The sequence below is a fragment of the Saccharothrix sp. AJ9571 genome (genome assembly GCF_021725495.1).
Lineage (GTDB): Bacteria > Actinomycetota > Actinomycetes > Mycobacteriales > Pseudonocardiaceae > Amycolatopsis > Amycolatopsis magusensis.
Window position 1 is genome coordinate 1,664,353 of the sequence record NZ_CP091382.1, and the last position, 56,863, is coordinate 1,721,215.

Genomic DNA, 56,863 nt, shown 5'->3' on the forward strand with positions numbered 1-56,863 from the left:
CGCGGAAGATCAACAGGTGCCCGTCGTCGGCGAGCACCATGGTCGGGTAGTTGTGCGGATCGGCCTCGCCACCGGCGACCAGCTTCGGCGGGGTCCAGTCGCCGCTCGCGTGGTCATAGGCCTGGACGTAGGTGTCCGCGTTCACCCCGGACCACGAGATGAAGGTCACACCGGCAGCTGGGTCGTGGACGCCACCGGCCAGCGGCCGCCGGTCGGTCCGCGACGCGACGGTGTCCGCCGGGGTCATCACCGAGAACGCCGGATCCGCCTGCGCGGGCGGCGCGAGGGCCAGCAGCGCGGGGATCAGCAGGATGGGGAGCAGTCGCCGCATGAACATGCCTCCTGGAACGTCCCAGGCGGCGGGCACCCCATCCTGGCACCGAATCCGGTACCGGCGCTAGCGGGTGGTGTAGTTCGGCGCCTCGACGGTCATCGTGACGTCGTGCGGGTGGCTCTCCTTCAGCCCGGCCGCGGTGATCCGCACCAGCTGCGCCTCCTGCAGCTCGGCGATGGTCCGGGCACCCGCGTACCCCATGCCGGAGCGCAGGCCGCCGACCAGCTGGTGCACCACAGTGGACAGCGGGCCGCGGAACGGGATGCGCCCCTCGATGCCCTCGGGCACCAGCTTGTCCTCGGAGAGCACGTCGTCCTGGGCGTAGCGGTCCTTGGAGTACGACTTCGCCGCGCCACGCGACTGCATCGCGCCCAGCGAGCCCATGCCGCGGTAGGTCTTGAACTGCTTGCCGTTGACCAGGATCAGGTCACCGGGGGCCTCGGCGGTGCCGGCCAGCAGGCTGCCCAGCATGACCGTGGAGGCCCCGGTGGCCAGCGCCTTGACGATGTCACCGGAGTACTGGATGCCGCCGTCGCCGATCACCGGCACACCCGCCGGGCGGCAGGCCTGGTCGGCTTCGTAGATCGCCGAGATCTGCGGCACACCGACGCCCGCGACCACGCGCGTGGTGCAGATCGAGCCGGGGCCGACGCCCACCTTCACGCCGTCCGCACCCGCTTCGACCAGCGCCTGCGCCCCAGCCCGGGTGGCCACGTTGCCGCCGACCACGTCGACGGTGTCGCCGAGTTCCTTCTTCAGCAGCGCCACCGTGTCGACCACGGCCCGCGAGTGCCCGTGCGCGGTGTCCACCATCAGCACGTCCACGCCCGCGTCGGCCAGCGCCATCGCGCGCTGGTGCCCGTCGGCGCCGACGCCGACCGCCGCGCCGACGATCAGCCTGCCGTCGGTGTCCTTGGTGGCGTTCGGGAACTGCTCGGTCTTGACGAAGTCCTTCACCGTGATCAACCCGCGCAGCTTGCCCGCGCCGTCCACGATGGGCAGCTTTTCGATCTTGTGGCGGCGCAGCAGGCCCAGCGCGGCGTCGGCGGTCACGCCGACCTGCGCGGTGACCAGCGGCGTGCGGGTCATCACCTCGCTGACCGGGCGCGTGTGGTCCACCTCGAACCGCATGTCGCGGTTGGTGATGATGCCCACCAGCGTGCCCGCGGCGTCGGTCACCGGCACACCGGAGATGCGGTAGCGGGCGCACAGGGCGTCCACCTCGGCCAGGGTGTCTTCCGGGGAACAGGTCACCGGATCGGTCACCATGCCCGCTTCGGACCGCTTGACCACCTCCACCGCGGTGGCCTGCTCGTCGATCGGCAGGTTGCGCTGCAGGACGCCCATGCCGCCCTGGCGCGCCATCGCGATGGCCATCCTGGCCTCGGTGACGGTGTCCATCGCGGCGGAGACCAGCGGGACGCGCAGGTTGACGTTGCGGGAGAGCCGGGTGGTGGTGTCGACCGAACTGGGCACCACGTCGGACTCGGCAGGCAGCAGCAACACGTCGTCGAAGGTCAGCCCGAGCATGGCGAACTTGGTCGGGAAGGTGGCGGAGTGCTCGGTCATGGCTGGCTGTTGGCCTTCCTGGCGCGGGTGAGGGGTGGGCAGAAGCGACTCGGCGCGCTGGAAACGATGGTATCTGGACGCGACCCGGGGCCCGCCCGGTACCGTGCAGCGCGTGCCGCACGACGTGTTGCCCCCAGACCCGTTCGCCGACGACCCGGACGATCCCGCCAGGGAGGTCGCCGGGCTCGATGACGACGTGACCGAGCCGATCACCGCCGACGAGCGCACCGAACTGCTCGCCGACCTGTCCGATCTGGCCGTGTACCAAGCCCTGCTCGCCCCCCGGGGCGTGCGGGGCATCGTCGTGGACTGCGGCGAATGCGACCAGCCCCACTACCACGACTGGCAGTTGCTCCGGGCCAGCCTCGAACAGCTGCTCAACGACGGGCGCATGCGCCCGCACGAGCCCGCGTTCGACCCGAACCCGGCCGACTACGTCAGCTGGGACTACTGCCGCGGGTTCGCCGACGGGGTCACGACCACCGAAAGCGCCTACTGATCCAGCCTTGCGAAAGAGGCCCCCGGCTCGTGCCGGGGGCCTCTTTCGTGTTTCGGGGTCTTGCGGGTGTTCGGGTCAGGGCGTGCCCGCGGGGGCCTCGCCCTCGACGGAGTTGCCCTGCTTGCCACCGGTGCCGGTGTTCGGTTCCGAACCGCCGCCCGAGCTGATCTCCGTCGTGGAGGTCGGCGGGGTGGACGGCTCGGGCGGGTTGCTGGTCGGCGCGGTGTTGTCCGGCGGCAGCACCGTGGTCGGGATGTCCGTCGGCGGGAGCGGCTGGTTCTCCGGCGGCGGGGCCCCGGTCGGCGAAGTGCCCGTCTGCGACGTGCCCGGCGCGGTGGTGCCCGGGTTGTTCGGCGCGTCGGTCACCGGGTTGTCCAGGCGGGCGCTGAGCTGGCGGTGCTGGGCCATCAGCTGGTCGAGGTTGTCCTCGACGGACACCTGCCGCAGTGCGGCCTGCGCGTCGTCGAGTGCCTTGCGGGCGTCGTCCAGCCTGCCCTCGCTGATCGCGATGTCCGCCGCGTTCAGCTCGCTGCGCACCTCGGCGGCGGCCTCGATCGAGCGGGCGTGATCGGCGTAGAGCACCTTGGTCAGGCCCCACAGCGTGTCGCCGGGCTGGGCGTCGCGCGCGGCGAGCCCGGTGCCGGTGAAGGCGATGGTGAGCACGGCGGCGGCCGCGGCCACCGGGACCAGCAGGCGCCGCTTGCGCCCGCGGTTGCCGTGTTTGTGCGCCAGCGCGGCCGTCTTGACGGTGACCACCGCGGCGTCGGTGTCGATCAGCTCGGGAATGGGCTGGCTGTCGATGTCACGCCGCCAGGCGAGCAGCAGCGCGTTCAGTTCCTGGTCTCCGAGTGCGTCGGCGACCTGGGGATCGGATCCGCCCAGTGCGTCGAGCAACGCGTCGTCCGCCTGCACGGCGGACAGGTCGGGCAGGTCGGGCAGGGTTCCGGGCTCTTCGCCCATCGTGCCGTCGAGCTCGCGCCTACCTTCGCGTTCGGTCACTCAGACCACCTCCTCAGCGGCCAGTACCTTGCGGAGCCGCGCGAGCGCGCGGTGCTGGGCCACGCGGACCGCACCCGGCGTGGAGCCCACCGCGTCGGCGGTCTCCTCGGCCGAGAGCCCCACGACCACGCGCAGGACGACGATCTCACGTTGTTTGTCGGGCAGGACCTGCAGCAGCTGCGCCATGCGCTGGTTCAGCTCGCCCTGGAGGGCGCGCTGCTCGGGGCCGACGCCGACTTCGACCTCGTCGGGGACCTCGGCCACCGGCTCGGCGCGGTTGCGAGCCGCCGCGCGATGCGCGTCGGCCACCTTGTGCTGGGCGATCCCGTACACGAACGCCAGGAAGGGGCGCCCCTGATCACGGTACGAGGGCAATGCCGTGAGCACCGCGAGACACACCTCCTGCGCAACATCGTCCGCCGAAGCGAACGAACGTTCCTGTCTACCGACTCTGGCGCGGCAATACCGCACCACAAGGGGACGGATAGCGGCCAGCAGCCGCCCTACTGCCTGGGGGTCTCCCTCGACAGCGGCGGCGACTGGCTCGTCCAGTCCATCCCCCACATTGGCCATCGCAGACAACAGTCCCGGTGTTACGTCATAGGCGTGCAAAGAGCCCGGCGTGCGGCATTTCGACATCCCTCACGCCGGTGACACCCACCGTACCGTCCGGCATCGCTGGCGCTTGCTCACGGTCTTCTTCGGCGCGCCTCGCGGACGAGCCGGACCGCACCGCCGCCGGTCCTTCAATTTTCAACAACATAGACGAAGGAGGGGGCGGTGGTGTTACACGTGAGCACAAAATGTCCGGCGTCCTCCGCCGACGAGAAGGAGGAAGCCGGACAGCTGGCGACCGGTGGGGTGGGGAGAGCGGCGATCTGTGCGGGTCAGGACACCAGGCCGCGGCGGAAGCCGTGGGCGACGGCCTGCGCGCGGTCGCGCACGCCGAGCTTGCGGAACAGCCGGCGGGCGTGGGTTTTCACGGTGTCCTCGGACAGATAGAGCTCACGGCCGATCTGGCCGTTGCTCTTGCCCTGGCTCATCCCGCGCAGCACCTGCAACTCGCGCTCGGTCAGCTGGACACCGGGGTCCGATGGCTGCCGTGGCGCGGGCACCGAGGTGCTGGCGAGGGTGTGGGCCAGTGCGGCGACGAGTTCCGGCCGGGACGCGTCCCAGCGGAGGTAGCCGCGGGCACCACCGGCGATGGCGGCGGCGATGCTGCCGGCGTCGTCGGGGGCGCCGAACACGATGACGTTCGCCTGGGGGTTCGCGGAGACGAGCCGTCGGGTGGCCTCCACCCCGGTCGGCACCGCGCGCTGGGTACCGACGAGCACGACGTCCACCGGCTGCCGGGAGTACCTGGCCAGCAACTCGTCACCGTGCGCTACGCAGTCGATGCGACTGACCCCTGGAACAGCAGACATCACGCGAGTTAGCCCTTCGCGGACACTGCGTCGGTCGTCGCAGATCAAGACCGTCGTCACGGGGTTTCCTTCCTGCAGCCGGGTGACATTCCATATCCCCTATCGGACGCTTTAGGCCCCACCTTGACACGATCCGGTGGCTTTTTTTGAAAGTCGCTAGCCCGGATGTCGGTATGCCTGTGCGCCGTCGAGCCAGCGGAGCCGTTTCCGCCTACTCCGGGGCTACACCGGCACCCAGGGTGATTCCCGTGCAAGCCGTCTCCCCCCAGGGTCTGCGCGTAGTAACACTGCGTGCAACACTGTATCCGCTCTGGATCGATACAGCGCGCCATTCGCGGGAAGCAAATCCGCGGAAATGAGGGCGGCAGGCCAGATAAGTGAGCGAAGTTCGTATTTTTCTGCCCCCAACCGGGCGTTTCGGACCAGATCGAGTGCTTTCTCCCGGTCAGCGGAAGCCCCGGCGGCCGCGAGGGCCGCTCCGAGCACCAGATCCGACTTGATCCCGTGCCGGACCGCCCCGCGCTCCTTGGCCAGCGCGGCCGCCTCCCGAGCCGGCGCGACCGCCGCGGCGGCGCTCCCGGCGGCCAACTCGATCTCCGCGCCCACCCAGCCCGCACGAACCCGAGCACGCCACGCCCCCTCCCCCATGCCCGAAATGCCCGTTAATGCTTTAGCCCGCAGAAGCTTGGCGGCCCCGAGTCTGCCCAGGCCCAGGTTGTCGGCGGCCAGTCCGAGGAGGCCATCGGCCAGTGCGCCGGCGGCGTCCAGCCCGTCCGGATCACCGGCGGCGGACTTTCCGAGTTCGATAGTGGCATAGGCCACTGCCATACCGTCGAAGGCCAGCGCGGCCGCGTGCCCGCCCAGTTGCCGCCGGTGCGCGGCGAACGCCGCCGCCGCGTGCGCCGCGACAACCCGGTCGGCACCGCCCCTGAGCTGCTCGAACAACGTCGCGGCGGCGGCATACCGCCCCTCGGCCCCGGCCACGATCCCGGCCAGCAACCGCACCCGTCCGGACCCCCCGGCTGCTTTTGCCCGCAAAAGCCTGCCGGCCGCGGGGTCGTCGCCGAAAGCGGCCTGTCTCAGGAGTTCTTCCACCCGGTCAGTCTCGCGAACCGAGCAGGACGTACTCGACGCGGTCGACGGCGGTGGTCAGGTCGCCGAGCAGTTCGACCTTCGGCGGCAGGCCCGCCGCGTCCCACCCGGGCCCGCAGGCGAACAGGCGGCTCCGCTGGCGCCCGCGCGTGACCCGCGAGAACAGCCGGGGGTCGGCTGCCCCCGATCGCCGCGACCACAGCACCACGGCCGCGGGCGCCCCACGCCGGACGGCGACCGCGAGCACTTCCGCGGGCAAAGGCGTCGCGAACAGCTGGGTGCCGACGCCCCGGCAGGCCAGTTCGGCCGCGAGGGCGTAGAGCGCCAGCCCGTCCCGCTCCTCCGGCACGCACGAGAGCAGCACGGGCCGGTGGTTGCGCGGCTCGGCGAGCACCGGGGTGGCGCGGATCAGGGCGGCGAGCACGGCGTCGGCGAGCAGGTACTCGACCTCCGCGCCGGCCGAGGTGCCACTGCCCCGCCACCGCTCGCCGAGCGCGGCGAGCACCGGCTGGATGACGCCCGACCACGCCGAAAGCACGCCCGACTGGCCGATCACCTCGGCGAGCGTCCGCTGCACCGCGCGGGAGTCGAGCGCGAGCGCCGCCGTGCTCAGCCGCCTCGCCAGCCGCGACAGCCCCGGGTCGGGTTCCTCGGCTTCCGCGGACAGGATCGGCGCGTAGTGGTCCCGTGACGGCGGGGTCGGAGCTTGTGGCGGCGGTTCGGGCGACTTCGGCATGCGCTCGAGCGCATAACGCGCCGCCTCGGCGGTGGACGTGCCGCGCAGCAGCGCCTGCTGCATCAGTTCGAGGCGGCCGATGTCCGACGGCCCGTAGCGGCGGTGCCGCCCGCCGACGTGGTGGCTGGGGCCGAGGCCGTAGCGCCGGTCCCAGGTCCGGAGCGTGGCGGGGGCGACGCCGAGCCGCCGCGCGACCGACGCCACGGGCAAGCTGGGTTCTCCGGGATCGGGCTCACCCGCGGCGGGCTCTCCCGGTTGGCCCGCCGCGTGACCTGAGTCTCCCGCTGATCCCACTCCGCCCAATATCCCGGCCGGTCAGAGGGGTGGCAAGCCGGGACTTCGGGCCCGCTCACACCTCCGGGGGATGCCTAAAGGCTGAATCAGGCCGGATCTCTTGAACAAGTATTGGCGCGCTTCTAACGTTACGCCCGTTGCACCGAATGGAGTAGCGAGCGTTGTAGGAACTGCGGATTCCGGCGGCGAAAACCCGGACAGCGGAGGCGGTCACGATGGCAGACACGCGCAGGCTCCCCGGCCCCAACGCCGATGTGTGGGACTGGCAACTCGAGGGGTCGTGCCGGGGGATGGACAGCGGTTCCTTCTTCCACCCCGACGGGGAACGAGGCCCGGCCAGGGCGAGACGAGAAGCCAGGGCGAAAGCCATCTGCCAGGCCTGCCCGGTGCTGGAGATGTGCCGCAGGCACGCGCTGGCGGTGCACGAGCCCTACGGCATCTGGGGCGGGCTCTCGGAGTCCGAACGCGAGAACATCCTCAAGGCGGGCAAGCGTTCGCTGAGCTTGTCCGGGTCCTGAAGAGACGGTCCGACGAAGGCGCCTCCCCCCGCCAGGGGAGGCGCCTTCGTCATTCCCGGCCGCGCGCGAAGGTGTCCCAGGCGAGCATCGCCGAGTCCACCACGGATTTGAGGCTCTCCGCGGTCACCCCGTCGCGCGCCTGCACGGATAGTCCATAGAGGATCGTCTCGTAGAACAGCGCCATCGCGTCGGCGTCCGCTTCGACCGGAAGGTCGCCTTCGGACTGTCCACGGCGGATCCGGTCCAGGATGGACCCGTGGTTGCCGCGGCGCTGCTCGACCAGGAAGTCGTGCACGCCCTGGTTGGCCGCGGCGAAGTTGGTCCCCGCGTGCACCACCATGCAGCCGGACGGCAGATCGGGTGAGGTGAAGCCGCGCGCGTTGTCCCGCAGCATGCGCTCGATCGACGCGCGTGCCGTCGGCTCCTCGGCCAGCGCCTTGCCGGTCAGCCCGCCGTGGGTGCGGCCGTACAGCTCGACGGCCTCCCGGAACAGCGCCTCCTTGCAGCCGAAGGCCGCGTACAGGCTGGGCGGGTTGATGCCCATCGCGCCGGTCAGGTCGCCGATCGAGGCGCCCTCGTAGCCACGCCGCCAGAAGACGTACATGGCTTCGCGCAACGCGGTCTCCCGGTCGAACGCGCGCGGACGGCCCCGAGGTGACATGGCCCACCTTCTGTAACGACCAATACAAAATCCCTTGACGCCCCATCGTACGCACCGCTTTTATGTATCGACCGATACAGATTAGGAGTGGGCATGAGCACACTGGACGGCAAGTCGGCACTGGTCACCGGGGGCAGCCGGGGAATCGGGGCGGCGATCGCGACCCGGCTGGCCGCCGAGGGCGCGAACGTGGCGCTGACCTACACGAGCGCGCCGGACAAGGCCGCGGCGGTGGCCACGGCGATCGAGGGCCTGGGGCGCAAGAGCCTGGCCATCCAGGCCGACAGCGCCGACCCGGCCGCTGTCGGCACCGCGGTCGACCAGGCCGCCGAGGCGCTGGGCGGGCTGGACATCCTGGTGAACAACGCGGGCATCTTCCCCACCGGGACGATCGAGGAGATCACCGTGGAGGACATCGACCGCACCTTCGCCATCCACGTGCGGGCGGTGTTCGTCGCGGCACAGGCGGCCGTGCGGCACATGGGCGAGGGCGGGCGGATCCTGACCATCGGCAGCAACCTGGCGGAACGGGTGCCGTGGCCGGGGCTGAGCCTGTACTCGGCGAGCAAGTCCGCGCTGCTGGGGTTGAACCGGGGGCTCGCGCGGGACCTGGGGCCGCGGGGCATCGCCGCGGTGCTGGTGCAGCCGGGCTCGACGGACACCGACATGAACCCGGTGGACGGCGACCACTCCGACGCGCAGCGGGCGCTGTCGGCCTACGGCGAGTACATGAAGGCCGGGGACATCGCCGCCACCGTGGCCCACCTGGCCGGGGACGCGGGCCGCTTCCTCACCGGCTCCGCCGTCACCGTCGACTCCGGAACCAACGCCTGACCAGGGCGTCCATCTTTAGCCCGCTAAAGCATGACCGGGCAAAGCGGACAAAAAGAAGGGGCGGCATCCGCGTGGGATGCCGCCCCTTCCGGGTCGTGCGGGTGTGACTAGTGCGAGTGGCCGTGACCGTGGCCGCCGTCGCCCTCGTCGTTGGCGGGCTTCTCGACCACGGCGCTTTCCGTGGTGAGGACCAGCCGGGCGATGGAGGCGGCGTTGGCCACCGCGGACCGGGTGACCTTGACCGGGTCGACGATGCCGGCCGCGAGCAGGTCGGTCAGCTCACCGGTGGCCGCGTTGAAGCCCTGGCCCCAGCTCTGCTCCTTGACCTTGGACACGATGACCGCGCCCTCGTAGCCGGCGTTCGTGGCGATCCAGTGCAGCGGCGCCGTGAGCGCGTCGCGCACGATGCGGACGCCGGTCGCCTCGTCACCGGTCAGGCCGAGGTCGCCTTCCAGCTCCTTGACCGCGTGCACCAGCGCCGAGCCACCGCCGGGCAGGATGCCCTCCTCGACGGCCGCCTTCGTGGACGCGACCGCGTCCTCGATGCGGTGCTTGCGCTCGTTCAGCTCGGTCTCGGTGGCCGCGCCGACCTTGATCACCGCGACACCGCCGCCGAGCTTCGCGAGCCGCTCCTGCAGCTTCTCGCGGTCCCAGTCGGAGTCGGTGGTCTCGATCTCCTTGCGGATCTGCGCGGTCCGCGCCTCGAGGTCGGCCTTGGTGCCCGCGCCGTCGACGATGGTGGTGTAGTCCTTGGTGACCTCGACGCGGCGGGCCTTGCCCAGCGAGCTCAGGTCGGCCTCGGACAGCTTCAGGCCCACCTCGGCGGAGATGACCTCCGCACCGGTGACGGTGGCGAGGTCGTCCAGGAAGGCCTTGCGGCGGTCACCGAAGAACGGCGCCTTCACCGCGACCGCGGTGATGGTCTTGCGCAGCGAGTTGACCACCAGGGTGGACAGCGCCTCGCCGTCGACGTCCTCGGCGATGATCAGCAGCGGCTTCTTGGCCTCGACGACCTTCTCCAGCACCGGGAGCAGCTCCGCCAGCGCGGAGATCTTCTCGCGGTGGATGAGGATGTAGGCGTCCTCGAGGATCGCGCGCTGCTCCTCGGGGTTGGTGGCGAAGTGCGCCGACAGGAAACCCTTGTCGAACTGCACGCCTTCGGTGATCACCAGCTCGGTGGCCAGCGTCGAGGACTCCTCGATGGTGATCACGCCGTCCTCGCCGACCCGCTCCACGGCCTCGCCGAGCAGGGCGCCGATGTTGGCGTCGCGCGAGGTCACGGTGCCGACCTGGGCGATGTTGTCACGGCCCTTGACCGGGGTGGCCTTGGCCTTGAGGACCTCGACGACCTTGTCCGCGGCGGCCTCGATGCCGCGGCCGAGCGCGGTCGGGTTGGCGCCGGCGGCCACGTTGCGGAGGCCGACCTTCACCAGGGACTGCGCCAGCACGGTGGCCGTGGTGGTGCCGTCGCCTGCGACGTCGTTGGTCTTGGTGGCCACGTTCTTGGCCAGCTGGGCACCCAGGTTCTCGAACGGGTCGTCCAGCTCGATCTCGCGAGCGACGGTGACCCCGTCGAGGGTGATGGTGGGGCCGCCGAACTTCTTGTCCAGCACGACGTGCCGGCCGCGCGGGCCGAGGGTGACCTTGACCGCGTCGGCGAGCTTGTTCACTCCGCGCTCCAGCGCGCGACGAGCGTCCTCGTCGAAAGAGATCTGCTTGGGCATAGCGTTTTCCGCTTACCTTTCGAGTGGTTAGAACACAAAGACGCCCCGGCTCCCCGGTCTAACGGGGCCCCGGGGCGTCATGCGCTGCGCAGCGGTCGTCAGTTGATGACGGCCAGCACGTCGCGAGCGGAAAGGATCAGGTAGTCCTCACCGTTGTACTTGACCTCGGTGCCGCCGTACTTGGAGTAGATGACGACGTCGCCTTCCTTGACGTCCACCGGGACGCGGTTGCCCTTGTCGTCGATCCGGCCCGGGCCCACGGCCAGAACCTTGCCCTCCTGGGGCTTTTCCTTAGCGGTGTCGGGGATGACCAGACCGGAGGCCGTCGTCTCCTCGGCCTCGCTCGTCTGGACAACGATCTTGTCCTCGAGCGGTTTGATGTTCACGCTCACCGGGTTGACCTCCACGGGTCGAAAGAAAGCGTTGGCAGGTTTCAGGTTTACGACTCCTACCACCCCCGCCGTCGCGGGTGCCGGGGCGTGTGCGGTGCCGTGCAATTAGCACTCTAGCCACGTGAGTGCTAGTCGCGCAAGGAGGGTCCCCTTGACCGCACCCACCTCCCCGTGCAACGGCACCCACCGGCGGCTTTGTTCCGCGCGTCCTCGGCGGTGAGCGCGTGGTCCCGCCCTACCCTTGGCCAGTGCTCGAGTGCCAGGCCTTCGCCGACGAATCGTTCCGCGAAGTGGACGGCGCGGGCTTCTACGTGATCGCCGCCGCGATGATGCCCGCCGCCCGGCATGCCGAGATCCGCACCCTGCTGCTCGGCCTACGCGGCAACCGGCGGACAGGCAAACTGCACTGGAACGAGATGGACTCCGCCCAACGCCTCGATGCGGCCAAGCGCGTCGCCGACATCGACGAACTCCACGTGGTCACCGTGGGCACCCCGGTGCCACCTCGACGCCAGGAACGCGCCAGGGCGCGGTGCCTGCACCGGTTGGTGATGGAACTGCACAGCGCAGGCGTCACCCGACTCATCGCCGAGGCTCGCACCCGGGAACTGGATCTCCGCGACATCCGCACCGTGCAGGGCGCGCGATGGGACCTGCCCGCGGAAGCCGCCTTCCGGATCGAACACCGGCGCGGTGGTGATGAGCCGCTGCTTTGGTCTGCCGACATAGTCGCGGGCGCGGTGCGTTCCCGGCTCGACGGCAACCACGCCCAGTGGGCGCCGCTGGAATCGTGCGTCTACGAGATCGACGTGCCGACCGGCTGCTGACATGCGCGAAGCCAGGGTCCTGGTCTGCCCCAGGTGCACCTGGCTTCACGACTCGCGTGCCGCCCACGGCGTCACGCTCCTGACCACAGCCTAGGTCGTGTCACGGGCTGTCGCAATCCGTCCAGAGCTGTCGAAGTCTCCGCTCAACGGACGCGAAAGGAATTCACCGGGTGGTCACTCCGGATGGTTGTCCCGTTCCGCACCGGCGAAGTGCGATCGAGGGCGACAGCCGGTCCCCACCACCTTGTTGAGGAGTCATCGTGTCGATGAGCACCCCCTCCCGGCGTTCCGTCCTGCTCGGCGGCGCCGGCGCGCTCGGCCTGGCCGCGCTCGGCGCCTCCGGGCTCGCCCGCGCCGTCGCCTCCCCCGGCGCGGGCCTCGCCGCCGCGCCCGGCGCGGTGTACAACCTCGGCGTCGCGTCCGGCGACCCCTACGCGGACAGTGTCGTGCTCTGGACCCGCCTCGCCCGCAACCCCGTCGCCGAGGACGGTCTCGGCGGCATGCCCGCGCGCGGCCAGGTCGTCGAGTGGCAGATCGCCAAGGACGAGAAGTTCACCGACCTAGTCCGCCACGGCCGCACCTGGGCCAGCCCGGAATCCGCGCACAGCGTGCACGTCGAGGCCGACGGCCTGGCCCCCGGCACCGAGTACTTCTACCGCTTCCGCACCGGCTCCGAAATCTCCCCGGTCGGCCGCACCCGCACCGCACCCGCACCGGGCCAGATGAGCGATCTGACCATGTGCTTCGCCTCCTGCTCGCACTACGGCCAGGGCTACTTCACCGCGTACCGCCACCTCGCCCAGGACGAGCCCGGCCTCATCCTGCACCTCGGCGACTACCAGTACGAGTACGCCGCGGGCGCCAACGAGGTCCGCAAGGTGCTCGGCCCGGAGACGATCCAGCTGGCCGACTACCGCCTGCGCCACGCCCAGTACAAAACCGACCCCGACCTGCAGCTCGCCCACGCGACCGCGCCCTGGCTGGTGGTCTGGGACGACCACGAGACCGAGAACAACTGGGCCGACGAGGTCCCCGAGGACTCCTCCCAGACCCCCGGCGCCGCGTTCCTGGCCCGCCGCAAGGCCGCCTTCCAGGCCTACTACGAGAACATGCCGCTGCGCCGCACCGCCCGCCCCCACGGCATCGACATGCGCCTCTACCGCCGTCTGGCCTGGGGCGACCTGGCCACCTTCCACATGCTCGACACCCGCCAGTACCGCGACAACCAGGCCTGCGGCGACGGGGTGAAGGCCAACTGCGCCGAGCGCCTGACCCCGACCCGGTCGATCACCGGCGACGAGCAGGAGAAGTGGATCGTCGACGGGTTCAACGCCTCCCGCGCCCGCTGGGACGTGCTCGGCCAGCAGGTGTTCTTCGCCCAGATCGACCTCACCCCCGGCGCGGCCGAGGGCTACAACATGGACGCCTGGGACGGCTACAAGGTCAACCGCGACCGCATCGCCACCGCGATGGGGCACTCGGCCGTGCGCAACGGCGTCGTGCTCACCGGGGACGTGCACCGCCACTGGGCCGCGGAGATCAAACAGACCTACGGGCAGCCGGACTCGAAGGGCGTGGGTGTCGAACTGGTCACCACCTCGGTCACCAGCGGCCGCGACGGCGACGACAACCCGAACCAGGCCGTGCTCGACGAGAACCCGCACGTGAAGTTCCACCGCAACCGCCGCGGCTACATCCGCACCAGGTTCACCGCGGACGAACTGCGCGCCGACTACCGCGTGCTGCCGTACGTGACCAAGCCGGACGCGCCGGTCAGCACCGCGGCCTCCTTCGTGGTCGAGGACCGCGTTCCGGCGCTCAATCCGGCCTGAGCCCGAACAGCCCCTTCCTGGCGAGGTCCGGGCGGTGTTAGGTAGGTGCTCACAACGACCAACCGAGCACTGGGGGCGGTACATGCGGCGCACACCAGCACGACTGGCGGTGTTGCTACTGGCGGCGGGCGCGATCTCCGTGCCCGCCGCCGAGGCGGCACCGGCCGATCAGCAACGACAGCGGGACTTCGCCGCGGCGGCGGCCGAATTCGGGGTACCGCAGGACGTGCTGCTCGGCGTCTCGTACCTCGAATCCCGCTGGGACACCAACGCGGGCACGCCGAGCACCTCGGCGGGTTACGGCCCGATGCACCTCACCGACCTGCGGACCGCGGGCGTCGGCACCCACCACGACGAGGGCGGCGAGGACCCGCGCGGCGACGATTCGCGGCCGCCGCTGCACCCGGAGGCCGGACCGCCCGTCCCACCGCCGGACTCCCTGCAGTCGCTGGACACCGCGGCCGAGCTGACCGGCGTGGACACAGCGACGCTGCGCACCGATCCGGCGCAGAACATCCGCGGTGGCGCCGCGTTGCTGGCGTCCTACCACCGTGAGACCGGCGACTGGTACCAGGCGGTCGCCGAGTACAGCGGCAGCGAGGAGCAGTCGGCGGCCACCGCGTTCGCCGACGAGGTGTTCAGCACCATCGCCACCGGCGTCGAGCGGGTCACCGACGACGGCCAGCGCGTCAGCCTCGCACCGACGCCGACGGCCGCACCGAAGGGCCTGCCCGCCGCGGCCGGGCCGATCGAATGTCCACAAGGGATCTCCTGCGAGTGGATCCCGGCGCCGTACCAAGAGATCCCCGACGGCTACGGCAACCACGACAAGGCCGACCGGCCGAACAGCCAGAAGATCGACTACATCGTCATCCACGACACCGAGGGCTACTGGAACAACGTCCTGGACATGGTGCAGGATCCGACGTACGTGAGCTGGCACTACTCGCTGCGCTCCGCCGACGGCCACATCGCCCAGCACGTGCCGACCAAGGACGTCGCCTGGCACGCCGGGAACTGGTACGTCAACGCGAAGTCGATCGGCCTGGAGCACGAGGGCTTCGCGGCGAAGGGCACCTGGTACACCGAGGCGATGTACCGCACCTCGGCGAAGCTGGTGCGCTACCTCTCGGACAAGTACGACATCCCGCTGGACCGCGACCACATCATCGGCCACGACAACGTGCCGGGTCTGTCGCCGATCCGGATCCCCGACATGCATTGGGATCCGGGCCCCTACTGGGACTGGACGCACTACTTCGACCTGCTCGGCGCACCGCTCGGCCGTGACGACACGGGTTCGGGCGACTGGCGGCCGAACACCGGCATGGTCACCATCGCGCCGGACTTCGCCACGAACAAGCCCGCCTTCGAGTTCTGCGAGAAGAACGTGCCGCTGTGCCCGGCACGCGGGTCCACTTCGGTCATCCTGCGCACGGAACCACGGGCGGACGCCCCGCTGCTCAAGGACATCGGGCTGCACCCGCAAACCGGACAGTCCACAATGCACGTGTCCGATGTGGGCAGCCGGGTGGACAGCGGGCAGCAGTACGCGGTCGCCGAGGTCCGGGGCGACTGGACCGCCGTGTGGTACCTCGGGCAGAAGGGCTGGTTCCACAACCCGGCCGGGGCGAAGACCGCGAAACCGGCGCAGGGCAAGGTGGTCACGCCGAAGCCGGGCGTGCAGTCGGTGCAGATATGGGGCGGTGCCTACCCGGAGGCGGCGGCGTACCCCGAGCACATCACGCCGCGCGACTTCATCCCGCTGCCGTACACGATGCCCGCCGGGCAGCGGTACACGCTGGGGCTGATCACGGATTCCGAGTACTACTACGCCGTCGACTTCGACAGCTCGGACCACCAGGTGGTGCGCGGCGAAACGAAGTTCGTCCAGGTCCAGTTCGGACACCGGATCGCCTACGTGAAGGCGGACGACGTCCGGATCCTGCCCTCCTGGGCACCCAACTAGCGGCTGCCGGTGGGGACCGTCTCAGACCGAGACGGTCCCCACCGGCAGCGCCGGATTGGCCGCGAAGTCCAAAGAGGATGGCTTGGCGCCGGCTGCCACCACGTGCGCACCGAGCGCGGCGATCATCGCGCCGTTGTCCGTGCACAGCCGGGGCCGCGGCACCCTGAGTTCGATGCCCGCCTTGTCGCACCGCTCCTGAGCCAGCGAGGACAGGCGTGAATTCGCCGCCACCCCACCGGAAATGACGATCGTGCCGATACCGGCGTCCTTCGCCGCCCGGATCGCCTTCGCGGTGAGCACGTCCGCCACCGCCTCCTGGAACGAAGCCGCCACGTCGTCGACCGGGATCTCCTCACCCCGCCGCTCGGCGCCTTCCACCCAGCGCGCGACCGCGGTCTTCAAACCGGAGAAGGAAAAGTCGAACTTCGCGTCACGAGGACCGGTCATGCCACGGGGAAAGGCGATCGCCGCGGGGTTACCGGCCTTGGCGGCCTTGTCGATCGGCGGCCCACCCGGGTACGGCAGGCCGAGCACCCTGGCCACCTTGTCGTAGGCCTCACCGGCCGCGTCGTCCACAGTGGACCCGAGCTCGACGATGGTGCTCGCCACGTCGTCCACCCGCAGCAACTGCGTGTGCCCACCGGAAACCAGCAGCGCCAGGCACGGCTTGGGCAACGGTCCGTGCTGCAGGGTGTCCACCGCGATGTGCCCGGCGAGGTGGTTGACGCCGTAGAGCGGCACGTCCAGCGCGGCCGAATAGGCCTTCGCCGCGGCCACGCCGACCAGCAGCGCACCGGCCAGCCCCGGCCCGGCGGTCACCGCGATGGCGTCCACATCGGACATCCGCAGCCCGGCGTCGGCGAACGCGCGCTCGGTGGTCGGCACCATCGCCTCCAGGTGCGCGCGACTGGCCACCTCCGGCACCACCCCGCCGAAGCGGGCGTGCTGGTCCACACTGGACGCGACGGCGTCGGCGAGCAGCTCCACGGTGCCGTCGTCGTGCAGCCGGACCAGCCCGACGCCGGTCTCGTCGCACGAACTCTCGATGCCCATGATGATCCGGGCGCCCATCAGCCGGCCTCCTCCGCGACCGCGCCGAGCGGCGGCCGCACCATCGTGTAAGCGTCCGCACCGGACGGCTGGTAGTACCGCTTGCGGAGACCCAGCTTGGTGAACCCGCGTTTCTCATACATCGCGAGCGCCACCTCGTTGTCCGTGCGCACTTCGAGCAGGACCGGCGCGCGCAGCTCGTCGGCCTTGTCCAGCACGGCTTCCAGCAACGCCCTGCCGATGCCCTTGCCCTGGTGTTCCGGTGCGACGCCGATGGTGTGCAGGCTCGCCTCGTGGTCACCACGGGGGCCGACGACGGCCAGCCCCGCATACCCGAGCAGCTCCTGCTCCTCGTAGGCACCGAGGTAGTACGCGCCGGAGTCCAGTTCGGACCGGAAGGCCTGCGCGCTCCACGGGCTGTCGCCGGGGAAGAGCACCTTCTCGATCTCCACGCAGCGCCGGATGTCACCGCGGCGCAACGGCCTCAGTTCGACGGTCACGGCGTGCTCACCCGCTTGCGCGCGCCGGGCTCGACGGCGTCGGGCCGCCGCAGGTACAGCGGGGTCATCGGCGCGGGCTCGGCGCCGGACCGCAGCGCTTCCCGCGCGGCCTTGACCAGGCCGAGCGGCGACGGGTACTCCGGCTGCAAGATGCGCAGGCCGGTCTTCTCGGCGAAGTAGCCCGCCGCGGCCTTGGCGGTGGTCTTGAGTTCAGCGGGGCTCTGCACGGCGGGGTCACCCACACGGTTGCCTTCGGCGTCGTACTCGGCCCAGTACACCTCGCGGCGGCGCGCGTCGGTGACCACGAGGAACGGCTCGCCGGGCGGGACCTCCGCGGCGATCGCGTCCAGGCTGCACACCGGGTGCACCGGGATGCCGAGGCTGTGCGCGAGCGCGGCGGCGGTGGCCATGCCGGCACGCAGCCCGGTGAACGGCCCCGGCCCGGCACCGCAAACGATTGCGCCCAGGTCACGAAGGGTGGTGCCCGCAGCCTGCACGGCGTCGAGCACGTGCGGGGTGAGCAGTTCGCCGTGGGCGCGCGCGTCGATCGTGACGCGCTCGGCGGCGATCGCCAGCGAATCGGGCTCGAGTTGGACGACCCCGGCGGTCACCGCAGGCGTGGAGGTGTCGACGGCCAGTACTAACACGGTTCCCCAGCCTACGACTCACCCGACCGGGAGTGGCGCGCAGGCAACCCGCACCGGCCGGGCGCGTCTGGATCAAGTGAAGAGTTGACCGGCGTGCGGGCGATCCGGTCAACCACGAACGAAAGGGAAACCATGTCCACGCTGCGCCGCGCACTGCTCGTCTCCACCGCGACCCTCGCACTGGCCGGGACGGCCGCCGGCACCGCCGTCGCGACCCCGACCGGCTCGTTCCTCAAGCTCGACAAGCAGATCGTGCGCGCGGGCGAGCAGGTGCGGGTGGTCGCCGGCTGCGGGGTCGACGGGCTGAACTTCGTCGGGTCCACCGCGTTCGCGCCGACCGGGCAGGACGGCCCGTACACCGGCAACGGCGGGGTCGCGGTGTTCGACGTGCGCACGACCGCGGTGTCCTGGGGCTCGGCGACCGTGCGCGCCGACGCCATTCCGGGCGTCTACCAGGTCAGCGAACGCTGCGGCGGCGGGCACGCGGGCAGCAAGGAACTGACCGTCGTCAGCTAAGCCTGCTCGGGGTGATCGATGTCGACGGTGACGACCACCCCGGAGGTCGAGGTGAACTCCGCCTTCCGCCCGTCGACCGCGATTTCGGTGAAGGGATTGCCCTCGGTGAGGAAGGCGACCCAGCGCGGGGTGCGTGCCACGTCGAGCCTGGCGAAGAACCCGTCCGCGCCCTGGGACCCCTCGCCGCTGGTCAGCCAGCCGTCTTCGCCGGGCAGCGCGACCTCACGCAACGGGTGGATCGACGCCAGCCAGTCCGGGTCCTCGGCCAGCAACTCCGCCAGCTCGAACCGGTCGCCGACGACCAGCCCGCCCGCCGCGTCCCGGTCCAGCACCAGGTCGTACGCGGTGCCGTCGGCGAGGAACAACGCGTCCTCGATGGGCACCTGCTCCTTGCCCCACAGCTCCGCCAGCAACGATCGCTCCCGGGTCATCGTCTCCTCCGTCCACGCCCGCCACCACCACAGGATCCCGGTGGCCCCGGGCGCTCGGTCAACCCGGTGTCCGGCACCGGTTCGCCGTTCGGGCCGCGGTTGCGCGGGTCGCGGAACCGCCGCTGGAACGACTCCTGCCAGGTCCGCCCGGTGGTCGAAGCCGGGTCGGGCGCGTTGGGGTCCACCCGCTGGACGGCCACCTGCGCGCCGACCTCGCGGGCGGCGTCCAGGCGCCGGTTGTCGTAGCTGACCAGCTGCCCGTCGACCTCCATCACCCGCAGCGGAGACCGGTCCCAGTCCCAGTCGCCGTTGCGCATGGCTTCCGCGTAGTCGTTCGGCGAGACGGTCCGCTGCGAGAAGTTCACGTCGTTCGCGTCGACCCATTCGAGGTCGCTGGACTCGGTCAGGCCGAGCGCGTCGGTCCAGCCGGTCGGGTTGTGCACGTAGGAGTGCGGCGCCGCGCCCCCGGCCAGGCCCAGCGGATCGGCGCTGCCGTACCGCCCGGCGACCGGGTCGTAGTACCGGTGCTGGTTGTAGTGGAGCCCGGTCTCCGCGTCGTGGTACTGGCCGGGGAAGCGAAGCGGGATGTCGGCGCGCTGCGCCGCGGCGGGGGCCTCACCCCAGAGCGTCGACCGGCTGTGCCAGACGAGTTCGCCCTGCCCGTCGACGAGCTCGGTCGGTGTGCCGACCAGGTCCGTGATGATCGAGTAGAACTGCCGGTCCACCCACTGCTGACCGGCTTCGGCGAGCGGCGCGCGCTCGATCTGGGTCAGCGGGCGGAAGCTCGCCGGGTCGTATTCCCAGGTGGTCGCGGTGCCCGCGGAGTGAACCTGCTCGGCGAGCACGTTGCCGTCCCACGCGAAATCCACGCGCTCGGCGACCGCACCGGCGGCGTCCAGCCGGAGTTTCGCGATCCGCCTGCCGAGGGGGTCGTAGAGGTAGCGCCAGCGCGTCCCGTCCGGGGTCACCACCGAAACCAGCCGGTCGTCGGCGTTCCACTGGTACTGCCAGGCTTCCGGCTTCCGCGACAGGTGCTTCTTCTGCCGCCGGACCATCCGGCCCTGCGCGTCGTGCCGGTAGCTCACCCGGCCGGCGGTCCGGACCAGCGTGCCCGCGTATTCGCGCGCTCCGGTGGTCTCCGCGTGGACCGGGGCCTCGGCTTCGGTCACGTTGCCCGCCCGGTCGTACCGGTAGCGCTCCCGCCAGTCCACGCCCTCCACGCCGAGCACGCGGCCGACGGGGTCCAGCTCGAAGTGCCTGGCGCCGCCGAAGCGGTCCTTGACCGCGAGCAGGTGCCCGTCCGGCCGGTAGCGGTAGTTGCGGAGCTGGAGCTGCCTGGCCTGGCGGGCGCCCGGCGCGCCACCGACCGAGCTCACCGTCTGCGAGACGAGCCGCTGGCTGGTGTCCCACTGCTGGGCGAGCACGGTTCCGCTGTCCAGCAGCCGTTCGACCTCACGCCCGGCGGGGTTGTAACCGAAGGCGACGGAGTGCCCGCCGGTCCGCAACTGCACCGGCCTGGCCGTCGCGTCGTAGGCCCACTCGCTGAGCGACCCGGTGGGAGTGAGCCGCGAGGTCCGGCGGCCGAGCGCGTCGTAGGCCGAGTGGACGGTCCGGCCGTTGATCGTTTCGGCCAGCACCCGGCCGGCGGCGTCGCGTTCATAACGCAGTTCGGCATCCGGGTTCCGCGCGCTGACGATCCGCCCCGCCGGATCGTAGGTGAAGGTGGTGACCTCGGCACCGGCTTCCCGCCGGACGATGTTGCCCATCGGGTCACGGGCGACGCGCAGGCGCTCACCCGCCCCGTTGACCCGTTCGACCAGTTGCCCCGCCGCGTCCCTGGTGTACCGCAGCACCCGGCCGTTGAAGTCCGTTTCGGACAGCAGGTGCCCGGCCGCGTCGTACTCGTACCGCCAGACAAGCCCCTGCGGGTTGGTCACCGCGACCAGTTGCAGCGTGGCGTCGTAGTGGAACTCGGTGCGGCCGCCGTCCGGCGCGATCTCGGCGGCGGGCAGGTCGAAGTGCGTGGTCTCGACCCGCCGGACCTGGCCGAGGGCGTCGATGTGCTCCACCTCGCTGCCCTGGCCGTCGTAACGCCAGTGCTCGGTGCTGCCGTCGGGCAGCGTCCGGGACCGGAGCCTGCCCTCGACCGTCCAGGCGAACCTGGTCACGCCGCCCATCGGGTCGGTGCGTTCGACGATCCGGCCGAACTGGTCGCGGGTGAACCGCGTGGTCGCGCCCAGGGGATCGGTCACCCGCAGCGGGAGCCCCGCGTGGTCGGTGTCGATCCGGCGGGACTGGCCGAGCGCGTCGATCACGGCGACCCGGTGACCACGCTCGTCGTGCTGGTAGCGGGTGACCGCACCGGCGGGATCGGTCTCCGCGCTCAGGTTGCCGCGCTCGTCGTACTCGAAGCCCCAGACCGCGCCATCGGGCTGCACCACCGAGACGGGCTGGCCGAACTCGTTGTAACCGGTGAGGATCTGCGTGCCGTCCGGCCGCGTCACGACCGTCGGATTGCCCGCTTCGTCGTACTCCCAGCGCGAAGTCCGGCCGACGGCATCGGTGCGGGAAAGCAGCCTGTCCCGGGAATCCCATTCCTGGACCACGGTGTGCCCGAGCGGATTGGTCTCCTCGACCACCTGGTTGGCTTCGTTGAACCGGTAGGTGGTGGTGAAGCCCAGCGCGTCGGTGAAGCGCGTGATCCGGTTCCCGGTGTCGTAGCTGAAGGTGCCGTTGAGGAAACCGCCGGAACCCTGGTTGGCCACGCACCGGCCGTCGGCGTCGTAGAAGTAGCGGTACCACTCGCCGTTGCGGTCGGTCCACTGGGTGATCCGCCCCGCGTGGTCGTAGGTGAAGGCGAACGCCCTGCCGGACGAGTTGACGACCTCGGCCAGGTCACCGCTGTCGTGGTAGCGGAACCCGGCCAGCACCACCGGTTCGGCGCCCTCGGCGAGCAGGCTGAGTTCGGTGATGCGGCCCGCTTCGCTGCCCACCCCGATGCGGTGACCGCCGGAATGGCTGATCACCTCGGGCGTCCCGGCCCGGTCACGCCGGATGTCGATCCGGTTGCCGTTGCGGTCCTCGATGGCGGACAACGGGCGGACGCCGGTCGCTCCGGCCGGGAAGTGCAGGGTGAGCCCGATTTCACGGCGGTACACGGCGAAGCCGGTATCGGTCCGGCGCAACGGCCAGCCGGGTCCGACCGCGGGCAGCACCTCGCCGCGGACCGGTGGTTCCGGGTAGACCAGCAGCATGCCGTCCTCGGCGGCGAAGACCACCCCCTGGTCGTCGAACTCCAATCGCTGGTCCACTGTGGACGCCCAGGACCGGCCGAAGGAACGGCCGGTGCGGTAGCTGGACACGTGGGTGCGCCGCAGCACCAGCGGGAGCACCCCGGCCAGCTCGACGTCGACGTTGGTCAGCACCATTTCCCCGGTGACCACGTCGACGGGGTCGTTCTCGCAGCGACGCCGGTCTTCGGGGGTCTTGGTGTTGTTCGGGTCGTCGGGTCGCGAGGATCCGTCCGGTTTGGACGAACCGGGGGTGGTGCCGTCCGATGGTTTCGAACCGGGCGTGTCGGCCCCGCTCGGGGTGGTGTCCGTGCCTGACGGGGTGGTGTCCGGGGAGTTCGGGCTGGTCGTGTCCGGGGTTCTCGTCGTGCTGGGCTTCGCGCCCGAGGGAGTCGTGCCGCCGCCCGGTTTGCCGCCCTTGCGCAGCATCTTCGACAGCTTCTCGATGATCTCGCCGAGCTTGTCGATGATCTTGCGGATCTTCGGCGACACGTTGCCGATGGTCTTGACCAGCTTGCGGATGAACTCGCTGATCTTGCTGATCGTCTTCGTGATCGCCGCCGTCGCCTGCGCCGCGATGACCGGCGTGGCAAAACCGAGGGTGGCGGCAGCCTCCAGCGCCCAGGCGATCAACTTCCCGACCAGCTCGGCCACCAGATCACGCACCAGCTCGCGCACCGCCGCGACCACCGTGCCCATGATCATCACGCCGGCGGAAATCCCGTCGGTCAGCGACGCCGCACCCGCCAGGGCATCCGCCTGCTCCGCAGCCGCGCCCCGGTATGCCTCGGCGCCCTCGCCCTGCCAGCCCACGGTGCCGTTGGTGACCTCGTTGCCCAGATCCCCGGCGATCGCGTTGACCTCGGCCGCGACATTCGCCCACGTTTCGGAGAAGGACTGGATCACCGGTGGATCGCCTGCCAGCCAATCCAGCGCTTCCTTGAGCGGCTGGACGTGCTCGATCAGCCACGAGACGCCATATGAGGCCAGCGTGCCGATCGGGTCCACGACCATCGACAGCACCTCGAGGCCGACCCCGACCGCCCCCAGACCGGCCTCCACCCACGACCCGTCCGAGACACCGTTGGCCAGATCCACCGCCGACTCGGCGATGCCGATCCCGGTGACCCCCGTCGTCTGCGACTGCGCCTGCGCGACGAGCGGATTACCACCAGCGGTCACGGCCAACCCCTTTCAACGGCACCCGAGGGCTCCGACGGGCCGGGGGCCGCTCCGGTTCCCTCATGGCACCGCGAGGTCGGTCATTCGTCTTCGTCCGGATCCCACGACAGGAGGCGCACCTTCGCGACCGTGCGCAGGTGCCGCTTCATCGCGGCCGCGGCGGCTTTCGGATCGCCGAGGCTGATGCCGTTGAAAATGCGGTGATGCTGGGCGAGCGAGCGCTTCGGCCGCCCGGGCTGGTGCAGCGACTCGGTACGACTCTCGGCGATCTGCTCGGCGATCGAAGTCATGAACTCGGCGAGGATCGGATTGCGCGCGGCGGCGGTGACGGCGGCGTGGAACCGGCGGTCACCTTCGATGCCCTGCTCGCCGTTGTCGATCTCCTCGGTCATGTACCGCAGGGCATCCTCGAGCGCGTCGAGGTCCTCCTTGGTACGCCGCTCGGCCGCGAGTTCGGCGAGCTTGGTCTCCATGGCCTCGCGTGCTTCGAGCACGTCAGGCAGCCTTCGCCGCCGTTCCACCAGCTCATCGACCGGTTCGAGGTCCATTTTGGCGCTGGTCAGGTAGGTGCCGCCGCCGTGGCGCACCTCGACGAGCCCCTGCACGTCAAGCACCACGATCGCCTGCTTGACCGACGCCCGGCTCACGCCGAGTCGCTGGGCCAACTCCCGCTCGGCAGGCAACTTGTCGCCCGCCCCGAGGCCGGACTCCACCACGTACTCCCGGATGCGCTGGACCACCTGCTCGTACAGCCGTGGCCGCGACATCGGGCGCAGTGCGTCGGACCCCATGCATCCCCTCCGGATCACGATCGGCCTGGACCCCCGAGCCTAACAGCCGGTGACCAAAAGCCCACCCGAAAATGATCCAGTGGCTAGCTGGCGCACTGGCCAAGTGGCTGAGCCACTAAGCCAATGCACCTCTTGACAGAGTGATCCAGCCACCGCAAAGTGGTCTAGCCACTGAACCACTACTCCACTGAACCACTCAGCCACCAAACGCCCGAGCGGGCCCGGAGGCGCCGAGAAGTCGGCGGACCAGCCCACCGGCCCAGGAGCCACACGCCCACCAAGCCACCCGGCCGCCGACCCACCCGACAGCAACCACCCGAAACCCAAGCGGCTCCCGGTCGCTCGACTGCCCAGCCACTCAGTAATCCAGCTACCCGCTCCCAGCCACTCGGTAATCCAGCTATCCAACTCTGCGCCACTCAGCCCACCCGGCCAACGGCATCCGGCCACCCGGCCACCCGGCCACCCGGCCACGAGAGTCACCCAACCCTCGGGAGCCACCGGGCCGCAGGACTTACCCGGCCGCTCACCCCAGGGCGGCCACCGAAGCCCGACCAAGTGGGCTGGCCACCTAGCCACCTAGCCAGCCAGGCCCGCCGCTAGCCAGCCAGCCAGCCAGCCACGAGAGTCACCAGTCCACCGGAGCCATTAGGCCGCGGACCCTATCCGGTCCACCGGCCACCAGCGGTCGGCCATCGAAGCCTGGCCGAGTGGCCTGACCACTCAGCCACCTAGCCACCTAGCCAGCCAATCAGTCAGCCACGAGAGTCACCGATCCACCGGAGCCACTAGGCCGCGAACCCACCCGGCCACCGGCACCAGCGATCGGCCACCGAAGTCGGCCAAGTGGACTGACCACTCAACCACCCAGCCACTCAGCCATCCAGCCACTGCGGCGACCAACGACGGGAGCCCTGATGTCCGCCGAGCTGATTTCGATCCTCGTCCTCGTGGTGATCTTCGTGGTCGCCACCACCCGGTCGATCAACATGGGCGTGCTGGCCTTCGCCGGGGCGTTCGGCGTCGGCACGCTGGTCGCCGGGATGGACGCCGACGGCATCTTCGCCGGGTTCCCCGGGGATCTGTTCGTGGTGCTGGTCGGCGTCACCTACCTGTTCGCCATCGCCAGGGCGACCGGCACCACGGACTGGCTGGTGCACGCGTCGATCCGGCTGGTCGGCGGGCGGCTCGCGCTGATCCCCTGGGTGATGTTCGCGGTCACCGCCGTGCTCACCGCGATCGGCGCGGTCAGCCCGGCCGCGGTCGCCATCGTCGCGCCCATCGCGCTCGGGTTCGCCTCCCGCTACGGCATCAGCCCACTACTGATGGGCGCCCTCGTCGTGCACGGGGCCCAGGCCGGCGGGTTCTCCCCGATCAGCGTCTACGGCTCCACGGTGAACAGCATCGTCGGCCGCGAGAACCTGGCGGGCAGCGAAACCGTGCTCTTCCTGGCCAGCCTGGCGGTCAACCTGGTCATCGCGGCCATCCTCTTCGTCGTGCTCGGTGGGCTGAAGCTCGGCCGAACGCGCATCACCGCCGAGAACGAAACCGAAGACGAGACCGAAGAGATCCCGAAGCTGAACCCGGCGCGGATCGCCGTGCTGGTCAGCCTGGTCGCGCTGGTCGTCGGCGCGCTGGTGTTCGACCTCGACGTCGGCCTCACCGCGATCTCGCTCGCCGTGCTGCTCAGCGTGTTCTGGCCGGACACCGGCCGCAAGGCCGTCGGCGAGATCACCTGGCCGACCGTGCTGCTCATCTGCGGTGTGCTCACCTACGTCGGCGTGCTCCAGGAAATGGGCACGATCGACTACGCGGGCAACGCGGTGACCGGCGTCGGCGTGCCGCTGCTCGCGGCGCTGCTGCTCTGCTACATCGGCGCGATCGTCTCCGCGTTCGCGTCCTCGGTCGGCATCATGGGCGCGCTGATCCCGCTGGCCGTGCCGTTCCTCGCCCAGGGCACGGTCGGGCCGATCGGGATGATCGCCGCGCTGGCGGTGGCGGCCACGGTGGTCGACGTCAGCCCGTTCTCCACCAACGGCGCGCTGGTGCTGGCCAACGCCAAAAACGTCGACCGCGACACGTTCTTCCGGCAGCTGATGGTCTACGGCGGCATCATGGTCGTGGTGGTCCCGGCCGCCGTGTGGCTCGCCCTGATCGTGCCCGGCTGGGGCTGACCCAGTACAACCGAGGAGGTTCCGCGTGCGTTTGTTCCCCGCCCTGGAAGAGGCTTCGGACGCCGAAGCCGTCCGGTTCGGCGACCGTGCCCTCAGCTACGCCGAGCTGTCGACCGTCGCCGGCACGCTGGCGACCAGCCTGCGCGAACTCCCTGGGCAGGCACGCGTGGCGGTGTGGGCCACGGCCACGCTGGAAACCACGGTCGCGGTGGTCTCGGCGCTGCTGGCCGGGGTGCCCGCGGTGCCGATCAACCCGAAGATCGGTGAGCGCGAACTGCAGCACATCGTCACCGACAGCGCCCCGGCGCTGGTGCTCGCCGAGCCGGGCGCCGAGCTGCCCGAAGGTCTGCGTGACCTGCCACGCAAGGACATCGAGCTGACCAGCGGGCAGGTCGAGCTGCCACCCGAGCCGGACGACGAAGCCCCGGCGATGATCGTCTACACCTCGGGCACCACCGGGCCGCCGAAGGGCGTCGTACTCCCGCGCCGCGCGATCTCGTCCACTTTGGACACCCTGGAGGACGCCTGGCAGTGGACCGCGGACGACGTGCTGGTGCACGGGCTGCCGCTGTTCCACGTGCACGGGCTGATCCTCGGCATGCTCGGACCGTTGCGCCGCGGTGGTTCGGTGATCCACCTGGGCAAGTTCTCCACCTCCTCGCTCGCCGCGGAACTGCTCGGCCGCGGCACGATGATGTTCGGCGTGCCCACGATGTACCACCGCATCGCCGGTGAACTCGAGCACGACGAGGCTCTCGCGTCGGCGTTGCGCGGCGCTCGCGTGCTGATCTCCGGTTCGGCCGCGCTGCCGGTGCACGACCACCAGCGCATCACCGCGGCCACCGGCCAGCAGGTGATCGAGCGCTACGGGATGACCGAAACCCTGATGAACACCAGTGTCCGCGCCGACGGCGAGCGCAAGCCCGGCACGGTCGGGGTGCCGCTGCGCGGGGTGGACGTGCGGCTGGTCGACGAGTCCGGCCAGGCCATCGAGACCAGTGACGGCGAGACCGTCGGCGAAATCCAGGTGCGCGGGCCGAACCTTTTCACCGAGTACCTGAACCGGCCCGACGCGACCGCCGAGGTGTTCGACGACGGCTGGTTCCGCACCGGCGACATGGCCACCCGCGACGCCGACGGCTACCTCCGGATCGTCGGGCGCAAGGCCACCGACCTGATCAAGAGCGGCGGTTACAAGATCGGCGCCGGTGAGATCGAGAACGCGTTGCTGGAGCACGCCGGGGTCGCCGAGGCCGCGGTGACCGGCGAACCGGATCCCGATCTCGGGGAACGCGTCGTCGCCTGGATCGTGCCGGACGGCCCGCGACCGGCGGAACAGGACCTGATCGACCACGTCGCGCGATTGCTCACCCCGCACAAGCGTCCGCGGGTGATCCGATTCGTGGAAGCGTTGCCGCGCAACGATATGGGCAAGGTGATGAAGCGAGCGCTCGGTGTCTGAGCGGCTGTCGGCCCGTGCGCTGATCGGCACGCTCGCCACCGGATTCGCCGATTTCGACACCGGCTCGGCCGACTATTCCGAAGTGGACGGTCCGATCGGCTGGCCCGGGTACGGCGATGCGCACGAGGCCGCCGCGAAGCGCACCGGCGAGAGTGAATCCGTGGTGTGCGGACGTGGCCGAATCGGGGACATCGACGCGGTCCTGATCGCCTTCGAATTCGGCTTCCTCGGCGGTTCGATGGGCGGGCGGACCGGTGATCGGGTCGAAACGGCCTTCGTCCGCGCGCGGGAATCGCGGCTGTCACTGGTATTCCTGATCGCCACCGGCGGAAGCCGGATGCAGGAGGGCATGCGGGCGTTGTCCCAACTCCAGCGGGTCGCCCGGCAGATCGCGCTGACGCGGGCCGCTGGACTGCCGCAGATAGCCGTGCTCCGCGATCCCGCGACCGGCGGCGGCTGGGCGACCTTGGGTGCGGGCGCGGACGTCACCCTCGCACTTTCCGGCGCACAGATCGGTTTCGCCGGTTCGCGAGTGCGTCCACCCGGCGACGCGCACGCCTACACCGCCGAATCCCAGTACGACTCGGGCCACATCGACGCCGTCATCACCCCCGAGGACCTACCCGCCACGCTCTCCGCCTGGCTGCACCTCCTCGCCGGACCGCCCGCCGCTGAAGTCCCCGTTCCACCGGCGCTTGGCAGGCGAACCCTCCCGGAAACCGGCTGGGAAGCCGTCCAGCACGCCCGCGCCGCCGAACGCCCACGAGCACAGTCCTATTTAGACCACTACTTCGAGACCCGACAAGACATCAACGGCGATCTGTGTGGCGGCCGTGATCCCGGAGTCCTCTGTGGATTCGGCACGCGGAACGGCGAGACCATCGCCTATGCCGCTCAAGCGGGCACACCCACCCTCCCGTCTGGTTTCCGCACCGCCGCCAGACTCATCTCGCTGGCCGACCGCCTGGGCATTCCCATCCTGACCATTGTGGACACACTCGGCGCGGCGAACGACGCCACCGCCGAACGGGCGGGCGCCGGTCCGGCGATCGCGGAGTTGTTCCTCGCGGTGGCCGGTGCGAGCGTGCCGATCACCTCGCTGGTGATCGGCGAAGGCGGCTCCGGTGGCGCACTGGCGTTCGCCGCACCCAGCCGGACGTGGATGACGCCGGACAGCTACTTCTCGGTCACCTCACCGGAAGCCGCGGCGTCGATCCTCAAGCGCGACCCGTCGGAGGTGCCCGAAACCGCGAACCGGCTGCGCCTGCGCCCGCAGGACGTGGTCGAACTCGGTGTCGCGCAAGGCATCGCGCCCCCAGTGGAGGACAACTCATGAGCCTGGTCGAACTCGACGCGGTGGAACTGGCCGAGCGGATCCGGCGGCGCGAGGTGTCGTGCACCGAGGTGATGGCGGCCTACCTCGACCAGATCGAGCAGCACAATCCGCGGGTCAACGCCATCGTCGCGCTGCGGGACCGCGACGAGCTGATGCGGGAGGCCGCCGAGCGGGACCGGGAGCCGTACCGCGGCTGGATGCACGGGTTCCCGCTGGCGGTGAAGGACCTGTCGGCGGCGGCCGGGCTGCCGTGGACCTTCGGCTCGCCGATCTTCGCCGACCAGATCGCCCAGCACGACGACCTGTTCGTGCGGCGGATGCGGGACGCGGGCGCGATCGTGATCGGCAAGACCAACGTGCCCGAGTTCGGGCTCGGCTCGCAGACCTACAACCCGGTCTACGGGCAGACGCGGAACCCGCACGACCTTTCGCGCACGCCGGGCGGCAGCAGCGGGGGTGCCGCGGCGGCGGTCGCGCTGCGGATGCTGCCGGTGGCCGACGGCAGCGACTACCTCGGTTCGCTGCGGAACCCGGCGGCGTTCACGAACACCTACGGATTCCGGCCGTCGCTGGGCCGGGTGCCGTCGACCTCGTTCGTGGCGCAGTTGGACACGGCCGGGCCGATGGGCCGGACGGTGGCCGACGTCGCGGCGCTGCTGTCGGTGCAGGCCGGGCCGGACCCGGGTGCGCCGCTGGCGATCACCGAAGACCCGTCGATGTTCGTGCCGCCGCTGCCGGAGCGCGACTTCAGCGGCACGCGGATCGCGTGGGTCGGCGATTTCGACGGATACCTGGCGATGGAGCCGGGCGTACTGGACGTCTGCCGGGGTGCGTTCGCCGCGTTCGAGGAACTGGGCTGCGAGGTGGTGCCCGCGGTGCCGGACTTCCCGATGGACCGGGTGTGGCGGACCGTGCTGACCTGGCGGGGCTGGAACGTCGCGGCGAACCTTGGCTCGCTCTACCGCGCGCCCGCGCTGCGTTCGCAGCTGAAGCCGGAACTGGTGTGGGAGCTGGAGCAGGGGCTGGCGCTGTCGGCGGCCGACCTGGGCCCGGCCGCGCTGGAACGCACGCGGTGGCTGGAGGCGCTGCTGCGGTTCTTCGAGGACTTCGATTTCATCCTCGCGCCGAGCGCGCAGGTGTTCCCGTTCTCGGTGGACGTGCCGTGGCCGACGACCGTGGGCGGGCGCGCCATGGACACCTACCACCGGTGGATGGAAACCGTGGCGCCCTGGTCGCTGGCAGGCGTCCCCGTCATGGGCATGCCGGCCGGGTTCAACGCCGACGGCCTGCCCATGGGCGTCCAACTCATCGGCCCCCCACGCGCCGACCTCCCCGTCCTGCAACTGGCCTCCGCCCACGAAGCCCGCTCGATGCTTTTGCGGGCAAAAGCATGATGCCCAGGTCAGGGGGCCCTTTTAGGATGGTGATCATCGTCTGACCGCGAGGAGCCGTCCGCATGCCGCTGAACTTCGACCTGTCGCTGGAGCAGCTCCAGAGCTATCAGGGCACCAATCCCCGCCCGGCCGATTTCGACGAGTTCTGGGCGAAATCGCTCGTCGAGTTGGACGCCACCGAGCCGCGGGTCGAGATCACGCCCGCCGAGTTCTCGGCGCCGTTCGCGCGCTGCGAGCACCTGGAGTTCACCGGCGTCGGTGGCGTGCGGGTGCACGCAAAGCTCGCGCGGCCGCTGGAGGACACCGAGGGCCCGGCCGTGCTCTTCTTCCACGGCTATAACGGCAGGTCAACGCCCTGGACGGAACTGCTCCCCTATGTCGCGCGCGGGCAGACCGCCGTCGCGATGGACCTGCGCGGGCAGGGATGGGGCGCACCCGCCACGGGATGGGCGGTGAGCACCCAGCTGCTCCTCGGCCTCGAAGAAGGCGCCGACCGGCTGCACATGCGGCACGCCTTCCTCGACACCGTCCGCCTCGCGCGCACCGTGATGGACCTGCCCGGCGTCGACCCGGCCCGGATGGCGACCACCGGCCACAGCCAAGGCGGGGCGCTGAGCCTGGCGTGCGCGGCGCTCGAACCACGGATCGCGCTGGTCGCGGCGGTCTTCCCGTTCCTGTCGGACTACCAGCGGGCGTGGGAGCTGGCGCTCGGGGAAGCGCCCTACAACGAAATCACCAACTGGTTCCGCAAGCGTGACCCTCAGCATCAGCGACGCGAGGAAATCTTCACCCGGCTTGGGTACATCGACATCCAGCACCTCGCTCCGCGTGTGCGGGCGCGGGTGGACTGGACGGTGGCGCTGGAGGACGTCGTGTGCCCGCCGTCGACCCAGTTCGCGGCCTACAACAAGCTCACCTGTGCCAAGTCGATGCGCACCTACCCCGACTTCGGCCACGAGGACCTACCGGGCATCGAAGACGCCCTGTACACCGTCCTACCCCCCCTCTGACCAGGCCCGAATGCTTCTGCGGGCAAATGCATCCGGCCTGCCGGCGGGGGTCAGCGGGTGGGGAGGAGGGGGGTGCGGGTGGTCCAGTTCCCGTGCGGTTCCAGTGCGATCCGGCGCACGTCGTCTTCTTCCCGCGAAAGCCGGACGACGAGGTGGTCGGCGGAGAGACGGTCGGCGGAGCCTTCACCCCATTCGACTACCACGGCCGAGGCTTCCAGGTCGGTGTCCAGGTCGAGGTCGTCCAGCTGCGCCAGGTCCCCGCCCAGCCGGTACGCGTCCACGTGCACCAGCGGCACCGGGCCCGGGTGCACCCGCGCCAGCACGAACGTCGGCGAGCTGACCCGCCCCGAGACGCCGAGGCCTTCGGCGATTCCCCTGGTCAGCGTGGTTTTCCCCGCCCCGAGCGGCCCGGCGAGCAGCACCAGGTCACCCGCCCGCAGCTCACGGCCGAGCGACCGGCCGAAAGCGATCGTGTCCTCCGGGGTCGTGCATTCGAAATTCACCGGTTCAGCCACCGCCACAGTCGTCGTGAGGAATCCGCGCCGTCCACCCCGGCGCAGCGTTGCAGAAGATCGATCAGGTGGCTGTTCACCAGCTCGGGCTGTTCCAGCTGCACCATGTGCCCCGCGCCGCGCACCCGCACCAGCTCCGCGTCGGGGAGCTCGGCGGCGATCCGCTCGGCGTGCGAATAGGGCGTCATCCGGTCGGAGTCGGCGCCGATCACCAGCACGTGCGCGTGCTTCAACCCGGCCAGCGCCGCGTACCGGTTGTGGCTGCCGAGCGTGTCGGCGAAGTTCACCAGTCCCAGCACCGGCGTCACTTCGAGCATTTCCAGCATGAAGTCGACGATCCGCGGGCTCACGTCCCGCGCACCGAAAGCCAGCCGCCGCACGGCCTGCCGCGTCAGCTGCCCGCCCGCGGCCCGCACGAACTCCACCAGTCCCGGCTGCCAGCCCGCCAGCTCACTGACCCCGCGCGTCAGCGGGTTGTACTTCGACAGCAGACCCCGCGGGATGCCCCGCGTGCCGACCTCACCGGCGGCGGTCGCGATCAGCGCCACGCCCCCGATCCGTTCCTCGAACAGGTCCGGGTGCCGCTGCGCCAGCTCCATCACGACCATGCCGCCCATCGAGTGGGCCATCAGCACCAGCGGGCCCTCCGGCGCGACCGCGCGGATCACCGCGTGCAGATCCTCGGCCAGCTGCTCGATCGTGCTGGTCTCGTGCGTCGCCGCGCCGGACAGCCCGTGGCTGCGGTGGTCGTAGTAGACCTGCCGCACGCGCGGCAGCGTCAGCGAAGCCAGGTCTCGCCGCTGGAAGTGCCAGCTGAGCTGGGAAAGCGCGAAGCCGTGCACCCCGACGAGCGTCAACGCGGGACTGCCGCCGTCAGCCGGGTCGACCTCCGCGACCGCCAGCGGTGTGCCGTCGTCCGCGGCCACCGTCGACATGCGATCCGGCTTCAGCTCACCGAGCGGCTCGTCGCCGAAGGGGTCCACGCGGTGGCGCCGCTGCTGCGTGGCGACGGTGATCGCGGCGGCGGCCGACCCGGTCAGCACCGCGCCGATACCTCCGGCGATCGCCAGCAGTCTCCGTGACGGAGCCGCCATCAGCGCTGCCCCGCGTAGCTGCGCACGACCCGCGGCCGGTACATCCCGGTGACGATCTCGTAGTCGATCGTGCCGATCTTGTCGGCCCATTCGCGTGCGGTCGGCGCCCCGGCCTCACCGGTGCCGAACAACACCACCTCGGCACCCGGTTCCGGCTGGTGGTCACCGCAGTCGACGACGATCTGGTCCATGCACACGCGGCCGGCCACCGGCCGCCGTTTTCCGTCGAGCCAGACGTCCAGCCGGCCGGACAACGTGCGCGGCACGCCGTCCGCGTAACCGACGGGGACCAGTGCCAGCGTGGTGTCGGTGGCCGCGGTCCACGTGTGCCCGTAGGAGACGGACTCGCCCGCCGCGATGCGTTTGGTCGAGACCACGGACGAGCGGAAGGTCATCACCGGGCGCAGGTCCTCCGGCTGCGGCACGGGATTGAGCCCGTACATCGCGATGCCGACGCGCACCAGGTCGAAGTGCAGATCGGGGCGGGTCAGCGTGGCGGCCGAATTCGCCAGGTGCCGCAGCGGTTCCAGGCCCGCTTCCCGCGTGACCTCATAGGCCTGCTCGAACCGCGAAGCCTGCATGTCGATCGACGGGTGACCGGGCTCGTCCGCGCAAGCCAGGTGCGACCAGATGGCCACGACTTCGACCGCGGAATCGTCGGCCGCCGCTTTGACCAGCGCGGACCAGTCGTGCGGCGGGCAGCCGTTGCGCGACAAGCCGGTGTCGATCTTCAGGTGCACCCGCGCCCGGCCACCGGCCCGCCGGGCCGCGTCGGCCGCGCGCTCCAGCTCACCGGCGTTGCTGAGGCCGAGATCCACCCCCGCCTCGATGGCGGGGGTGAAGTCGGTGTCCGCGGGGTCGAGCCAAGCCAGCATCGACGTCTGGATACCCGCCGCACGCAGGGACAACGCCTCGGCGAGCGAACAGGTGCCGAGCCAGGTCGCGCCCGCCTCCAGTGCGGCGCGCGCGACCGGCACCGCGCCGTGCCCGTAGGCGTCCGCCTTCACCACGGCTATGGTCGCGGCGCCCGAGGCGGCCGCGCGCCCGGCGAGCAGCGCGAGGTTGTGGCGGAGGTGGTCCAGGTCGACGCGGACTTCAGCGCGGGAGAACGGGTCTGGGCTCATGACCAGCCCATTTTCCCACAGGGGTCACTCCAACCGGGCTCCGGTGGTGGCGGAGAACACGTGCAGCTCGTCCGGCCGGACGCGGAAGTGCAGCGTGTCACCCATGGACGGCGGCGTGCGCGGGTCGACCCGCGCGACCACCGTGGTGCCCGCCTCCGGGTCGTCGCCGGCCAGCTTGCCGTAGCAGTAGGCGTCCGAGCCGAGCTCCTCGACGAGGTCCACCTTGACCGGGATGGTGGTCTCCCCGGCCTGCGCGACCTCGAGCGACTCCGGCCGGAAGCCGACCGTGACGCCGTCGCTGCCCGCCTTGGCGATGATGTCGCGCGGCAACGCCACCCTCGCTCCGCCGACGGTCGCGCCGTCCTCGGTGAGTGAAGCGTTGACGAGGTTCATCGCCGGTGAGCCGATGAACCCGGCCACGAAGGCGTTCGCGGGCCGCTCGTACAGCGCGCGCGGGGTGTCGCACTGCTGCAGCAGACCGTCGGAAAGCACGGCCACGCGGTCACCCATGGTCATGGCCTCGACCTGGTCGTGCGTGACGTAGACGGTGGTGACGCCGAGGCGTCGCTGCAGCGCGGCGATCTGCGTGCGGGTGGACACGCGGAGCTTGGCGTCGAGGTTCGACAGCGGCTCGTCCATCAGGAAGACCTGCGGTTCGCGCACGATCGCGCGGCCCATCGCCACGCGCTGGCGCTGACCACCGGAAAGCGCCTTCGGCTTGCGGTCGAGGTAGTCCTCGATGTCGAGCAGCTTGGCCGCGTCGCGCACGCGCTCCTTGATCTCGGAGGCGGGCTTGCCCGCGATCTTGAGCGCGAAGCCCATGTTCTGCCCGACGGTCATGTGCGGGTACAGCGCGTAGTTCTGGAACACCATGGCGATGTCCCGCGACCGCGGCGGCAGCTGGGTGACGTCGCGGTCACCGATCCACACCGAGCCGTCGTCGATGTCCTCGAGCCCGGCGAGCATGCGCAGGCTGGTCGACTTGCCGCAGCCCGACGGGCCGACCAGCACCAGGAATTCGCCGTCGGCGATCTCCAGGTCGAGCGCGTCCACCGCGGGCCGCTCCGCCCCGGAGTAGTGCCTGGACGCCTTGTCGTAGGTAATCGTCGCCATTCAGCTTTCCCTTCCTAACGCTCGCGCGTGCACGAGTTCGCGCGCGCCCTGGTGCCGCTGCCGGATTTCCTGGCCCGCGTCGGTGTCCGGCCCACCGAGTCGCAGCACATCCGATCCGCGCCAGTGGGGCGGCGCGGTGGTCCCGGCCAGTGCCCAGGCCGCCTGGCGGGCGGCACCGAGCGCCACGTACTCGGCCGGGGCCGGCACCTCGACCGGCAGGCCGAAGATCACCGGCGCGGCGGCCCGCACGCTGGCCGACTGCGCGGCACCGCCGATCAGGAGCACCCGGCGCGGTTCGACCCCGTGCCCGGCGATCGCCTCGAGACCGGCGGCCAGTCCGCACAGCATGCCTTCCACGGCGGCTCGCGCCAAGTACTCCGGCTTCATGTTCGACCTGGTCAGGCCGAGCAAGGTGCCGTTCGCGTCCGGCAGATTCGGGGTGCGCTCGCCGTCGAGGTAGGGCAGCAGGGTCAGGCCACCGGCGCCCGCCGGGGCCGAAAGCGCGAGCCGGTCCAGCCCGGCGAGGTCGACGCCGAGCAGGTCGGCGGTGGCGGTGAGCACCCTGGCCGCGTTGAGCGTGCAGGCCAGCGGGAGGAAGCGGCCGGTCGCGTCGGCGAACCCGGAGACCGTGCCGGTGGCGTCGGCGGAGGGGGTCTCGGAGACCGCGAACACCGTGCCGCTGGTGCCGAGCGAGACCACCACGTCACCGGGGCCGAGCTCGAGCGCGAGGGCCGCCGCCATGTTGTCGCCGGTGCCCGCAGACACCAAAACCCCGTCCTCCGTGTGCCCGGATGCTTCTGCGGGCAAAAGCAGGTCCGGCAGTTCGGGGGTGCGGCCGAAGGCGCGTTTGAGCAGGTCAGAGCGGTACTCGCCGGTGGTCGGGGAGAAGTAGCCGGTGCCGGAGGCGTCCCCGCGATCGGTCGTGACCCGCTCCGGGCAGCCAAGGATGCGCCAGGTGAGCCAGTCGTGCGGCAGCACCACGCGCGCCACCCGCGCGGCCAGTTCCGGCTCGTGCTCGGCGAACCAGCGCAGCTTGGTCACGGTGTAACTGGCGACCGGCACCGAGCCGACCGCCTTCGCCCACGCCTGCGGCCCGCCGAGTTCGGCGATCAGGTCCTGCGCCTGCGGGCCGGACCGCGTGTCGTTCCACAGCAGCGCCGGCCGCACGACCTCGCCTGCCTCGTCCAGCGCCACCATGCCGTGCTGCTGCCCGCCGACGCCGATCGCCGAAACGCCGTCGAGCAGGCCCTTCGCGGCCTCGGTGAATGCCGTCCACCAGTGCTGGGGGTCCACCTCGGTGCCGTCCGGGTGCGCCGCGCGCCCTTCCCGGACCACCGCGCCGGTCTCGGCGTCGCAGACCACCACTTTCGCCGACTGGGTGGACGAGTCGACCCCGGCGACCAGAGTGGGCGTGTGCATGGTCACGAGCCTGGCCGGACTTGGAGCTTCCGTCCAGTACTTGCGCGGAACATGTCCAGTGCCCGCGGGTATTCGTCGAGCCCCAGTGCAGGGCTGATCACCGTTCTGGCGTCCACCGCTCTCCTTTCATCACCTTCATCGCTGTACAGCTCGCCTGCCTGAGTCCTCACCGTCGGCGTGCACCAGCTCGACCGCCACGCCCAGTTCCCGCATCGCCTCGACCTCGTCGGCCGGCGTGCCGTCGTCGGTGATCACCAGGTCGTAGGCGGAGACGTCACCGTGGACGTAGGTCGCGGTCTTCCCGAACTTCGAGTGGTCCGCGACCACCACGTTCCGGTTGGCCATGCCGAGCGCGGCCCGCTTCAGCTCCCCGTAGTCCTGCACGGGGTGGTACAGCCGCCCGCCCGCCACCGCGGTCACCGAGACGAAGCTGAGGTCGGCGCGCATGCGGTCGAGCGCGGCGAGCGCGTCCGGCCCGATGCACGACTCGAACTCGGCGTTGTACCGGCCACCGATCACGATCAGCTCGATCCCTTCGGCGGGCCCGAAAATGCCGATCGCGCTGATCGAGTTCGTGATCACCACCAGCGGTGGGATGGCCGCCATCCGGCGCATCAGCGGGAACAACGTGGTCGAGTCGTCGACGAACACCGTCTGGCCGGGGCGCACTTCGTTGATCGCCGATTCGGCCAGCCGTTCCTTCAGCGCGGGGTTGAGCCCCTCGCGGAAGCGGGTCGCGGTTTCCATGGTCAGCGCCGGATACGCCTCGACCTTGCCGCGAAGTTTGCGCAGCAGGCGGCGGTCGGCGAGGTCGTCGAGATCGCGGTGCATGGTCATCAGGCTCACGCCGAACCGCTCGGTCAGGTCATCGATGCGCACCTCGCCGAGTTCGATCACGCGACGCAGCACGTCCTGCCGCCGTTGCTCGACGACGGCGTCCGAAGGGCGGGTCTTAGGCATGCGCCACCTGCGGCAGCACCACGGGTTTGATCACGCCGGGATCGGTTTTCGCGATGGTGAGTGCCCGCTCGACTTCCGCCAGGCCGAACCGGTGGGTGACCAGTCGGTCGAGGTCGACGTCCCCACCGGCGGCCAGCGCGATGGCGGTCGGCCAGGTGTTGGCGTACCGGAAGGTGCCGGTGACCTCCAGTTCGTTGGCCTGCACGTGGGCCAGCGGCAGCGGGATCTCGTCGCCACCCATGCCGATCAGCACCACGCGCCCGGCCCGGCCCACCTTGCGGATCGCCGCGCTGATCGCCCGGGGCGCGCCGGAGCACTCCAGCAGCACGTCCGGCTCGAAGGCGGAGTCCGCCAAGTCCTCTTCGGACACGTCGATGGTCGACGTGGCGCCGAGTTCGCCGGCGAGCGCGAGTCGTGTGGGGTTGATGTCGGTGACCACGATCTCCGTGGCGCCGAAGGCCCGCGCGGTCTGCGTGGCGACCAGCCCAATGGGCCCGGCACCGGTGATCAGCACGCGCGCACCCGGCCCGACCGACGCCTTGCGGCACGACCAGACGCCCACCGACAGCGGTTCGAGCAGGCCCGCGGCTTCGTCCGACAGTTCGTCCGGGACTGCGTAGGCGAAGTCCTCGCGCAGCACGACGTACTCGGCGAAGGCTCCGTCGACCGGCGGGGTGCCGAAGAAACGCATTTGCGGGCACAAGTTGTACTGGCCGATCGTGCACTGCTCACAGGTCGAACACGGCACGCCGGGTTCGAGCGCGACGCGCTGCCCGATCTCGTGTGCTCGCGCTTCCGAACCCCTGCCGACCACCACACCGGCTGGTTCGTGGCCGAGGACCAGTGGTGCGCGCACCACGAAGTCACCGATGCGGCCGTGTTCGTAGTAGTGCACGTCCGAGCCGCAGGCGCCGACGGCCGTGACCCGGATGAGCACCTCGCGCGGCCCCGGTTCAGGCACGGGCCGCTCCTCGACCGCCACCTCCCCCACGCCGCGCAACACGGAGACCTTCATGGTCCGGGGGATCTTCTTCATGCTCGCTCCCGCCATGCCGTCAACCGGACCCATTCCTACCAGAAATCACCCCCACAGTTAACACAAAACGCGATAACTCCCCCACCACGCTTCTGCGGGCAAATGCATCTCCGGGCATAACGGACACCCGAAAACGGCGGGGATGCTTTTGCCCGCAGAAGATGAACGTGCTGGTCAGCGGGGGGTGTAGGTGAGAACGGCGCGGATGGCGGCCGGGATCGCCGCCTGGATCTTCGAAGCGGGGACCGGCACGCCATCGGCGGCCAGGTGCGCGGCCAACCCGTGCACGTGCGCGGCCGCACCGGCCGCCAGCCAGGGGTCGAGACCGGCCGCGAGCAACGCGCCGATGAGCCCCGAGAGCACGTCACCGGACCCGGCCGTCGCCAGCCACGAACCGTTCGCGACGTTCACCAGGGTCCGTCCGTCCGGCGCGGCGACCACGGTGCTGTGCCCCTTGAGCAGCACCACGGCATCGAACCGTCGCGCGGCCGCGCGCGCGGCCGCCGCCCGGTCCGCACCCGGCGCCGCCCCGGTGAGCCGCTCGAACTCCCCGGCGTGCGGCGTCAGCACCAGCGGCGTGTCCGGGTCCCGCGCGTCCAGCAGGTCCGGGAACTTCGCGATCAGCGTGATCGCGTCGGCGTCGGCGCAGACCGGGACGCCCTGCTCGAGCACGTGCCGCAGCGTCGCGCGGCCCTCGTTCCCGGTGCCCATGCCCGGCCCGGCCACCCAGGACTGCACGCGCCCGGCGTCGGTCACCGAACCAGTGCCGATCACCTCCGGCCAGTCCGCCCGCACCACGTCCGCCGCCGATCCGGCGTACCGGACCATGCCCGAGGTCGCCAGCACCGCCGACCCGGTGGCCAGCACCGCCGCCCCCGGGTAGGTCGCCGAGCCGGCGGCGATGCCGGTGACGCCCTGGGTGTACTTGTCGTCCTCCGGCCCCGGCACCGGCCAGGCCGCCGCCACGTCAGCGACCCCGAGCTGGATCAGGTCCGGTTCGCCCAGCTGTCCGGCCAGTCCGATGTCGACAAGATGTATCTGCCCGCAGAAGCCTGGATTGAGCACGTGGACCGGTTTCCGGGCGCCGAAGGTGACCGTGCGCGTGGCACGGACCGCCGGACCATCGACGGCACCGGTGTCCGGATCGACGCCGCTCGGCAGGTCGACCGCCAGCACCGGCGCGCTCACGCGCTCCACCAGCGCCGCGGCGTCCGAGCGCAACGGGCCGCGCGCCGACAACCCCACGATTCCGTCGATGACCAGGTCCGCCTGCTCGATCGACGGCCGACCGTCCTCGGCAGTGACAACCCGTCCTCGCGCACGCCGCAACGCAGCCAGACCAGCCTCGTGCGCGCGCTCCGGCTTCAGCAGCACCGCGGTCACCCGCACACCGCGCTTGCGCAGGAAAGCACCGGCCCACAAGGCGTCGCCACCGTTGTTCCCGGCCCCGACCAGCAGCGTCACCCGGGTTCCGGACACCCGCCCGACGTGCTCGGCAAGCATCTGCGCGGCGTGCACCGCGACGCCGAACGCCGCCTTGTGCATCAGCGCGCCCTCGGGCGTGACGGCCAGCAGCTTCTCCTCGGCCGCCCGAATCCGGTCAGTGGTCCAGATTCCCAGCACGCGGTGCTCCCGAACTACTCCACGGTGACGGACTTCGCCAGATTACGCGGCTTGTCGACGTCGTACCCGCGGCTGCGCGCGATCTCCGCAGCCAGCACCTGCAGCGGCACGGTCGAGACCAGCGGCTGCAGCAGCGTCGGTACCGCCGGGATCTCCACCAGCTCGTCGGCGAACGGGCGCACCGTCTCGTCACCCTCTTCAGCGATCACGATCGTGCGCGCACCCCGCGCCTGGATCTCGCTGATGTTCGAGACCAGCTTGGCGTGCAGCACCGCGCGCCCCTTCGGCGACGGCATCACCACGACCACCGGGAGCCCCTCCTCGATGAGCGCGATCGGACCGTGCTTCAGCTCGCCCGCCGCGAAGCCCTCGGCGTGCATGTACGCCAGTTCCTTCAGCTTGAGCGCACCCTCCAGCGCCACCGGGAAGCCGACGTGCCTGCCCAGGAAGAGCACCGCCTTCGACTCGGCGAGGTCCCGGCCCAGCGCGCGCACCTGATCCACAGTGGACAGAACCTTCTGCACCGCGGCGGGCATCGCTTCCAGCTCGGCGAACTCGCGGGCGACCTCGTCCGGGTACTTGGTGCCGCGCGCCTGCGCCAGCGCCAGGCCGACCAGGTAGTTCGCGGCGATCTGCGCGAGGAAGGCCTTGGTCGAGGCGACACCGATCTCCGGACCGGCGTGCGTGTAGAGCACCGCGTCGGACTCACGCGGGATCTGGGCGCCGTTGGTGTTGCAGACCGCCAGGACCCGGGCCTTCTGCTCACGGGCGTGGCGGACGGCTTCGAGCGTGTCGGCCGTCTCACCGGACTGCGAGACCGCGACGACCAGGGTGTCGCGGTCGAGCACCGGGTCGCGGTAGCGGAACTCACTGGCCAGCTCGACCTCGACCGGCAGGCGGGTCCAGTGCTCGATGGCGTACTTGGCGACCAGGCCGGAGTGGTAGGCCGAGCCGCAGGCGATCACGAAGACCTTGTCGACGTCGCGGAGGTCCTGATCGGACAGTCGCTGCTCATCGAGCACGATGCGGCCGTTGTCGAAGTGCCCGCGCAGCGTGTTCGCCAGCGCCTCGGGCTGCTCCTCGATCTCCTTGAGCATGAAGTACTCGTGGCCGCCCTTTTCCGCGGCCGACAGATCCCAGTCCACGGTGAACGGCTTGGCCTGGGCGGGTTCGCCGTCGAAGTCGGTGACCTCGTAGCCCTCGCGGTTGATCACCACGACCTGGTCCTGGCCCAGCTCCACGGCTTCGCGGGTGTGCTCGATGAACGCGGCGACGTCCGAGGCGACGAAGGTTTCACCCTCGCCGACGCCCACGACCAGCGGCGACGAACGACGCGCGGCGACGACCGTGTCCGGCTGGTCGGCGTGCGTGACCACCAGGGTGAAGGCGCCCTCGAGGCGGCGGCAGACCGAGCGGACGCTGGCCGCGAAGTCACCGGCGGTGTCGCCGTTGGTGTAGGCGCGGGAGATCAGGTGCGCCGCGGACTCGGTGTCGGTGTCGCTGGTCAGCTCGACGTCGTCGGCCTCCAGCTCGGCGCGCAGGGAGGCGAAGTTCTCGATGATGCCGTTGTGGACGACGGCGACCTTGCCGCTGACGTCGCGGTGCGGGTGGGAGTTGCGGTCGACCGGCGGGCCGTGGGTGGCCCAGCGGGTGTGACCCATGCCCGCGGTGCCCGCGAACGCCTCGCGCCCGGTGGCGTCGAGCTGGGCTTCCAGGTTGGCCAGGCGACCGGCCTTGCGCTCGACGTTCAGCGCACCCTCACCATCGAGCACGGCGACGCCCGCCGAGTCGTATCCGCGGTACTCCATCCTCCGGAGCCCGCCGAGCACTACGTCCAGCGCCTGCCGATGACCGACATATCCCACGATTCCGCACACGCCCCTCAGGGTAACCACGCACCCTCAGCCCCCTCGCCCGGCACAGCCCAACCACCCCGCATGCTTCTGCGGGCAAAAGCAGGCCAGGACACTTCCGCAGGCAAACGCAGGCTCGTTTGCTTCTGCGGGCAAATGCAGGCGGGCGGCTCCGCAGGCAGAGGCGAGTCAGCCGACTTCTGCGGGCAAAAGCACGACAGGCGGCTTCCGCAGCCGAAGCAGTCCGGGCGGCTTCCGCAGCATAGAGCGCCCCAGATGACTTCTGCGGGGAAAAGCAGGTCGGGCGACTTTCGCGGGCAGATGCAGCCCGGGTGACTTCTGCGGGCTAAAACAGCCCGGCCTGCTTTTGCCCGCGGAAGCGGGCCACGTCGCCGGGCTGGGTGGGGGTGTGGGCAGTAGGCTCCCGGCATGGCTTCGAAGCCCAAGCACCTGCTCGAAGAGCTGTCCCACCCAGGTCCGCACGAAGTGCTGCGGGGCAACCTGGGATTGGTCGGCGTGCCCGGCGTGGTCTTCACCCCGCGCGCCGGGCTCGGCCTGCCCGCGATCGCCTTCGGGCACGGCTGGCTCCAGCCGCCGACCCGCTACCGCGAGCTGCTCCGCCACCTCGCGAGCTGGGGCATCGTCGCCGCGGCGCCGGCCACCCAGCGTGGCCCGCTGCCGTCGCACCGGCTGTTCGCCACCGACCTGCGCACCACGCTCGAGCTGGTCACCAAGGTCCGCCTCGGCCCCGACGGCATCAGCGTCGACCCCGCCAAGCTCGGCCTGGCGGGGCACTCCACCGGCGGCGGCGCGGCCGTGCTTTCGGCCGCGGAATCCGACGTCAAGGCGGTGGCCACGGTGAACGCGGCCCAGACGATCCCGTCCGCCACCGAGGTCGCGCGCCGGCTCACCGTGCCGTCGCTGCACCTCGCCGCGGACGGCGACCTGGTCGCCCCGCCCGTCGGCCACGCCGAAGCCATCGCCAAGGCCTGGCAGGGCCCGGCCCAGCTGCGCTACCTCGGCAAGTCCTCCCACCTGGGCATCACCGAGGGCAAGCACTGGAGCGGTCTGTTGCTGCACGGCAAGCCCCACCGCGGCACCCAGCGCGTGGTCCGCGCCCTGCTCGCGGCCTTCTTCCTGACCCACCTCACCGGCACCGACAGGTACCGCCCGCTGCTCGAGGCCGACGTGAAGAACGCCACGATCGCGGCCGACGACTCGCTCGAACTCGCCGACGCCTGATGCGGCCCCGGAACCCCGAAAACGCAGCAGCGCCCGGCCCCAGCAGGGGTCGGGCGCTTTTGCGGGCTAAAGCCGACGGGGCTACTTCATCCAGCTGTTGTTCGAGAAATCGTCGTCGTCGAACGACTCTTCCCGGCGTGCGTGCCTGCCCGCCCGGCGAGGCGCGGGCGCCGGAGCGGCAGCCGGTTCGGCCACCGCCACCGGTTCGGGGACGGGCGGAGCCACCGGCGGCGCCTGCCATGCCCCGGCCGGCTGCGGCTCGGGCCTGGTCACCGGCGGCGCGGTCGCGAGGTTGTGCCCGGTAAAGCCGGGACCATCCTCGTCGTCGACCCCCCCGAAGCCCATGACGTTGCTCTTGTCGGCGAGCGTCTTCTCCGTCGCCCAGCCGCCGGCTTCCTTCTCCCGCCGCCCCAGCTCACGCCGGTGGTCGACGTACCGCTCGGCCGCCTGGACCTGCTTGGTCATGTAGTCCTGGGCCTTCGCCTTGGCTTCGTCCGCCTGGCGGTCACGCAGCGCGCGACGATCGGCCTGCTCCCGGACGAGGCCTTCCAGCCTCTCCCGCATCCGCGCCACTTCGTCAGTGATGCTCATCCCCACTCCTCACGCGCGCTCGCTCACCGGTCGTACCGGATGGAGCGTTCGCCTTCCTCGTCCAGGGAACCACTGATCCGACCACCCGCACCACTGGTCTCGAAGATGTTGCCCGCGACGCGGTACTGGCTCGACTGGCGTTCCTGGTCACCGCTCTGGCCACCACCGCCGCCGCCACCACCGCCCATGGCCCCCATGCCGCCCATCATGCCCATGCCACCGGCACCCCCGGCCGCGCCCGCGGCCGCCGGCGCGGCAGCACCGACACCGGCACCCCCCGGTGCCGAACCGAGGCCCGCGGCTGCCGCCGGCTCCGGCGAAGCGGCCCCGACCTGCGCACCCGCGGACAGCGAACCGGTGTTGCCCAGGTCGCCACCGGCGCTGCCGCTGACCGCACCCGCGCTGCCACCACTGCCACCGGAACCGCCGCTGTCCCCACCGGCCCCGCCACCGCCGGCGCCCGCACCTCCGGCGCCACCATCGGTGGCCGGCATGGTTTCGGCGTCTTCGGGCAGGTCGAGGTCACCGGGCGCGCTGAAGCCGTCGTCGCCCTCGACCGTGCCGCCACCGCCGCCGATCGCGGAACCCAGCTGGTCCGGCTTGCCGGCGCCCCCGGTCGGGTCGGTGTCGTCGAGGCCGTTGAGCGCGTCCTTCCCGCCCGGCTTGTTGTCCGCGCCGAGGGTGTAGGTGACCGGCTCGCCTTTGCCGTCGTCGACGGTGACCACGGTCGGGCCCTTCGGACCCTGCGGCTGCTCTGCGGTGATCTTGACGCCGTTGTCCTCGATGACGATCTTGCCGTCGGGACCGGGCTTGTAGACCTGCTCGCCGTCGGCACCCGCTCCGGCGCCTTCGACCGGCTTGCCGTCCGCCCCGACCTCGCCGTTGCCGAAGTCCAGCTTGTAGTCCTTCGCCGGCGGGGTGCCGTCGTCGATCGAGATATCCATCTTGCCGTCCTTGCCCGGCTCTGACATCTTGATCTCGTTGTCGCCCTGCTTGACGGTCATCGTGTCGTCGTCGTCACCGGCGTCCTTGATCGCCTCGCCGGTCTCCGGATCGATCGGGTACGGCTTGCCCGTCTCCGGGTCCGTCTCGAGCGGTTTGCCGGTGATCGGGTTGGTGCCCTTGTCGTCGGTCGCGGGCGGCTCGACGGCGCCGGGCGTGCCACCACCACCGGTGCCACCACCACCGCTGCCGGTACCGCCGCCACCGGTTCCGCCTCCGCCGGTACCGCCGCCACCGCCGCCGGTGTCACCGCCACCGCCGGGGTCGGTCTTCTTGGGCGGCGGCGGGGGCGGGTTCTCCTTCGCGGCGTTGGCGAACTCGTTCTCCGCCTTGCCCATCACCGTGGTCAGCTCGCTGTAGGCGTCGTCGACGAAGTCCTTGGTGTCGGTGCACAGCTTGTCGAACTTGGTCCAGAGCCCATCCCACATCTCGACGTTGAACTGGTTCTGGATCCACTGCTTGGCGAGGCGGATGCCCTCGTTCTTGATGTCGTCGTCGTCGCAGCAGCCGTCGTCGTTCAACTTCTCACGCATGTTCGTGCCGAAGTTGATGTCCATCCAGCCGGCGACCTTCTCCATCTCGTCCTTGCCGGCGGCGGAGCCGTTCGCGAGGTTGACCACGGAGGTCGCCATGTCGAGGTCGGCCTTGCCGACCTGCGTGGTGTACATGTCGATGACCGCGTCGACCTTGCCCTTGACCAGGCGGTAGACCACGTCCACCGCGGTCGAGGTGGCGGCGGCGGAGCCTTCGAGGAAGCCGACCAGCTCGTCGCCGGGGGTGTTGATCTTCTCGTTGTAGTGCTCGTTCGCCTTGTCGGCGGCGGGCCCGGTCCAGCTGTCGGAGAGCCCGTCGAGCTGGCCGCGCGTGTCCTTGAGCGCCTGGCGGACCTGACCGGCGGCGGTGGTGAAGTCCGAGGAGTCGGTCAGGAACTCCGCGAAGTTGATGCCCTTTTGCTCGTTGTAGCGCTTCTTGATGTCGGCGTTGATGTCGAGCGGGCGGGTGCGGCCGCGGCAGTCGTCCGGGATCTTGCCGAGCAGCGGCCCGAAGTCCTCGAACACCTTCAGCGCGGCTTCACCCTGCTTGAGCAGCTCGTCGGAGGTCTTCGTGCCCCCGCCGCCGGTGGTCGGCGGCTGCGCGCTGTCGAGCCCGGTGCGGCCAGCGTCGACCGTTTTCTGGTGCTCGCGCTCGTTGTAGGTGTTCGCCGAGCCTTCTTTTTTGGCTTCGTCGTACAGCTCGTCGGTGCGCTTGTCGCTGCCGTAGACGCCGGGCTGGCCGTAACCGGGTCCGCCGGCGTAGGGGTAGGCGTTGTAGGCCTCCTGGTACTTGCCGATCTCGTCGCGCTTGGCGTCGTCGTCCGGCCAGGCCTCTTCACTGCTGTTGGTCCAGGACTGGAGCAGCGCCTGCTTCTTCTCCGGGGAGACGGCCGGGTCGTCGAGTACGGCCTTGACCTCGTTCCACGACTTGGCCATCAGTTGCTCCCGGCTTGGTTCATCGCGCCCGACTGGGACTGGTCGTTGGCGGTGTAGGACTGGCCACCGGCGGCGATGTTCGCGGCGAACCCGTTCAGCGCCGTGGTGTACCCCTTCACCGCGGCCGACAGCGTGGCGATGGAGGTCGTGTAGATCTCCGCGTGCGTGCCGTGGGCCTCGCCGAACTGCTTCGCGGTGATCTTGGACTTCTCCAGCTCCTTGGTGCCGTCGGTCACGTCCTCCGCGAACTCGGTCATCTTCTTCGAGGCGGACGCCATCGCGTCGGCATCGACCTTGTGCCCACCCACCGGTCAGCTCCCCCTTGTTGAGGTGTCCTGGTCAGGAACTGTGACGCACGCCGACGGCGATCGGTGCCGTCGCAGATGCACACAGAATGTACTCAAGCGGCCGACCGGACGCACAGGATTCGGCTGTTTGCATACCCGAACGCGTCACTGGCCGGAACCGGGGGTGGCTGCTTTGGCACGCAGCGCGTCGGCGAGTAACCCGGCCGTGGCGGCGACGTCGGTCAGGCGGTCGCGTTCGTCGAGGTCGATGGTGACTTCGAAGAAGACTTCGAGGGTGGCGAGCAGCTGGACCCGCTGCTTCGAATCGAGGCCGAGTTCGTCGAAGGGCGTGGTCTCGTCGAGCGCGTCCGGGGAGAGGTGGAACGAGTCGCAGACCAACTGCTTGACCTGGGCGTGGTACTGGCTGGCGTCGTCGGTGGTCACCAGGTCATCGTGCCTCATACCGCGCTTTCGCGGCCGAACGCGCCACCTTCCCACTGGACGTCCGCGGCACCCCGCCATCTTCTGCGGGCAAAAGCTGGAAATCGCGGAGCGTGACCTCGTGCTGGGCGGAAACGGCGGCGCGCACAGCCTTGCTGACCTGGGGAAAGTCCACCGGCTGGTCCCGCACCGGCTCGGCCAGCACGACCACGCCCTCACCCCGCTCGTCGGCGATCCCGAAGGCGGCGACGCGATCGCGGCGGATGGCCGGGTGCGCGTCGGCGACGGTCTCCTCGATGTCCTGCGGGTAGAGGTTGCGGCCGTCGACGATGATCAGGTCCTTGATCCGGCCGGTGATGTAGAGCTGCCCGTCGTGGACCAGGCCCAGGTCACCGGTGCGCAGCCAGCCGTCGGCGAAGGTTTCGGCGGAGCGTTCCGGTTGCCGCCAGTAGCCCTGGGCGAGGTGGGGACCGCGCGCCTGGATCTCGCCCATGCGGCCATCGGGGCAGGTCTCGCCGGTCTCGGTGTCGGCGATCCGCACCTCCTGGCCGAAGGGACGGCCGACCGAAACCAGCTCGGTGCCGGTCTCCGCGGGGACGGCCGCACCGGCCGCGAGCGCGTCGCGGTCGAAGGTGGTGATCGTGGGACCTTCGTCACCCGCGCTGGAGACGTAGACCGTCGCCTCGGCGAGCCCGTACGAAGGCCGATGCGCCTCGGGACGGAAGCCGCAGGGCGCGAAGGCCTCGGCGAACGCCCGCACCGTGGCCGGGCGGATCGGCTCGCTCCCGTTGAGCGCCACCCGCACTTTCCCCAGGTCGAAGCTTTTGCGGGCAAAAGCAGGGACGGCGCTGATGACGTGGTCGAAGGCGAAGTTGGGGGCGGCGGTGAAGACGTCCGGGTAGTCGGACAGCTGGCGCAACCAGCGGACCGGGCGGCGGATGAACTCCAGCGGCTGCAGGAACACCGACCGGGCGCCGGTGAACACCGGCACGCACATCAGCTGGATGAGCCCCATGTCGTGGAAGAACGGGATCCAGCCGGCGCAGGTGGTGCGGTTGTCCACCTGGTAGGCGCCGGCGACCTGCCAGGCGCTCGCGGTCAGCGCCCGGTGCGTGATCACCGCGCCGGCGGGCTCCCGCGTCGACCCCGACGTGTACTGCAGGTACGCCACCCGCTCGCCGCCTTCCGCGGGCAAAAGCAGCCCCGCGTCTTCTGCGGGCAAAAGCAGGTCGTCGATGCAGAGGAGCTGGTCAGGTGGGGTGACGGGGGTGGAGGTGGTGAACTCGGTGACCTTGTCGAAGGCCGAGCGGGAGGTGAGCCACACCCGTGCCTGGCAGTCGTCGAGGGCGCTGATCAGGCGCCGCCGGTGCGACCGGACTTCGGGGGCGAAAAGCGGGACGGCGACCACGCCGGCGTACAGGGCGGCCAGGAAGCCGACCACGTAGTTCAGGTCCTGCGGCACGACCAGCGCGACACGGTCCCCGGGCGCCGCGACCTGCCGGAGCCGGGACGCGACGGCCCGCACCTGCCGCGTCAGTTCGGCCCAGGTCAGGTCCCGGGGCTCCGCGTCACGCCCGCCGGTGCAGTCGAGGTAGGTGAACGCGACTTCCGCCGACTCGCTCCGGTCCAGCAGGTACTGGATCAGTGGCCGCTCCGGCGCACCGCTCAACCCGCCCACCACTTGTGCTCGGCGAAGTCCTCATCGTCGTCGGCGGCAGCAGCCCGCCGCCGAGGCGGCGCCGGAGCCGCAGGAGGCGCTGCGGGCGGAGGCGTCCAGGCCTGCGCGGGCGGCTTCGACTCGTCGAACTGCAGGAACTCGTAGTCGTCGTCCTTCTCGCTGCCGTCCGAGAGCGTCGACGAGGTCGCCCAGCCGCCGGCCTTCTCCTCCCGGCGCTTGAGTTCCACCTGCTCACGCAGGTTTTCCTTCATCTCGGCCAGCTGCGCGCCGAGCGCCGCCGCGGCTTTCGCCTGCGCGGTCACCAACCGCTGTTCACGCAGGGCACGCTGCTCTTCCCGCTCCCGCGACAAGGCCGACAACGCCGCTCTGCTGGCGCGGAGCCGATCTTCGACGCTCATCGGGTCCTCCCGCTCAACGCCCGAAGCCGATCAGGCCGTCGTCCTCGTCGTCCAGCGTGCCGCTGATGCGGTTCGCCGGTGCCGGTGTGTCGAACAGACTGCCGGAGTGGCGGTACTGGTTGGGCGCACGCTCGGTGTCGCCGGAGTTGCCGCCGCCGGCACCGCCGCCCATGCCACCCATCATGCCCATGCCTGCCACCGCCGGGTCCTGCGACGACGGCGGATTCGACTGGGCCGTGGCACCACCCGGCGTCGAGCCGAGGCCGATGCCGCTCGGAGCCGCGCCGGGAGCGGAGGCGGTGGTGTCGCCGAGACCGCTGTCGGGCGCCGGCGCACCGAGGCCGACCGCGGCGGCACCGCTGGACAGGAAGTCACCGGAGCCGACCGACTGTGCCGAGGTCGACTGTCCGGTGTCCGCCTCGGGCTCGATCCACTGCGAGCTCTGCGGTGCGGCTTCTCCGACCTGCTCGCCGAGCACGTACTTGGTCGGCTCACCGGAACCGTCGTCCACCTCGACCAGCGTCGGGCCGCCCGGGCCGTCCGGGCGCTCGGCGGTGATCTTCAGCGCGCCGTCTTCGAACTGGATCCTGCCGTCCTCACCAGGGCGGAGGGTCTCGTCTTCGGTGTCTTCCCCGTCGAAGGCGAGCTGGAAGTCCTTCGGCTCGCCCGACGGACCTTCGACCGTGATCGCCATCTTCCCGTCGGCGTCCGGCTCGGAGAAGGAAAGCTTGCTGTCGCCCTTCTCCACGGTCAGCGCGGGTCCGGCGGCCTCCTTCACCGCTTCACCGGTGAGCGGGTCGATCGGGTACGCCTCGCCGGTCTCCGGATCGAGTTCCAGCTCCCCGCCGGTCACCGGGTTCTTCTCCGGCTCCTCCGCGGGCACGGCCGCTGTTTCCGGCGCGGTCGCGGTTTCCGGCGCGGCCGGCATCGGGGGCGCGGCGGGCGGCGGCGGTGCGGGCATCGACGGCGCGCCACCCGTGCCGCCGGCGGGCATGGCGGGCGGCCCGCCCCCGGTCATCGCCGGTCCGGCCCCACCCGGGAGCGGCCCCGACTGCTGCGGCGCGGTCTGTGGCGCGGGCGCAGCGGCGGCGTCGGTGAACTCGTTGGTGAAGTCGCTCATGAACTCCACGAGCGTGTGCCACTGGCCGTCCACCGTCTTGTTCGTCTGGTCGCAAAGGTTCTTGAACGACTCGAAAAGCGCGGCGAATTCGTCCTTGAAGGAATGCAGCCAGACTTCGCAGTGCTGGGGCAGCGCCTCCATGATGAGCGGGGCGGTGACGCTGAGATCGTTGAGCCCGAATTCGAATTCGGTGCCGTATTGACGATCGAAGAAGCGCGCCGCGGCCAGCAGGTCGTCTTCATTGCTGTCCGACCCGCCCGGCGCGACCCTGGCGAGCTTCGTAGCGGTTTCCACGTCCGCGCCGGCGATGGTCGGTTTGTGCAGCAACAGCACTTCGTCGACCTGTTGCTTCAGCGTTTGGTAGATCGCGGCAGCGGTCTCCGGAATGAGTTTCGCCGCACCCTCGAGTTGATCGAGCAGCTTCTGCGCATCCGGGACGATGCCTTCCTGGTATTTCGTCCGCGCGGCCGCTGCACCGGCGCCTTCCCAATCACCGAACAGCGTATTGAGTTCGGACTTGGCGGCCTCCATGGTCTGCTCGACCACGTCCCGCGTTCTGGTGAACTCTTCGGCCTCGTCGGTCAGCTTGCGGAAGTCGATGTCCCGGTTCTGGTGGAAGCGGTCCCACACCTCGGGCAGGTACTCGAGCCGGCTGGCACCGGGCACGTTGTTCCAGACCCGGTCGATCCAGGTGGAGAAGAAGTCGAGGGCGGGCTTGGCCAGATCCAGCACCTCATCGGACTTCGCCACTCCACTGCCGTTGGGGCCCGGCGGTTGCTGCGCGGAAAGCTCGCTGTGGTGCTTGGCCGTGATTTCCTCGGTCTTCAGCCCGTTGTTCATTTCACTGACCGCCCGCTTGCGGACGGTCTCGTAATCCTCCCCGCCGACCATCGAGTTCAGCGGATTGGTGGCGGCCTGGACCAATTGCTTCTTGGTCGACTCGGAAACGTACGGGCTGTCGATCAGCTGGCCATCGGTTTCGGTCATCAGTACCCGGCCTGCTGGTTCACCCGCGCGGCATTCGCCTGATCCGCACCGGCGTAGCTCTGCCCGGCCGCACCGATACCACCGGCGAGCGCGGTCAATTCGGCCGTCAGCCCTTTCAACGCGGCCGCCAACTGCTCGACGCCCGCGTTGTAGGTGTCGAAGTGGTGCACGTGAATGCGACCGAACTCCCCCGGCTTGAGCTTCGGCGGCATGATCCGCTCGGCTTGCGCCGCCGGTTTGCCGACCTGCTCCTTCAGCCGCGTCTGCGCCACCGCCATCGCGTCCGCATCGGCCCGGTAACCACCCTCTGGCACAGCTCCCCCTCATACGTGAGCACCGCGTACGCACACGGAATGTACCGGGCCGGTGACCGTGGTGCAGCAAGTTGACCGTTTTGCGGGGTGGAGCTCAGGAGGCGGTGGAGACGACTCCGGCGAGACGATCGGCGGCGGCCTGGGCGGTTTCCTGCGCGGCGGCCTCGACCATCACGCGCACCAGCTGCTCGGTGCCCGACGGGCGGAGCAGGACGCGACCTTCGTCACCCAGTTCGGCTTCGACGGCGTCGACCGCTTTGCGCACCGCGTCGGACTGGGCGACAGCGGCCTTGTCAGCCACCCGCACGTTGATCAGCACCTGCGGCAGCCGCCGCATCACGCCGGCGAGGTCGGCCAGCGACTTGCCGGTCGCGGCCATGCGGCTCATCAGGCGCAGAGCGGTCAGCAGGCCGTCACCCGTGGTGGCGTGCGCGGGGAGCACCACGTGCCCCGACTGCTCGCCGCCGAGCGCGAACCCGCCGGCGCGCAGCTCCTCGAGCACGTACCGGTCGCCGACGCCGGTGGTGCGGAGGGCGACTCCGTGTTCGCGCATGGCCAGGTGCAGGCCGAGGTTGCTCATCACGGTGGCGACGAGGGTCCGGTCGGTCAGCTCGCCGGACTCCGCCATGGCCAGTGCGAGCACCGCCATGATCTGGTCGCCGTCGACCAGTTCGCCGTCGGCGTCCACGGCGAGGCAGCGGTCGGCGTCACCGTCGTGGGCGATGCCCAGATCGGCTTTGTGCTCGCGCACCGCGGCGCTGACCCTGGCCATGTGGGTGGAGCCGCAGTCGTGGTTGATGTTGAGGCCGTCCGGCTCGGCGTAGAGCGCGATGACCTCGGCGCCCGCCTTGCGGTAGACCTCGGGCGCGGCGATCGAGGCGGCGCCGTTCGCGCAGTCGACGACCACGCGCACGCCGGCGAGCGAGTGCGGGGTGGCGGTCAGGAGGTGCTGGACGTAGCGGTTGAGCGCGTCGTCGACGTCGGTGACCCGGCCGACCTGGGCGCCGGTGGGACGGACGGCGCCGTTGTCGAGCCCGGCCTCGATCTCGTCCTCGAGACCGTCGGGGAGCTTGTGCCCGCCCGCGGCGAAGAGCTTGATGCCGTTGTCCGGCATGGGATTGTGCGAGGCGGAGATCATCACGCCGAGGTCCGCGCCCAGCGCGCCGACCAGGTAGGCGACCGCGGGCGTCGGGAGCACGCCGAGGCGGCGCACGTCGGCGCCGGCGGAAGCGAGGCCGGCCACGACAGCGGCCTCCAGCATCTCGCCACTGGCGCGGGGGTCACGGCCGACCACGGCGACCGGCCGGTGCGAGTGGTCGTGCGCGGCGAGCACCCTGGCTGCGCTGGCCGCGAGCGACATCGCGAGTTCGGGAGTGAGCTCAGCGTTGGCGAGGCCGCGAACCCCGTCGGTGCCGAATAGGCGAGCCATCGATCCTCCTTGGACGAACAACCCCGACACCGTACTGGACCTGGGGATTCACCCGCCGCGCGGGCCGCGACATGCATTTGCCCGCAAAAGCCGGGGCCTGCTTTTGCCCGCTGAAACCGGCGGGCCGGTAGGGCTCCGGACAACACGAAAGCGCCCACCCGGATGAGACGGATGAGCGCTTCCGTGGGTTGCTTCGCTGCCCGAGGGGCAGATCAGCGCTTGCTGTACTGCGGCGCCTTGCGGGCCTTCTTCAGGCCGTACTTCTTCCGCTCGACGGCACGCGCGTCGCGCTTGAGGAAGCCGGCCTTCTTCAGCACCGGACGGTCGTCACCGTCGACCTCGACGAGCGCACGGGCGATCGCCAGGCGCAGCGCACCGGCCTGGCCCGAGATGCCGCCGCCGTGGAGCCGGGCGAAGACGTCGAACGAGTCGGGCTTCTCGACGGTCACCAGCGGCTCACGGATGAGCTGCTGGTGCACCTTGTTCGGGAAGTACTCCTCGAGGGCGCGGCCGTTCAGCCGGAACTCACCGGTGCCGGGCACGAGGCGGACGCGGACGACCGCCTCCTTGCGGCGGCCGACGGTCTGCGCGTTGCCGCCGGCGGCACGCGAAGGCTTCGGAGCGGCCGGGGTCTCGCTGGTCGCGAAGGCCTCGGTGGCCGCTTCGTCGTCGGCGACGACTTCGGTCTCGGGGCTGGTCACAGACTGTTCCTCACTCACTGGGCGACCTGCGCGATCTTGGTGATCTCGCGCGTCTGGGGCTGCTGCGCCGAGTGCGGGTGCTCAGGGCCTGCGTAGACCTTGAGCTTCTTCGCCTGGGCGCGGCCGAGCTTGTTCTTCGGCAGCATGCCCTTCACGACCTTCTCGAGCAGGCGTTCCGGCCTGGTGTCGAGCAGTTCGCCGAAGGACCGCTTCCGCAGGCCACCGGGGTAGCCGCTGTGGCGGTACGCGAACTTCTGCTCGCGCTTGTTTCCGGTGAGCGCGACCTTCTCGGCGTTGACGATGATGACGAAGTCACCGGTGTCCACGTGGGGAGCGAAGGTCGGCTTGTGCTTGCCGCGCAGCAGCGTGGCGACCTCGGTCGCGAGCCGGCCGAGCACGACATCCTCGGCGTCGATCACGTGCCAGGCACGAGTGACGTCGCCGGGCTTGGGGCTGTACGTGGGCAAGGGTCTACCTCGTCGTCAACATTGCGTGTGGGTTCTGTGCGGGCCTAGCGCTTACGCGCCGCAGCGCACAACGACATATGAAGATACCCGCCGCCTTCGGAGAGGGTGAAAGTGGGGGTGTCCGGCCATGCTCGATACTAGTGTCTCGACCGACGGACCGCACGAAGACCCCGGGGGTGAACGAGGTGAGCGGCTCGATCTGGGGCACCCGCCCGCGACGGCTGGCCGCCCTCCTGACCGCCGCGGCACTCGTGCTCACCGCGTGTGGTCAGGGCAAGGCGGGGACCGCCATCGCCGACGGTGACGACGCCGCCACCTACGTCAGCGAGAAGTTCGCCGAGCAGCTCGGCAAGCTCGGCGACCAGTTCACCGGCGACCGGCCGCGCAAGAGCACCCTGGACCGCTTCGCCAGGGTCGACGACAAGGACTCCGAGTCGACCATCACCGGCATCCAGCTCGGCAAGCCACCCGCCCGGCTGTCCACGAACCGGTCGAAGGAGAACCCGGACGAGTACCTGGACTCGTTCCACCCGGCCGGCAGCGACGTGGAGTACCTGCGGCTGGGCCCGGTCTACGCCAGCCTCGCGCCGACCCCGTGGGTGTCGATGCCCTACAACGGCGACCAGTACGACGAGTGCTTCTGGGGCGGCCAGCAGGACGTCTGCAAGATGGTCAGCGCGGTGACCGAGGCCACCCAGAGCCCGAAGGCGCGGGCCGCGAAGAGCGCCAAGCGCCTGGACGACGGCACCGTCGAGCTCAACGCCGACATCACCCTGCGCCTGTTCCTCAAGCACCGCGTCATCGTCTTCCCGCAGAACCTGATCGACCGGATGAGCGAGTCCATGCAGGACGAACCCATCCCGACCAAGCTCACCATCGACGCACAGGGCACGATCAAGGCGATCCAGATGAACGCCAAGATCGCCAAGGACGGGCACGAGGTCGAGATCCGCATGCACTACCAGCACCAAGGCGAGCCCGCGGAGCGCGATCTGCCCGAGGTGCCCGCCGAGGCGGAGATCACCGCGCTCAAGACGGAAGCCGAGGTCAACGACTTCTACGACCGGATGGGCGAGATCCAGGGCAACTGAGGGGGAACGACCGATGCAGGGAAAGGCGCGCAGAGCCGCGGCGGTGGCCGTGAGCTTGCTGCTGCTCGCCGGCTGCGCCCAGGGCCGCGCGGGCACGGCCATTCCCGACGGCGACGAGGCCGCGGGCTACGTCAGCGCCAAGTTCACCGACACCCTGGAGAAGCTGCACGACGACTTCCAGGCGATGAAGCCGCGCAAGGCCACTTTGGACAAGGTCTTCCACGTCAACGGCGAGGGCCTCGACGTGCAGATCAGCACCGTCCAGGTGGGCAGCCCGCCGGCGGAGCTGGTGCGCAACCACTCGACGGTCGACCTCAACGACTACACCGACGCCCTCTACCCGGCGACCGGCACGACGAACTACACGCTCCTCGGGCCGATGTACGCCGGTCTGGCGCCGACTCCGTGGGTCTCGATGCCGCGCGAATTCGCCGTCGGCGAGATCGGCGCGTGCGCCACGGGCATGTACCTGACGCCGTGCAAAATGGTCAACGCGATGGTCAAGTCGACCAAGGAGAACAAGGCGGCGAAATCGGCGAAACGGCTGCCGGACGGCAGCGTCGAGCTCGCCGTGGACATCACCTTGCGCACCTTCGTGGAATTCAAGATCGAGCTCTTCCCGGAAGATCTGATCGCGAAGTTCACCGACGAGATGATGAACACGATCATCGCCACGAAAATCACGCTGACCCCGCAGAACACCGCCTCGAAGATCGAAATGAACGGCACTTTCTCGGGCAAGACGAAAAGCGGGAACGACGCCAAACTCGACATCGCCTACCTCTTCCAGATCACCGAAGGCGCGACGGAGAAGGACATCCCCGCGATCCCCGATGCCGCGCAGGTGACCGCGCTACCGGACCAGAACGCCGTCGACGACTTCAACCGCAGGCGCGCGGAAATCCAGGGCCGATGACCAGCAACAGGACGACCACCGCGCGAGGTGACCGCTCATGACCCAGCCGCCGAACCAGCCGGGGCAGTGGTGGCAGCCCGGCGCACCGCAGCAGCAGCCGGACCCGTCCGGCACCCAACAGTGGGGCCAGCAGCCAGACCCGGCCAGCTCTCAACAGTGGGGCCAGCAACCCGATCCGTCCGCCAGTCAACAGTGGGGCCAGCAACCGGACCCGTCCACCAGTCAGCAATGGGGGCAGCAGCCGGATCCCGCGAGCGGTCAGCAGTGGGCGCAGCAGGGCCAGTGGCCGCAGCAGCAGCCCCCGCAGCACGGCGGCGGCTACCAGCAGCAGCCAGGTTATTCCCAGAGCGGCCCGCAGCAGGCGCAGCCGCAGTGGGGACAGGGCTACCCGCAGCAGCAGCCGCCCGTACAGGAGCAGCAACAAAATCAGTACGGCGGCGGATTCCAGCCGTCTTCGAGCCAGTACGGCGGACTGGGCGCCTTCGGCGACGGCGGCGAGAAGAAGAAGT

52 protein-coding genes (2 of these 52 running past the window's edge) are annotated in these 56,863 nt (G+C 70.4%); 16 read left to right on the forward strand and 36 right to left on the reverse strand.

Translation table 11 applies throughout. The features are described from left to right. Nucleotides 1-331, reverse strand: the 5' portion of a protein-coding gene (locus L3Q67_RS06835; protein ID WP_499188732.1) for a BNR-4 repeat-containing protein. 1,004 nt of this gene lie to the left of the window's left edge; 331 of the gene's 1,335 nt are visible here — the first part of the coding sequence; its start codon is at nucleotides 329-331; its stop codon lies off the left edge, out of view. A gap of 66 nt (nucleotides 332-397) precedes the next feature. After that, nucleotides 398-1,903 carry an IMP dehydrogenase gene (gene guaB, locus L3Q67_RS06840; RefSeq protein WP_499188733.1) on the reverse strand — a complete coding sequence of 502 codons (1,506 nt, stop codon included), beginning with the start codon at nucleotides 1,901-1,903 and terminating at the stop codon, nucleotides 398-400. A gap of 103 nt (nucleotides 1,904-2,006) precedes the next feature. On the opposite strand from guaB, the gene L3Q67_RS06845 reads away from it, so the two are divergent. Beyond that, entirely contained in the window at nucleotides 2,007-2,402 is a 396-nt protein-coding gene (locus L3Q67_RS06845) for a DUF5319 domain-containing protein (protein ID WP_162788698.1), read from the forward strand. A 75-nt stretch (nucleotides 2,403-2,477) separates the two neighbouring features. On the opposite strand, the gene L3Q67_RS06850 is transcribed toward L3Q67_RS06845, so the two are convergent. From L3Q67_RS06850 to L3Q67_RS06870, 5 genes are all read right to left on the reverse strand, one after another. Then, complete coding sequence (locus tag L3Q67_RS06850) at nucleotides 2,478-3,401, reverse strand: anti-sigma-D factor RsdA (RefSeq protein ID WP_499188734.1); 924 nt, start codon at nucleotides 3,399-3,401, stop codon at nucleotides 2,478-2,480. Continuing rightward, on the reverse strand, nucleotides 3,402-3,974 hold the full coding sequence (locus L3Q67_RS06855) for a sigma-70 family RNA polymerase sigma factor (protein ID WP_499188735.1): 573 nt from the start codon (nucleotides 3,972-3,974) through the stop codon (nucleotides 3,402-3,404). A 314-nt stretch (nucleotides 3,975-4,288) separates the two neighbouring features. Continuing rightward, nucleotides 4,289-4,885: a response regulator transcription factor gene (locus L3Q67_RS06860; RefSeq protein WP_003073605.1), complete on the reverse strand. Its 597-nt coding sequence runs from the start codon at nucleotides 4,883-4,885 to the stop codon at nucleotides 4,289-4,291. Between the two features lie 162 nt (nucleotides 4,886-5,047). Beyond that, on the reverse strand, nucleotides 5,048-5,920 hold the full coding sequence (locus L3Q67_RS06865; RefSeq protein WP_499188736.1) for a hypothetical protein: 873 nt from the start codon (nucleotides 5,918-5,920) through the stop codon (nucleotides 5,048-5,050). 4 nt (nucleotides 5,921-5,924) lie between these two features. Continuing rightward, nucleotides 5,925-6,857 (reverse strand): MerR family transcriptional regulator, encoded by a 933-nt coding sequence (locus L3Q67_RS06870; RefSeq protein WP_499191453.1) that lies wholly within the window; start codon nucleotides 6,855-6,857, stop codon nucleotides 5,925-5,927. A gap of 305 nt (nucleotides 6,858-7,162) precedes the next feature. On the opposite strand from L3Q67_RS06870, the gene L3Q67_RS06875 reads away from it, so the two are divergent. Continuing rightward, entirely contained in the window at nucleotides 7,163-7,465 is a 303-nt protein-coding gene (locus L3Q67_RS06875) for a WhiB family transcriptional regulator (RefSeq protein WP_209664080.1), read from the forward strand. Between the two features lie 49 nt (nucleotides 7,466-7,514). On the opposite strand, the gene L3Q67_RS06880 is transcribed toward L3Q67_RS06875, so the two are convergent. After that, nucleotides 7,515-8,126, reverse strand: coding sequence for a TetR/AcrR family transcriptional regulator (locus tag L3Q67_RS06880; protein ID WP_499188737.1), 612 nt, complete (start codon nucleotides 8,124-8,126; stop codon nucleotides 7,515-7,517). 93 nt (nucleotides 8,127-8,219) lie between these two features. Between L3Q67_RS06880 and L3Q67_RS06885 the strand changes: the two genes are divergently transcribed. After that, nucleotides 8,220-8,960, forward strand: a complete 741-nt coding sequence (locus tag L3Q67_RS06885) for an SDR family NAD(P)-dependent oxidoreductase (RefSeq protein WP_499188738.1) — start codon at nucleotides 8,220-8,222, stop codon at nucleotides 8,958-8,960. 107 nt (nucleotides 8,961-9,067) lie between these two features. On the opposite strand, the gene groL is transcribed toward L3Q67_RS06885, so the two are convergent. Both groL and groES read right to left on the reverse strand, forming a co-directional pair. Further along, nucleotides 9,068-10,684 (reverse strand): molecular chaperone GroEL, encoded by a 1,617-nt coding sequence (gene groL / locus L3Q67_RS06890; protein WP_499188739.1) that lies wholly within the window; start codon nucleotides 10,682-10,684, stop codon nucleotides 9,068-9,070. Nucleotides 10,685-10,782: 98 nt separating this feature from the next. Continuing rightward, nucleotides 10,783-11,076 (reverse strand): co-chaperone GroES, encoded by a 294-nt coding sequence (gene groES, locus L3Q67_RS06895; protein ID WP_026360373.1) that lies wholly within the window; start codon nucleotides 11,074-11,076, stop codon nucleotides 10,783-10,785. A 248-nt stretch (nucleotides 11,077-11,324) separates the two neighbouring features. On the opposite strand from groES, the gene L3Q67_RS06900 reads away from it, so the two are divergent. The 3 genes from L3Q67_RS06900 (at nucleotide 11,325) to L3Q67_RS06910 (ending at nucleotide 15,704) form a co-directional block, all read left to right on the forward strand. Beyond that, the gene (locus tag L3Q67_RS06900) at nucleotides 11,325-11,903 is read left to right on the forward strand and encodes a hypothetical protein (RefSeq protein WP_499188740.1); all 579 of its coding nucleotides are present in this window, start codon (nucleotides 11,325-11,327) and stop codon (nucleotides 11,901-11,903) included. 266 nt (nucleotides 11,904-12,169) lie between these two features. Then, on the forward strand, nucleotides 12,170-13,735 hold the full coding sequence (locus L3Q67_RS06905; RefSeq protein ID WP_499188741.1) for an alkaline phosphatase D family protein: 1,566 nt from the start codon (nucleotides 12,170-12,172) through the stop codon (nucleotides 13,733-13,735). Nucleotides 13,736-13,817: 82 nt separating this feature from the next. Continuing rightward, a complete protein-coding gene (locus L3Q67_RS06910; protein ID WP_499188742.1) occupies nucleotides 13,818-15,704 on the forward strand; it encodes an N-acetylmuramoyl-L-alanine amidase in 1,887 nt (628 codons plus the stop codon). A 21-nt stretch (nucleotides 15,705-15,725) separates the two neighbouring features. On the opposite strand, the gene tsaD is transcribed toward L3Q67_RS06910, so the two are convergent. Genes tsaD through tsaB form a run of 3 tightly spaced genes read right to left on the reverse strand, consistent with a single transcriptional unit; the run spans nucleotide 15,726 to nucleotide 17,901 of the window. Continuing rightward, complete coding sequence (gene tsaD, locus L3Q67_RS06915; protein WP_499188743.1) at nucleotides 15,726-16,775, reverse strand: tRNA (adenosine(37)-N6)-threonylcarbamoyltransferase complex transferase subunit TsaD; 1,050 nt, start codon at nucleotides 16,773-16,775, stop codon at nucleotides 15,726-15,728. Then, nucleotides 16,775-17,254, reverse strand: a complete 480-nt coding sequence (gene rimI / locus L3Q67_RS06920) for a GNAT family protein (protein ID WP_499188744.1) — start codon at nucleotides 17,252-17,254, stop codon at nucleotides 16,775-16,777. The genes tsaD and rimI overlap by 1 nt, the downstream gene beginning before the upstream one ends. Next, entirely contained in the window at nucleotides 17,251-17,901 is a 651-nt protein-coding gene (tsaB, locus tag L3Q67_RS06925) for a tRNA threonylcarbamoyladenosine biosynthesis protein TsaB (RefSeq protein WP_499188745.1), read from the reverse strand. The genes rimI and tsaB overlap by 4 nt, the downstream gene beginning before the upstream one ends. A 132-nt stretch (nucleotides 17,902-18,033) precedes the next feature. On the opposite strand from tsaB, the gene L3Q67_RS06930 reads away from it, so the two are divergent. Further along, nucleotides 18,034-18,417 (forward strand): hypothetical protein, encoded by a 384-nt coding sequence (locus L3Q67_RS06930; protein WP_499188746.1) that lies wholly within the window; start codon nucleotides 18,034-18,036, stop codon nucleotides 18,415-18,417. Here the strand turns inward: L3Q67_RS06930 and L3Q67_RS06935 are convergent. The 3 genes from L3Q67_RS06935 to L3Q67_RS06945 form a co-directional block, all read right to left on the reverse strand. Beyond that, nucleotides 18,414-18,848, reverse strand: coding sequence for a hypothetical protein (locus L3Q67_RS06935; RefSeq protein ID WP_499188747.1), 435 nt, complete (start codon nucleotides 18,846-18,848; stop codon nucleotides 18,414-18,416). The genes L3Q67_RS06930 and L3Q67_RS06935 overlap by 4 nt on opposite strands. Further along, complete coding sequence (locus L3Q67_RS06940; protein WP_499188748.1) at nucleotides 18,845-23,320, reverse strand: DUF6531 domain-containing protein; 4,476 nt, start codon at nucleotides 23,318-23,320, stop codon at nucleotides 18,845-18,847. Before L3Q67_RS06940 ends, L3Q67_RS06935 begins: the two co-directional genes overlap by 4 nt. An 80-nt stretch (nucleotides 23,321-23,400) precedes the next feature. Next, nucleotides 23,401-24,111 carry a FadR/GntR family transcriptional regulator gene (locus L3Q67_RS06945; protein ID WP_499188749.1) on the reverse strand — a complete coding sequence of 237 codons (711 nt, stop codon included), beginning with the start codon at nucleotides 24,109-24,111 and terminating at the stop codon, nucleotides 23,401-23,403. A gap of 917 nt (nucleotides 24,112-25,028) precedes the next feature. Between L3Q67_RS06945 and L3Q67_RS06950 the strand changes: the two genes are divergently transcribed. From L3Q67_RS06950 to L3Q67_RS06970, 5 genes are all read left to right on the forward strand, one after another. Next, on the forward strand, nucleotides 25,029-26,285 hold the full coding sequence (locus tag L3Q67_RS06950) for an SLC13 family permease (RefSeq protein ID WP_499188750.1): 1,257 nt from the start codon (nucleotides 25,029-25,031) through the stop codon (nucleotides 26,283-26,285). Between the two features lie 25 nt (nucleotides 26,286-26,310). Continuing rightward, a complete protein-coding gene (locus tag L3Q67_RS06955) occupies nucleotides 26,311-27,747 on the forward strand; it encodes an acyl-CoA synthetase (RefSeq protein ID WP_499188751.1) in 1,437 nt (478 codons plus the stop codon). Continuing rightward, nucleotides 27,740-29,083, forward strand: coding sequence for a carboxyl transferase domain-containing protein (locus L3Q67_RS06960; RefSeq protein WP_499188752.1), 1,344 nt, complete (start codon nucleotides 27,740-27,742; stop codon nucleotides 29,081-29,083). The genes L3Q67_RS06955 and L3Q67_RS06960 overlap by 8 nt, the downstream gene beginning before the upstream one ends. Next, nucleotides 29,080-30,477, forward strand: a complete 1,398-nt coding sequence (locus L3Q67_RS06965; RefSeq protein ID WP_499188753.1) for an amidase — start codon at nucleotides 29,080-29,082, stop codon at nucleotides 30,475-30,477. The genes L3Q67_RS06960 and L3Q67_RS06965 overlap by 4 nt, the downstream gene beginning before the upstream one ends. 62 nt (nucleotides 30,478-30,539) lie before the next feature. Next, a complete protein-coding gene (locus L3Q67_RS06970) occupies nucleotides 30,540-31,487 on the forward strand; it encodes an acetylxylan esterase family protein (protein ID WP_499188754.1) in 948 nt (315 codons plus the stop codon). 50 nt (nucleotides 31,488-31,537) lie between these two features. On the opposite strand, the gene tsaE is transcribed toward L3Q67_RS06970, so the two are convergent. From tsaE to glmS, 9 genes are all read right to left on the reverse strand, one after another. Further along, nucleotides 31,538-31,990: a tRNA (adenosine(37)-N6)-threonylcarbamoyltransferase complex ATPase subunit type 1 TsaE gene (gene tsaE, locus L3Q67_RS06975; protein WP_209671030.1), complete on the reverse strand. Its 453-nt coding sequence runs from the start codon at nucleotides 31,988-31,990 to the stop codon at nucleotides 31,538-31,540. Continuing rightward, entirely contained in the window at nucleotides 31,987-33,093 is a 1,107-nt protein-coding gene (locus tag L3Q67_RS06980) for an alpha/beta fold hydrolase (RefSeq protein ID WP_499188755.1), read from the reverse strand. Before L3Q67_RS06980 ends, tsaE begins: the two co-directional genes overlap by 4 nt. Further along, the gene (gene alr / locus L3Q67_RS06985; protein WP_499188756.1) at nucleotides 33,093-34,217 is read right to left on the reverse strand and encodes an alanine racemase; all 1,125 of its coding nucleotides are present in this window, start codon (nucleotides 34,215-34,217) and stop codon (nucleotides 33,093-33,095) included. The genes L3Q67_RS06980 and alr overlap by 1 nt, the downstream gene beginning before the upstream one ends. A gap of 24 nt (nucleotides 34,218-34,241) precedes the next feature. Beyond that, entirely contained in the window at nucleotides 34,242-35,330 is a 1,089-nt protein-coding gene (locus tag L3Q67_RS06990) for an ABC transporter ATP-binding protein (RefSeq protein WP_499188757.1), read from the reverse strand. Further along, nucleotides 35,331-36,749 carry a xylulokinase gene (gene xylB, locus L3Q67_RS06995; RefSeq protein ID WP_499188758.1) on the reverse strand — a complete coding sequence of 473 codons (1,419 nt, stop codon included), beginning with the start codon at nucleotides 36,747-36,749 and terminating at the stop codon, nucleotides 35,331-35,333. Nucleotides 36,750-36,884: 135 nt separating this feature from the next. Continuing rightward, the gene (locus L3Q67_RS07000; RefSeq protein ID WP_499188759.1) at nucleotides 36,885-37,709 is read right to left on the reverse strand and encodes a DeoR/GlpR family DNA-binding transcription regulator; all 825 of its coding nucleotides are present in this window, start codon (nucleotides 37,707-37,709) and stop codon (nucleotides 36,885-36,887) included. Beyond that, complete coding sequence (locus L3Q67_RS07005; RefSeq protein ID WP_499188760.1) at nucleotides 37,702-38,745, reverse strand: NAD(P)-dependent alcohol dehydrogenase; 1,044 nt, start codon at nucleotides 38,743-38,745, stop codon at nucleotides 37,702-37,704. Before L3Q67_RS07005 ends, L3Q67_RS07000 begins: the two co-directional genes overlap by 8 nt. 174 nt (nucleotides 38,746-38,919) lie before the next feature. After that, nucleotides 38,920-40,368: a bifunctional ADP-dependent NAD(P)H-hydrate dehydratase/NAD(P)H-hydrate epimerase gene (locus tag L3Q67_RS07010; RefSeq protein ID WP_499188761.1), complete on the reverse strand. Its 1,449-nt coding sequence runs from the start codon at nucleotides 40,366-40,368 to the stop codon at nucleotides 38,920-38,922. A gap of 14 nt (nucleotides 40,369-40,382) precedes the next feature. Beyond that, entirely contained in the window at nucleotides 40,383-42,245 is a 1,863-nt protein-coding gene (gene glmS / locus L3Q67_RS07015) for a glutamine--fructose-6-phosphate aminotransferase (RefSeq protein ID WP_499188762.1), read from the reverse strand. A gap of 405 nt (nucleotides 42,246-42,650) precedes the next feature. Here glmS and L3Q67_RS07020 point away from each other — a divergent pair, with 405 nt between their 5' ends. Next, nucleotides 42,651-43,463 carry a dienelactone hydrolase family protein gene (locus L3Q67_RS07020; protein ID WP_499188763.1) on the forward strand — a complete coding sequence of 271 codons (813 nt, stop codon included), beginning with the start codon at nucleotides 42,651-42,653 and terminating at the stop codon, nucleotides 43,461-43,463. Between the two features lie 81 nt (nucleotides 43,464-43,544). Here the strand turns inward: L3Q67_RS07020 and L3Q67_RS07025 are convergent, their stop codons facing one another. From L3Q67_RS07025 to rplM, 11 genes are all read right to left on the reverse strand, one after another. Then, nucleotides 43,545-44,054, reverse strand: coding sequence for a hypothetical protein (locus L3Q67_RS07025; protein WP_499188764.1), 510 nt, complete (start codon nucleotides 44,052-44,054; stop codon nucleotides 43,545-43,547). Nucleotides 44,055-44,077: 23 nt separating this feature from the next. Further along, nucleotides 44,078-46,525: a WXG100 family type VII secretion target gene (locus L3Q67_RS07030; RefSeq protein ID WP_499188765.1), complete on the reverse strand. Its 2,448-nt coding sequence runs from the start codon at nucleotides 46,523-46,525 to the stop codon at nucleotides 44,078-44,080. After that, nucleotides 46,525-46,833 carry a hypothetical protein gene (locus tag L3Q67_RS07035; RefSeq protein WP_499188766.1) on the reverse strand — a complete coding sequence of 103 codons (309 nt, stop codon included), beginning with the start codon at nucleotides 46,831-46,833 and terminating at the stop codon, nucleotides 46,525-46,527. Before L3Q67_RS07035 ends, L3Q67_RS07030 begins: the two co-directional genes overlap by 1 nt. Nucleotides 46,834-46,977: 144 nt before the next feature. Beyond that, nucleotides 46,978-47,256 carry an acyl carrier protein gene (locus L3Q67_RS07040; protein ID WP_499188767.1) on the reverse strand — a complete coding sequence of 93 codons (279 nt, stop codon included), beginning with the start codon at nucleotides 47,254-47,256 and terminating at the stop codon, nucleotides 46,978-46,980. Between the two features lie 4 nt (nucleotides 47,257-47,260). Beyond that, complete coding sequence (locus L3Q67_RS07045) at nucleotides 47,261-48,931, reverse strand: fatty acyl-AMP ligase (RefSeq protein ID WP_499188768.1); 1,671 nt, start codon at nucleotides 48,929-48,931, stop codon at nucleotides 47,261-47,263. After that, entirely contained in the window at nucleotides 48,919-49,329 is a 411-nt protein-coding gene (locus L3Q67_RS07050) for a hypothetical protein (RefSeq protein WP_499188769.1), read from the reverse strand. The genes L3Q67_RS07045 and L3Q67_RS07050 overlap by 13 nt, the downstream gene beginning before the upstream one ends. A gap of 13 nt (nucleotides 49,330-49,342) precedes the next feature. Further along, nucleotides 49,343-51,436, reverse strand: a complete 2,094-nt coding sequence (locus L3Q67_RS07055) for a WXG100 family type VII secretion target (protein ID WP_499188770.1) — start codon at nucleotides 51,434-51,436, stop codon at nucleotides 49,343-49,345. Further along, on the reverse strand, nucleotides 51,436-51,750 hold the full coding sequence (locus tag L3Q67_RS07060) for a hypothetical protein (protein ID WP_499188771.1): 315 nt from the start codon (nucleotides 51,748-51,750) through the stop codon (nucleotides 51,436-51,438). The genes L3Q67_RS07055 and L3Q67_RS07060 overlap by 1 nt, the downstream gene beginning before the upstream one ends. Before the next feature lie 94 nt (nucleotides 51,751-51,844). Further along, nucleotides 51,845-53,179 carry a phosphoglucosamine mutase gene (gene glmM / locus L3Q67_RS07065; RefSeq protein WP_499188772.1) on the reverse strand — a complete coding sequence of 445 codons (1,335 nt, stop codon included), beginning with the start codon at nucleotides 53,177-53,179 and terminating at the stop codon, nucleotides 51,845-51,847. 212 nt (nucleotides 53,180-53,391) lie between these two features. Further along, entirely contained in the window at nucleotides 53,392-53,880 is a 489-nt protein-coding gene (rpsI, locus tag L3Q67_RS07070) for a 30S ribosomal protein S9 (RefSeq protein WP_499188773.1), read from the reverse strand. Nucleotides 53,881-53,894: 14 nt separating this feature from the next. Continuing rightward, nucleotides 53,895-54,347 carry a large ribosomal subunit protein uL13 gene (gene rplM, locus L3Q67_RS07075; protein WP_499188774.1) on the reverse strand — a complete coding sequence of 151 codons (453 nt, stop codon included), beginning with the start codon at nucleotides 54,345-54,347 and terminating at the stop codon, nucleotides 53,895-53,897. A gap of 140 nt (nucleotides 54,348-54,487) precedes the next feature. On the opposite strand from rplM, the gene L3Q67_RS07080 reads away from it, so the two are divergent. The 3 genes in view from L3Q67_RS07080 to L3Q67_RS07090 are tightly spaced (at most 37 nt apart) and all read left to right on the forward strand, a layout consistent with a single transcriptional unit that may run on beyond the window. Continuing rightward, entirely contained in the window at nucleotides 54,488-55,438 is a 951-nt protein-coding gene (locus L3Q67_RS07080) for a hypothetical protein (protein WP_499188775.1), read from the forward strand. A 13-nt stretch (nucleotides 55,439-55,451) separates the two neighbouring features. Continuing rightward, nucleotides 55,452-56,354, forward strand: coding sequence for a hypothetical protein (locus tag L3Q67_RS07085; protein WP_499188776.1), 903 nt, complete (start codon nucleotides 55,452-55,454; stop codon nucleotides 56,352-56,354). Between the two features lie 37 nt (nucleotides 56,355-56,391). Further along, on the forward strand, nucleotides 56,392-56,863 hold the 5' portion of the coding sequence (locus L3Q67_RS07090; RefSeq protein WP_499188777.1) for a DUF4333 domain-containing protein. 311 nt of this gene lie beyond the right edge of the window; 472 of the gene's 783 nt are visible here — the first part of the coding sequence; its start codon is at nucleotides 56,392-56,394; its stop codon lies off the right edge, out of view.

What these genes read in the sequence shown, in the direction of transcription:
- guaB (WP_499188733.1), bottom strand. Translation starts at nt 1,903, where the DNA reads ATGACCGAGCACTCCGCCACCTTCCCGACCAAGTTCGCCATGCTCGGG.
- L3Q67_RS06855 (WP_499188735.1), bottom strand. Translation starts at nt 3,974, where the DNA reads ATGGCCAATGTGGGGGATGGACTGGACGAGCCAGTCGCCGCCGCTGTC.
- L3Q67_RS06875 (WP_209664080.1), top strand. Translation starts at nt 7,163, where the DNA reads ATGGCAGACACGCGCAGGCTCCCCGGCCCCAACGCCGATGTGTGGGAC.
- L3Q67_RS06880 (WP_499188737.1), bottom strand. Translation starts at nt 8,126, where the DNA reads ATGTCACCTCGGGGCCGTCCGCGCGCGTTCGACCGGGAGACCGCGTTG.
- L3Q67_RS06885 (WP_499188738.1), top strand. Translation starts at nt 8,220, where the DNA reads ATGAGCACACTGGACGGCAAGTCGGCACTGGTCACCGGGGGCAGCCGG.
- groL (WP_499188739.1), bottom strand. Translation starts at nt 10,684, where the DNA reads ATGCCCAAGCAGATCTCTTTCGACGAGGACGCTCGTCGCGCGCTGGAG.
- L3Q67_RS06905 (WP_499188741.1), top strand. Translation starts at nt 12,170, where the DNA reads ATGAGCACCCCCTCCCGGCGTTCCGTCCTGCTCGGCGGCGCCGGCGCG.
- L3Q67_RS06910 (WP_499188742.1), top strand. Translation starts at nt 13,818, where the DNA reads ATGCGGCGCACACCAGCACGACTGGCGGTGTTGCTACTGGCGGCGGGC.
- tsaD (WP_499188743.1), bottom strand. Translation starts at nt 16,775, where the DNA reads ATGGGCGCCCGGATCATCATGGGCATCGAGAGTTCGTGCGACGAGACC.
- L3Q67_RS06930 (WP_499188746.1), top strand. Translation starts at nt 18,034, where the DNA reads ATGTCCACGCTGCGCCGCGCACTGCTCGTCTCCACCGCGACCCTCGCA.
- L3Q67_RS06935 (WP_499188747.1), bottom strand. Translation starts at nt 18,848, where the DNA reads ATGACCCGGGAGCGATCGTTGCTGGCGGAGCTGTGGGGCAAGGAGCAG.
- L3Q67_RS06945 (WP_499188749.1), bottom strand. Translation starts at nt 24,111, where the DNA reads ATGGGGTCCGACGCACTGCGCCCGATGTCGCGGCCACGGCTGTACGAG.
- L3Q67_RS06950 (WP_499188750.1), top strand. Translation starts at nt 25,029, where the DNA reads ATGTCCGCCGAGCTGATTTCGATCCTCGTCCTCGTGGTGATCTTCGTG.
- L3Q67_RS06965 (WP_499188753.1), top strand. Translation starts at nt 29,080, where the DNA reads ATGAGCCTGGTCGAACTCGACGCGGTGGAACTGGCCGAGCGGATCCGG.
- L3Q67_RS06970 (WP_499188754.1), top strand. Translation starts at nt 30,540, where the DNA reads ATGCCGCTGAACTTCGACCTGTCGCTGGAGCAGCTCCAGAGCTATCAG.
- L3Q67_RS06980 (WP_499188755.1), bottom strand. Translation starts at nt 33,093, where the DNA reads ATGGCGGCTCCGTCACGGAGACTGCTGGCGATCGCCGGAGGTATCGGC.
- alr (WP_499188756.1), bottom strand. Translation starts at nt 34,217, where the DNA reads ATGAGCCCAGACCCGTTCTCCCGCGCTGAAGTCCGCGTCGACCTGGAC.
- L3Q67_RS06990 (WP_499188757.1), bottom strand. Translation starts at nt 35,330, where the DNA reads ATGGCGACGATTACCTACGACAAGGCGTCCAGGCACTACTCCGGGGCG.
- xylB (WP_499188758.1), bottom strand. Translation starts at nt 36,749, where the DNA reads ATGCACACGCCCACTCTGGTCGCCGGGGTCGACTCGTCCACCCAGTCG.
- L3Q67_RS07000 (WP_499188759.1), bottom strand. Translation starts at nt 37,709, where the DNA reads ATGCCTAAGACCCGCCCTTCGGACGCCGTCGTCGAGCAACGGCGGCAG.
- L3Q67_RS07005 (WP_499188760.1), bottom strand. Translation starts at nt 38,745, where the DNA reads ATGAAGAAGATCCCCCGGACCATGAAGGTCTCCGTGTTGCGCGGCGTG.
- L3Q67_RS07020 (WP_499188763.1), top strand. Translation starts at nt 42,651, where the DNA reads ATGGCTTCGAAGCCCAAGCACCTGCTCGAAGAGCTGTCCCACCCAGGT.
- L3Q67_RS07025 (WP_499188764.1), bottom strand. Translation starts at nt 44,054, where the DNA reads ATGAGCATCACTGACGAAGTGGCGCGGATGCGGGAGAGGCTGGAAGGC.
- L3Q67_RS07030 (WP_499188765.1), bottom strand. Translation starts at nt 46,525, where the DNA reads ATGGCCAAGTCGTGGAACGAGGTCAAGGCCGTACTCGACGACCCGGCC.
- L3Q67_RS07050 (WP_499188769.1), bottom strand. Translation starts at nt 49,329, where the DNA reads ATGAGCGTCGAAGATCGGCTCCGCGCCAGCAGAGCGGCGTTGTCGGCC.
- L3Q67_RS07055 (WP_499188770.1), bottom strand. Translation starts at nt 51,436, where the DNA reads ATGACCGAAACCGATGGCCAGCTGATCGACAGCCCGTACGTTTCCGAG.
- glmM (WP_499188772.1), bottom strand. Translation starts at nt 53,179, where the DNA reads ATGGCTCGCCTATTCGGCACCGACGGGGTTCGCGGCCTCGCCAACGCT.
- L3Q67_RS07085 (WP_499188776.1), top strand. Translation starts at nt 55,452, where the DNA reads ATGCAGGGAAAGGCGCGCAGAGCCGCGGCGGTGGCCGTGAGCTTGCTG.